This is a genomic window from Brevibacterium sp. VCM10 (assembly GCF_000583215.1).
GTDB classification, from domain to species: domain Bacteria; phylum Actinomycetota; class Actinomycetes; order Actinomycetales; family Brevibacteriaceae; genus Brevibacterium; species Brevibacterium linens.
On record NZ_JAJB01000048.1, the window covers coordinates 1 to 56,988 of the forward strand.

The 56,988-nt window shown below is 65.8% G+C and carries 52 protein-coding genes (1 of these 52 only partly in view); 18 read left to right on the plus strand and 34 right to left on the minus strand.

Annotated elements, in window-relative coordinates; translation table 11 throughout:
* Positions 1–190: 190 nt before the first annotated feature.
* Positions 191–1,207, plus strand: coding sequence for an epimerase (locus AD89_RS0114025; RefSeq protein WP_035320928.1), 1,017 nt, complete (start codon positions 191–193; stop codon positions 1,205–1,207).
* A 50-nt stretch (positions 1,208–1,257) separates the two neighbouring features.
* Here the strand turns inward: AD89_RS0114025 and trhO are convergent, their stop codons facing one another.
* The gene (gene trhO / locus AD89_RS0114030) at positions 1,258–2,169 is read right to left on the minus strand and encodes an oxygen-dependent tRNA uridine(34) hydroxylase TrhO (RefSeq protein WP_025779922.1); all 912 of its coding nucleotides are present in this window, start codon (positions 2,167–2,169) and stop codon (positions 1,258–1,260) included.
* A gap of 162 nt (positions 2,170–2,331) precedes the next feature.
* Here trhO and purL point away from each other — a divergent pair, with 162 nt between their 5' ends.
* A complete protein-coding gene (gene purL / locus AD89_RS0114035) occupies positions 2,332–4,716 on the plus strand; it encodes a phosphoribosylformylglycinamidine synthase subunit PurL (protein WP_025779924.1) in 2,385 nt (794 codons plus the stop codon).
* 143 nt (positions 4,717–4,859) lie between these two features.
* On the opposite strand, the gene AD89_RS0114040 is transcribed toward purL, so the two are convergent.
* Complete coding sequence (locus tag AD89_RS0114040; protein ID WP_025779926.1) at positions 4,860–5,456, minus strand: hypothetical protein; 597 nt, start codon at positions 5,454–5,456, stop codon at positions 4,860–4,862.
* A gap of 494 nt (positions 5,457–5,950) precedes the next feature.
* On the opposite strand from AD89_RS0114040, the gene AD89_RS0114045 reads away from it, so the two are divergent.
* Positions 5,951–7,180, plus strand: coding sequence for a cobalamin-independent methionine synthase II family protein (locus tag AD89_RS0114045; RefSeq protein WP_025779928.1), 1,230 nt, complete (start codon positions 5,951–5,953; stop codon positions 7,178–7,180).
* 78 nt (positions 7,181–7,258) lie between these two features.
* On the opposite strand, the gene AD89_RS0114050 is transcribed toward AD89_RS0114045, so the two are convergent.
* The 11 genes from AD89_RS0114050 to AD89_RS0114105 form a co-directional block, all read right to left on the minus strand.
* Positions 7,259–8,659, minus strand: a complete 1,401-nt coding sequence (locus AD89_RS0114050) for a TIGR01777 family oxidoreductase (protein ID WP_025779930.1) — start codon at positions 8,657–8,659, stop codon at positions 7,259–7,261.
* A gap of 219 nt (positions 8,660–8,878) precedes the next feature.
* Positions 8,879–10,489 (minus strand): choline-sulfatase, encoded by a 1,611-nt coding sequence (gene betC, locus AD89_RS0114055; protein WP_025779931.1) that lies wholly within the window; start codon positions 10,487–10,489, stop codon positions 8,879–8,881.
* Positions 10,486–12,693, minus strand: a complete 2,208-nt coding sequence (locus tag AD89_RS18725) for a BCCT family transporter (protein WP_025779933.1) — start codon at positions 12,691–12,693, stop codon at positions 10,486–10,488. Before AD89_RS18725 ends, betC begins: the two co-directional genes overlap by 4 nt.
* 183 nt (positions 12,694–12,876) lie before the next feature.
* On the minus strand, positions 12,877–13,008 hold the full coding sequence (locus AD89_RS20500) for a hypothetical protein (protein ID WP_269320690.1): 132 nt from the start codon (positions 13,006–13,008) through the stop codon (positions 12,877–12,879).
* A gap of 193 nt (positions 13,009–13,201) precedes the next feature.
* Positions 13,202–13,516 carry a DMT family transporter gene (locus AD89_RS0114075; RefSeq protein ID WP_025779934.1) on the minus strand — a complete coding sequence of 105 codons (315 nt, stop codon included), beginning with the start codon at positions 13,514–13,516 and terminating at the stop codon, positions 13,202–13,204.
* A complete protein-coding gene (locus AD89_RS0114080) occupies positions 13,513–13,872 on the minus strand; it encodes an SMR family transporter (RefSeq protein WP_025779936.1) in 360 nt (119 codons plus the stop codon). The genes AD89_RS0114075 and AD89_RS0114080 overlap by 4 nt, the downstream gene beginning before the upstream one ends.
* Positions 13,869–14,504: a TetR/AcrR family transcriptional regulator gene (locus AD89_RS0114085; RefSeq protein WP_025779938.1), complete on the minus strand. Its 636-nt coding sequence runs from the start codon at positions 14,502–14,504 to the stop codon at positions 13,869–13,871. Before AD89_RS0114085 ends, AD89_RS0114080 begins: the two co-directional genes overlap by 4 nt.
* Before the next feature lie 168 nt (positions 14,505–14,672).
* Entirely contained in the window at positions 14,673–15,464 is a 792-nt protein-coding gene (locus tag AD89_RS0114090; protein WP_025779940.1) for an ABC transporter ATP-binding protein, read from the minus strand.
* 5 nt (positions 15,465–15,469) lie between these two features.
* Positions 15,470–16,453, minus strand: coding sequence for an ABC transporter permease (locus tag AD89_RS0114095; RefSeq protein WP_025779942.1), 984 nt, complete (start codon positions 16,451–16,453; stop codon positions 15,470–15,472).
* Positions 16,454–16,598: 145 nt separating this feature from the next.
* Positions 16,599–17,576, minus strand: a complete 978-nt coding sequence (locus AD89_RS0114100) for an ABC transporter substrate-binding protein (protein ID WP_025779944.1) — start codon at positions 17,574–17,576, stop codon at positions 16,599–16,601.
* Between the two features lie 265 nt (positions 17,577–17,841).
* On the minus strand, positions 17,842–20,238 hold the full coding sequence (locus AD89_RS0114105) for a S9 family peptidase (RefSeq protein WP_025779946.1): 2,397 nt from the start codon (positions 20,236–20,238) through the stop codon (positions 17,842–17,844).
* Positions 20,239–20,327: 89 nt separating this feature from the next.
* On the opposite strand from AD89_RS0114105, the gene AD89_RS20000 reads away from it, so the two are divergent.
* Genes AD89_RS20000 through AD89_RS0114120 form a run of 4 tightly spaced genes read left to right on the plus strand, consistent with a single transcriptional unit; the run spans position 20,328 to position 23,758 of the window.
* Complete coding sequence (locus tag AD89_RS20000; protein WP_155807467.1) at positions 20,328–20,474, plus strand: hypothetical protein; 147 nt, start codon at positions 20,328–20,330, stop codon at positions 20,472–20,474.
* A gap of 35 nt (positions 20,475–20,509) precedes the next feature.
* Positions 20,510–21,547, plus strand: a complete 1,038-nt coding sequence (locus AD89_RS0114110; RefSeq protein ID WP_025779948.1) for a Bug family tripartite tricarboxylate transporter substrate binding protein — start codon at positions 20,510–20,512, stop codon at positions 21,545–21,547.
* A complete protein-coding gene (locus AD89_RS0114115; RefSeq protein ID WP_025779950.1) occupies positions 21,544–22,209 on the plus strand; it encodes a tripartite tricarboxylate transporter TctB family protein in 666 nt (221 codons plus the stop codon). The genes AD89_RS0114110 and AD89_RS0114115 overlap by 4 nt, the downstream gene beginning before the upstream one ends.
* A gap of 1 nt (position 22,210) precedes the next feature.
* Positions 22,211–23,758 (plus strand): tripartite tricarboxylate transporter permease, encoded by a 1,548-nt coding sequence (locus AD89_RS0114120; protein ID WP_025779951.1) that lies wholly within the window; start codon positions 22,211–22,213, stop codon positions 23,756–23,758.
* A 250-nt stretch (positions 23,759–24,008) separates the two neighbouring features.
* Here the strand turns inward: AD89_RS0114120 and AD89_RS0114125 are convergent, their stop codons facing one another.
* The gene (locus AD89_RS0114125) at positions 24,009–25,553 is read right to left on the minus strand and encodes an MFS transporter (RefSeq protein ID WP_025779954.1); all 1,545 of its coding nucleotides are present in this window, start codon (positions 25,551–25,553) and stop codon (positions 24,009–24,011) included.
* Positions 25,554–25,801: 248 nt separating this feature from the next.
* Between AD89_RS0114125 and AD89_RS0114130 the strand changes: the two genes are divergently transcribed.
* Positions 25,802–26,323 carry a TetR/AcrR family transcriptional regulator gene (locus AD89_RS0114130; RefSeq protein WP_025779955.1) on the plus strand — a complete coding sequence of 174 codons (522 nt, stop codon included), beginning with the start codon at positions 25,802–25,804 and terminating at the stop codon, positions 26,321–26,323.
* Positions 26,324–26,437: 114 nt separating this feature from the next.
* A complete protein-coding gene (locus AD89_RS0114135) occupies positions 26,438–27,478 on the plus strand; it encodes an endonuclease domain-containing protein (protein WP_231488694.1) in 1,041 nt (346 codons plus the stop codon).
* A gap of 169 nt (positions 27,479–27,647) precedes the next feature.
* On the opposite strand, the gene AD89_RS0114140 is transcribed toward AD89_RS0114135, so the two are convergent.
* Complete coding sequence (locus tag AD89_RS0114140; protein WP_025779957.1) at positions 27,648–29,468, minus strand: flavin-containing monooxygenase; 1,821 nt, start codon at positions 29,466–29,468, stop codon at positions 27,648–27,650.
* A gap of 156 nt (positions 29,469–29,624) precedes the next feature.
* Between AD89_RS0114140 and AD89_RS0114145 the strand changes: the two genes are divergently transcribed.
* Entirely contained in the window at positions 29,625–30,785 is a 1,161-nt protein-coding gene (locus tag AD89_RS0114145) for a GAF domain-containing protein (RefSeq protein WP_035320930.1), read from the plus strand.
* Between the two features lie 31 nt (positions 30,786–30,816).
* On the opposite strand, the gene AD89_RS0114150 is transcribed toward AD89_RS0114145, so the two are convergent.
* The 3 genes from AD89_RS0114150 to AD89_RS0114160 all read right to left on the minus strand — a co-directional run bounded on the left by AD89_RS0114150 (position 30,817) and on the right by AD89_RS0114160 (position 33,056).
* Complete coding sequence (locus AD89_RS0114150) at positions 30,817–31,224, minus strand: VOC family protein (RefSeq protein WP_035320932.1); 408 nt, start codon at positions 31,222–31,224, stop codon at positions 30,817–30,819.
* Between the two features lie 80 nt (positions 31,225–31,304).
* Entirely contained in the window at positions 31,305–32,156 is an 852-nt protein-coding gene (locus tag AD89_RS0114155; protein WP_025779962.1) for a helix-turn-helix domain-containing protein, read from the minus strand.
* Positions 32,157–32,216: 60 nt separating this feature from the next.
* Positions 32,217–33,056 (minus strand): urea carboxylase-associated family protein, encoded by an 840-nt coding sequence (locus AD89_RS0114160; RefSeq protein ID WP_025779964.1) that lies wholly within the window; start codon positions 33,054–33,056, stop codon positions 32,217–32,219.
* Positions 33,057–33,221: 165 nt separating this feature from the next.
* On the opposite strand from AD89_RS0114160, the gene AD89_RS0114165 reads away from it, so the two are divergent.
* Entirely contained in the window at positions 33,222–33,500 is a 279-nt protein-coding gene (locus tag AD89_RS0114165; RefSeq protein WP_155807468.1) for a hypothetical protein, read from the plus strand.
* Between the two features lie 109 nt (positions 33,501–33,609).
* Here the strand turns inward: AD89_RS0114165 and AD89_RS0114170 are convergent, their stop codons facing one another.
* From AD89_RS0114170 to AD89_RS18735, 6 genes are all read right to left on the minus strand, one after another.
* The gene (locus AD89_RS0114170; protein WP_025779968.1) at positions 33,610–34,896 is read right to left on the minus strand and encodes an adenylosuccinate synthase; all 1,287 of its coding nucleotides are present in this window, start codon (positions 34,894–34,896) and stop codon (positions 33,610–33,612) included.
* Between the two features lie 160 nt (positions 34,897–35,056).
* The gene (locus tag AD89_RS0114175) at positions 35,057–37,597 is read right to left on the minus strand and encodes an ABC transporter permease (RefSeq protein ID WP_025779970.1); all 2,541 of its coding nucleotides are present in this window, start codon (positions 37,595–37,597) and stop codon (positions 35,057–35,059) included.
* Positions 37,594–38,532, minus strand: coding sequence for an ABC transporter ATP-binding protein (locus AD89_RS0114180; RefSeq protein ID WP_025779972.1), 939 nt, complete (start codon positions 38,530–38,532; stop codon positions 37,594–37,596). The genes AD89_RS0114175 and AD89_RS0114180 overlap by 4 nt, the downstream gene beginning before the upstream one ends.
* Positions 38,533–38,685: 153 nt before the next feature.
* On the minus strand, positions 38,686–39,546 hold the full coding sequence (locus AD89_RS0114185) for a response regulator transcription factor (protein ID WP_025779974.1): 861 nt from the start codon (positions 39,544–39,546) through the stop codon (positions 38,686–38,688).
* On the minus strand, positions 39,543–41,219 hold the full coding sequence (locus tag AD89_RS18730) for a sensor histidine kinase (protein ID WP_197021771.1): 1,677 nt from the start codon (positions 41,217–41,219) through the stop codon (positions 39,543–39,545). Before AD89_RS18730 ends, AD89_RS0114185 begins: the two co-directional genes overlap by 4 nt.
* Positions 41,220–41,405: 186 nt before the next feature.
* Positions 41,406–41,936 (minus strand): DinB family protein, encoded by a 531-nt coding sequence (locus AD89_RS18735; RefSeq protein ID WP_081770498.1) that lies wholly within the window; start codon positions 41,934–41,936, stop codon positions 41,406–41,408.
* Between the two features lie 204 nt (positions 41,937–42,140).
* On the opposite strand from AD89_RS18735, the gene AD89_RS0114200 reads away from it, so the two are divergent.
* Positions 42,141–43,421, plus strand: a complete 1,281-nt coding sequence (locus AD89_RS0114200; protein ID WP_231488696.1) for an aminotransferase-like domain-containing protein — start codon at positions 42,141–42,143, stop codon at positions 43,419–43,421.
* 123 nt (positions 43,422–43,544) lie between these two features.
* Here AD89_RS0114200 and AD89_RS0114205 read toward each other — a convergent pair whose 3' ends face one another.
* Positions 43,545–44,231 carry a TetR/AcrR family transcriptional regulator gene (locus tag AD89_RS0114205; RefSeq protein ID WP_025779980.1) on the minus strand — a complete coding sequence of 229 codons (687 nt, stop codon included), beginning with the start codon at positions 44,229–44,231 and terminating at the stop codon, positions 43,545–43,547.
* A 63-nt stretch (positions 44,232–44,294) separates the two neighbouring features.
* Between AD89_RS0114205 and AD89_RS0114210 the strand changes: the two genes are divergently transcribed.
* The 5 genes from AD89_RS0114210 (at position 44,295) to crcB (ending at position 47,190) form a co-directional block, all read left to right on the plus strand.
* The gene (locus tag AD89_RS0114210; RefSeq protein WP_025779981.1) at positions 44,295–45,050 is read left to right on the plus strand and encodes an SDR family oxidoreductase; all 756 of its coding nucleotides are present in this window, start codon (positions 44,295–44,297) and stop codon (positions 45,048–45,050) included.
* A 69-nt stretch (positions 45,051–45,119) separates the two neighbouring features.
* Entirely contained in the window at positions 45,120–45,449 is a 330-nt protein-coding gene (locus AD89_RS0114215; protein WP_025779983.1) for a nuclear transport factor 2 family protein, read from the plus strand.
* 234 nt (positions 45,450–45,683) lie between these two features.
* Positions 45,684–46,277 carry a universal stress protein gene (locus AD89_RS18740; RefSeq protein WP_155807469.1) on the plus strand — a complete coding sequence of 198 codons (594 nt, stop codon included), beginning with the start codon at positions 45,684–45,686 and terminating at the stop codon, positions 46,275–46,277.
* Positions 46,274–46,816 carry a fluoride efflux transporter FluC gene (locus AD89_RS18745; protein WP_025779986.1) on the plus strand — a complete coding sequence of 181 codons (543 nt, stop codon included), beginning with the start codon at positions 46,274–46,276 and terminating at the stop codon, positions 46,814–46,816. The genes AD89_RS18740 and AD89_RS18745 overlap by 4 nt, the downstream gene beginning before the upstream one ends.
* Positions 46,813–47,190: a fluoride efflux transporter CrcB gene (crcB, locus tag AD89_RS0114230; protein WP_025779988.1), complete on the plus strand. Its 378-nt coding sequence runs from the start codon at positions 46,813–46,815 to the stop codon at positions 47,188–47,190. Before AD89_RS18745 ends, crcB begins: the two co-directional genes overlap by 4 nt.
* Before the next feature lie 190 nt (positions 47,191–47,380).
* Here crcB and AD89_RS0114235 read toward each other — a convergent pair whose 3' ends face one another.
* Positions 47,381–48,457, minus strand: coding sequence for an NADH:flavin oxidoreductase/NADH oxidase (locus AD89_RS0114235; RefSeq protein ID WP_025779990.1), 1,077 nt, complete (start codon positions 48,455–48,457; stop codon positions 47,381–47,383).
* 200 nt (positions 48,458–48,657) lie between these two features.
* On the opposite strand from AD89_RS0114235, the gene AD89_RS0114240 reads away from it, so the two are divergent.
* Positions 48,658–49,002, plus strand: coding sequence for an ArsR/SmtB family transcription factor (locus AD89_RS0114240; RefSeq protein WP_025779992.1), 345 nt, complete (start codon positions 48,658–48,660; stop codon positions 49,000–49,002).
* A 57-nt stretch (positions 49,003–49,059) separates the two neighbouring features.
* On the opposite strand, the gene AD89_RS0114245 is transcribed toward AD89_RS0114240, so the two are convergent.
* The 8 genes from AD89_RS0114245 to AD89_RS0114285 all read right to left on the minus strand — a co-directional run.
* The gene (locus AD89_RS0114245) at positions 49,060–49,305 is read right to left on the minus strand and encodes a hypothetical protein (RefSeq protein ID WP_025779994.1); all 246 of its coding nucleotides are present in this window, start codon (positions 49,303–49,305) and stop codon (positions 49,060–49,062) included.
* Positions 49,306–49,573: 268 nt separating this feature from the next.
* Entirely contained in the window at positions 49,574–50,473 is a 900-nt protein-coding gene (locus AD89_RS0114250) for an SMP-30/gluconolactonase/LRE family protein (protein WP_025779995.1), read from the minus strand.
* A 789-nt stretch (positions 50,474–51,262) separates the two neighbouring features.
* Complete coding sequence (locus tag AD89_RS0114260; protein WP_035320933.1) at positions 51,263–52,762, minus strand: MFS transporter; 1,500 nt, start codon at positions 52,760–52,762, stop codon at positions 51,263–51,265.
* Between the two features lie 111 nt (positions 52,763–52,873).
* Positions 52,874–53,335: a DUF3151 domain-containing protein gene (locus AD89_RS0114265; protein ID WP_025779998.1), complete on the minus strand. Its 462-nt coding sequence runs from the start codon at positions 53,333–53,335 to the stop codon at positions 52,874–52,876.
* Positions 53,336–53,357: 22 nt separating this feature from the next.
* Entirely contained in the window at positions 53,358–54,275 is a 918-nt protein-coding gene (locus AD89_RS0114270) for a hypothetical protein (RefSeq protein ID WP_025780000.1), read from the minus strand.
* Positions 54,272–55,351, minus strand: a complete 1,080-nt coding sequence (locus AD89_RS0114275; protein ID WP_025780002.1) for a glycosyltransferase family 2 protein — start codon at positions 55,349–55,351, stop codon at positions 54,272–54,274. Before AD89_RS0114275 ends, AD89_RS0114270 begins: the two co-directional genes overlap by 4 nt.
* A gap of 115 nt (positions 55,352–55,466) precedes the next feature.
* Positions 55,467–56,621, minus strand: a complete 1,155-nt coding sequence (locus tag AD89_RS0114280) for an acyl-CoA dehydrogenase family protein (protein ID WP_025780004.1) — start codon at positions 56,619–56,621, stop codon at positions 55,467–55,469.
* Between the two features lie 160 nt (positions 56,622–56,781).
* A protein-coding gene (locus AD89_RS0114285; RefSeq protein ID WP_025780006.1) for a CoA transferase crosses the window boundary here: on the minus strand, positions 56,782–56,988 show its end. The gene runs 666 nt beyond the window's last position; the window shows 207 of its 873 coding nt (coding positions 667–873); its start codon lies off the right edge, out of view — the gene reads right to left on this strand; its stop codon occupies positions 56,782–56,784.

A 56,988-nucleotide genomic window follows, 5' to 3' on the forward strand; every position in this document is an offset into this window, starting at 1 on the left:
TTGTCCTGGTCAGACCCGGTAGAAACGGTGTTCCGTGAACCTCGTTTCCGGCGGGGCAACGAGATATAACTCTAGACCACCCCAGAGGCGACGTGCAAATCCAAAACCGACTTTCTCCACGTGACACCCACCACACGGCCTCCACGCCGCATAAACGGCCACGCGAAAGCGGGGTGTTAGCGTCCTGAGTATGATCATCGAACCCGCAGACACAGCGTTGCCGAACACCCAGGCTCCGATCGCCGTTGTCGCCGGTGCATCGGGATTCATCGGCGGCGATCTGCTGAATGCACTCACCACGTGGGGGTATGCAACGCGGACGATCGGCCGCTCCCCCGCCTCGGCCGACGCCACCTGGGATCGTCCCGACCGAATCGCCGAGCTCGTCGACGGCGCCGACCTGCTCATCAACCTCGCCGGTCGCAGCGTCGGGTGCCGGTATACGGATGCCAACCGCCAGGTCATCTGGGACTCTCGTGTTGATACGACCCGCACTCTCAATACGGCCGTGGCGGCCGCCTCGGCGCCCCCGCGTCTGTGGATCAACTCGAGCACGGCGACCATCTACCGTCACGCGATGGATCGTCCGCAGACCGAGGACGACGGAGACATCGGCGAAGGGTTCTCGGTCGACATTGCCACAGCCTGGGAGAAGGAATTCTTCGCCGGGGACCTGCGCGCGACCCGACGAGTCGCGTTGCGGATGGCGATCGTGCTCGGTGACGGAGCGGCTTTGAACATGTTGGCCACCGCGGCCAGATTCGGTGCGAGCGGTGCCCAGTATGAAGGTCGCTGGTTCCCGCACCGGCGCTATCGCGGGATCGGCCCGGACGCTTCCGGGCCGACCACCTGGCGGGGGCATCCGCCGACTCGCGGCCGGCAGCGGTTCAGCTGGGTCCACATCGACGATGTGCTCCGGGCGATCCGGTTCATCGACGAACATGACGAGCTCAGTGGCCCGATCAACGTCTCGAACCCCCAGGTCGCGGACAATCGCTCACTGATGAAAGCGCTGCGCAGGGCAGTGCGTATGCCCCTGGGGATTCCTGCACCCAGGTGGCTGCTCGAGATCGGGATGACCGTCCTGCGTCAGGAGTCGGAACTCGTGCTCAAGAGTCGGTGGGTGCTGCCGGCACGACTCGAAGCGGCCGGGTTCGACTTCAGGTGGACCGACATCGATGCGGCGACGAAGCACCTGCTGCGCTGAGGAATCGGTACGTCATTCCCCCACTGCCGGGGAACGTCGAGGTCACACGCTCAGCCTACGGCCGCCTCGGCGGGGATCCCCTGCTCGACGCAGTCGGCGCAGTAGGCCTGCAGGCCCTTGTCCGTGCAATCGGTACACCGCAGGTACTGCTTGCGGCACTCGAGATTCGCACAGTTGACGAACTCCGGGGTCTTCTTGTCGCAGGACACACAGCGCCCGATGGATTCGACGTTGTCCCCGAACTCGACGTGCATGCGTTTGTCGAAGACGTAGAGCGAGCCGTCCCAGTAGCCGGAGCTGCCGAAGGTCTCGCCGTAGCGGACGATGCCGCCGTCGAGCTGATAGACCTCTTCGAACCCGCGGTTCTTCATGAGCACGGACAGGACCTCGCAGCGGATTCCGCCGGTGCAGTAGGTGACGACGGGTTTGTCCTTGAGGTCGTCGTATTTGCCGGATTCGATCTCGGCGATGAAGTCACGCGTGGTGTCCGTGTCGGGCACGATCGCGTCCCGGAACTTCCCGATCTGCGCCTCCATCGCGTTGCGACCGTCGAAGAAGACGACCTCCTCGCCGCGTTCGTCGAGGAGTTTGTGCAGGGCTCCTGGTTTGAGATGCTGGCCGCCGCCTTGGACTCCGTCATCTGTCACGGTGATCTCGTCCGGGGTGCCGAAGGTGACGAGTTCGTCGCGGACCTTCACGCTCAGGCGTGGGAAGTCATCACCCTGGCCGTTCGACCATTTGATGTCCGCTCCCTTGAATGGCGCGTAGGACTTCGTCGCCCGCACGTACTGCTTCACGTCGAAGACGTCCCCTCCGACCGTGGCGTTGATTCCGTCCTTCGATACGATGATCCGCCCTTTGAGCCCGAGGCTCTCGGCCAGGGTGTGCTGCCACAGCTTGACCGCTTCGGGGTCGGGCAGCGGGGTGAAGACATAGAACAGGACGATCTTGGGAGTTGCCATGGTTTCCATTCTAAGTGGGGTGCGACCGTGCGATTCCCAGCGGGGAACGGCCCATTCCCTCCCCGAGGCGGCCCCTCCGTGGACGCGCTTCGCCCTTGCAGTGGGGACACGGCTAAGATTGGCCGTGAGTGCCGTGTCGTATGAAAGGGCCCCGAAGAGGACATGACGTCTAACCTCAGCTCTGCGGATTCCACGCAGGTCGATTCCCCGCAGAACGCATCGAAGAAGGTCAAGGAGACGGTCGAGTTCGCAGCGGCGAACCCCGACGTCGAGCAGCCTTTCGCCGATCTCGGTCTCACGGCCGACGAATACGAGAAGATCAAGGCGATCCTCGGACGTCGCCCCACCTCGGCGGAATTGGCCATGTATTCGGTGATGTGGTCCGAGCACTGCTCGTACAAGTCCTCGAAGGTCCACCTGTCCAAGTTCGGTGACAAGGTCACCGAGGACATGAAGAAGCACCTGCTCGTGGGCATCGGCGAGAACGCCGGCGTCGTCGACATCGGAAACGGCTGGGCGGTGACCTTCAAGGTCGAATCGCACAACCACCCCAGCTACGTCGAACCCCACCAGGGTGCGGCCACCGGAGTCGGCGGCATCGTCCGCGACATCATCTCCATGGGTGCGCGCCCGGTCGCCGTGATGGATCAGCTGCGGTTCGGCGCCATCGACCACCCGGACACCGCCCGTGTCGTCCACGGCGTGGTCGCCGGCATCAGCAACTACGGCAACTCCCTGGGCCTGCCGAACATCGGCGGCGAGACCGTCTTCGATTCCGTCTATCAGGGAAATCCGCTGGTCAACGCCCTGGCAGTGGGTGTGATGCGGCATGAGGACATCCGTTTGGCCAACGCGTCGGGCCTGGGCAACAAGGTCGTGCTCTTCGGTGCGCGCACCGGCGGCGACGGCATCGGCGGTGCTTCGATCCTCGCTTCCGAATCCTTCGACGATTCGAAGCCGTCGAAGCGTCCAGCCGTGCAGGTCGGCGACCCCTTCGCCGAGAAGGTGCTCATCGAATGCTGCCTCGAGCTCTTCCACGCCGGTGTCGTCGAAGGCATTCAGGACCTCGGCGCGGCAGGCATCTCCTGTGCGACCTCGGAACTGGCGTCCAACGGCGACGGCGGTATGCACATCGCCCTCGATGACGTGCTGCTGCGCGATGAGACGCTGACCCCTGAAGAGATCCTCATGTCGGAGTCGCAGGAGCGGATGATGGCCGTCGTCCGTCCCGACCGTCTCGAGGAGTTCTTGCAGATCGTCGGCAAGTGGGAGGTCGAGACCTCCGTGCTCGGCGAGGTCACCGACTCCGATCGTCTCGTCATCGACTGGCACGGCGACGTCATCGTCGATGTGCCCCCGCGCTCGGTCGCTCACGACGGCCCCGTCTACAACCGTCCGTTCACCGAACCGTCATGGACCGCCGAGGTGGCGGCGAACACCGTTGAGGCCGCCGGCCTGGCGAAGCCCGAGTCCGATGATGAGCTGCGGTCGACGATGCTGCAGCTCGCGGGGTCGCCGAACCTCGCCTCGAAGTCGTGGATCACCTCGCAGTACGACAAGTACGTTCAGGGCAACACCGCGCTGGCGTATCCGGATGATGCCGGAGTCGTCCGCGTCGACGAGGAGTCCGGTCTCGGTGTGGCCATCGCCACCGACGCGAACGGCCGCTACAGCTTCCTCGACCCGGCGCGCGGCGCCCAGCTGGCTCTGGCCGAGGCCTACCGCAATGTCTCGACCTCCGGTGCCATTCCGCGTGCGGTCACCGATTGCCTGAACTTCGGATCGCCCGAAGACCCGGAGATCATGTGGCAGTTCGCGCAGGCCGTCGAAGGCCTCGCCGACGCCTGCCAGGACATGGGAATTCCGGTCACCGGCGGCAACGTGTCCCTGTACAACCAGACCGGCGGAGTGGCCATCCACCCGACCCCGGTCGTCGGTGTGCTCGGTGTCTTCGATGACGTCACCCGCGCCACCCCGAGCGGCTGGCAGGAGCCGGGCCAGACCATCTATCTTCTCGGCACCACCGAGGCGGAGCTCGACGGTTCGGCGTGGGCCGACGTCACGGCCGACCACCTCGGCGGGGTCCCTCCGCGGTACAAGCCGGCAGCGGAGAAGGAACTCGGCGAGATCCTCATCAACTGCTCGCGCGACGGCATGATCGATGCCGCACACGATCTGTCCGAGGGCGGACTGTCCCAGGCGCTCGTCGAATCGTCGCTGCGATACGGAACCGGTGCTCGGATCTGGCTCGACGAGGTCTGCGAGCGCGACGGCATCGACGTGTTCACCGCACTGTTCTCCGAATCGACGGCGCGCGCGATCGTGGCCGTGCCGCGGTCGGAAGAGGTCCGCTTCAAGGACATGTGCACGGCCCGCCGGTTCCCGTTCGTGCGCATCGGCATGACCGATGCCGGCGACGGAGCTCCCGCGCTCGAGGTCGTCGACCACTTCCAGGTCGGCCTCGACGAACTCGGCCGGGCCCACGAAGGCACGCTGGCTGATCGCTTCGGCGGCAGCGTCGCGGCGGTGACCGAAACCGCCGTCTGACACTGGCGACGGCGCGTCCCAGCGCTCGGCGCCTGATCCGCGGCACGCCGTGCCGCAGCACCGATTCGACCCCTGAGCGTCGAGACCACCCGCTGCATGCGGAAGCCTCGACGCTCTGGGGTCGATTCGCTGAGGGCCCCGTGTCAGGGCTGATAGGGCATGTGCCCTGACTGACTCGGGGCCTGCCATCCCGGGGCCGAATAGACAGGTGCTGCCCGGCCGGGCACCTGCACTGTCCCTCCGCGCACCCGACCGAGCAGATGGCAGAGTCCGAGTACCGCGAAGACGAGGCCGAACATCACTGCCTGGATGATCGCCACGGCAATGACGCCCGAAGCCAGCCCCGTGGCCAGGGAGAGGCCGACGACCGCGGTCAGCACATTCAACAGCACGGCGATCACGACGGCGATGACGAGGATCCACCACCGCCGATTGCGGGCGATGTTCCACCCGCAGAGCACGGCCGCCAGGTAACAGGCACTCAGCACTCCCTGAATGACAGACACCAGCATCGAGTCGACAGACCCGGGTTCACCCATATTGATGACCGCCGACAGCACCGGGTTGACGACCAGCAGCGCGACACAGCCGATCAGGAAGATGGCGGCGCCGAGGATTCTGCGCGCCCAACTCGTGTTCTTCACCAGCAGGATGGCAGCGACCCCGAGGATCAGCCGCAGGGATTGCGCCAGGATCGACCCGATGCTGTAGAGAGCATAGACCTGTGGTCCTCCCGACATGCTCAGCGGCGCCAGCAGGAGAGATGGCAGCCCGCCGAGGATGAGCGCCGTCCAGAACAGACTGCGGGCAAGCCAGCCCGGATGGTGGGGCGCCGGTCGGCCGTCCCAACCCGGTGGTGCAGGCGGTCCTGATGGGGCCGGTGGTGCAGGCGGCCCCGGTGGGGCCGGTGGGAAGGCGGAATTCCCCGGCGCAGACGGTCCCGACGGGTTCTGCCCACCTGCGAGCTGATACCCGTCTGCCTCGGTCCACCCGGATTGGCTCCAGGACTGATTCGCCCCCTGCCGATGACCCCCGCTGTGACTGCTCTGCCCATAGCTCATGTGTCCACTCTACGGTTTCGCCCGTCTGCCCACGTGACCGAAGATGACAACTCACTCACATGCACCATGGCGAATGTGATTGTCTGAAGAAGATCAGTCCGGTCGTCGGCATTGTGTTCGAACGGCCCGAGAAGCTCAGACGAGACACCACGTTCACGGAAGAGGAGTCAGTCATGGCGACGATTCGCACATCCCACGCGGGATCCTTACCCCGCACCCCCGAACTCATCGAGGCCAACAAGGCCAAGCAGGCTCAGAACACCGCCCGCCTGGCCGGTGAGTCCGTGTCGCAGGAACAGGAGCAGGAATTCGACGAGCTCCTCGCCGCCAGCGTCACCGACCTCGTCAAGCGACAGAATAACCTGGGCATCTCACTGCCCAACGACGGCGAATACGGTCACGCCATGGCCGCCGACTTCGACTACGGCGCATGGTGGCACTACTCGTTCGCCCGCACCGGTGGGCTCGAACTCCACGACATCGACCTCTGGGAGATCCCGGCAAACCGTTCAACGCCGGGCAATATCGTGCTCACGAGCATGCCCGACCGTCGCGACCGCAACCTCTTCCCGAACGTCTACACTGATCCGAAGGCCGGCACCGACACCGGAACCCAGCCCCAGTTCCCCAAGGCCACCGGTCCGATCAGCTACATCGGCCAGGACCAGGTCAACCGTGATATCGCGAACCTCAAGGCAGGACTGGCTGCCGCAGGTTATGACGAGCGCGCCGGCTACATCAATGCGCTCTCCCCCGGTTCGGCCTCCCGCATCGCCAACGAGTACTACTCGTCCGATGAGGAGTTCATCTGGGCATGGGCCGATGTGCTGCGGGAGGAATACCTCGCCATCACCGAGGCGGGACTGACCGTCCAGATCGACGATCCCTCCCTGGCGGAGAACTTCGACCAGATCAACCCGGAACCGTCGTTCGCCGACTACCGCTCGTTCATCCAGGTCCGCATCGACGCCCTCAACCATGCGCTGCGCGGAATCGACCCGGCGCAGGTGCGTGTGCACACCTGTTGGGGATCCTGGCACGGACCGCACGTCACCGACCTGCCGTTCGTCGAGATCGTCGACCAGGTGCTCTCGATCAATGCCGCCGGCATCACCTTCGAAGCCGCGAACGTCCGCCACGAACACGAGTGGCGGATCTGGGAAGAGAAGAAGCTGCCCGAGGGCAAGTACATCATCCCCGGAATCGTCTCCCACTCGACGAACGTCGTCGAACATCCCGAGCTCGTCGCCGAACGCATCGGCCGGTTCGCCAAGCTCGTCGGACCGGACAACGTCGTCGCCTCCACCGACTGCGGCCTCGGCGGACGAGTCCACCCGGACATCGCCGTCGCGAAGCTGCAGTCCCTGACCGAAGGCGCGGAGATCGCTTCGAAGCGCTTCTGATCCGCGGCCGCAGAAGCAACAGCAGTAACACCGGTCCCCTCCGCTCGGCTCCAACGCCGGACGGAGGGGGCTTCTGCATCACGCCCCGATGCCGAGCTCCTCGTCGAAGCAGTCGGCAAGCGTCGGGTGAGCGAACTGGTAGCCGGTCTCCTCCAGCTTCTCCGGCACCACCCGCTGATCGGCCAGCGCGAGCTCCTTCGCCCCGTCACGGCCGAGCATGATCTCGGTGATGAAACCGGGCGTCGGGATCCACGCGGGCCTGCGCAGGTGGGAGGCGAGAGCCTCGGCGAATTCCGCCTGCGAAACGAGATCCGGGGCAACAGCATTCACGGGTCCCCGCACATAGTCGTAGAGGACGGCGTGCACATACGTGCGTGCCACGTCGTCGAGGGAGATCCAGGCCAGGGCCTGCTCCCCGCTGCCTAGTCGACCGCCGGCTCCGGCGAGGAACAGCGGCGCCTGCAGTTTGAGCAGACCGCCCAAGGAGCTCAGGACGACTCCGGTCCGGATCGACACGCGCCTGATTCCGGCGTCCTCGACTCCGGCCGCCGTCTCCTCCCACTTCTGGCACACCTCGGCGAGGAATCCCTCACCGGCCGGCCCCGTCTCGTCGACAGGTTCGTCGGCTTTCGCCCCGTAATATCCGACCGCAGAGGCGCAGACGAAGACCGAGGGCCGCTTCTCCTCAGGCAGACCGCGCATCGTTTCGACGAGCAGCCTCGTCGAGTCGATGCGGGACGACCAGATCTCGTCCTTCGCATGCTTGGTGAAGCGAGTGGCGATGGATCGCCCACCGAGGTGGACCACCGCATCCGCCCACGCGAGGTCGCGTGGATTGAGGATCCCCAAGTCCGGATTCCAGTGCACCTCGTATTCGAACTTCGGGGTCTCGCGGACAAGCAGTCGGACGAAATGTCCGGCGGTGGAGAACAGGGCGGCGACTTGGCGTCCGATCATTCCGCTTCCGCCGGCGATGAGGATGTGTTTGCCCTTCTTCCGCGTCAGCAGGGGCGCATTCGTGGATTCGAGGAAGTCGATGTCCATGAGCATCCGCTTGCGGCGGGCGTCGAAAGTGGCTTCGAGGTAGTGGGTGAGGCCCCGGTCGATGACGTCGAAGCCCTGGGGCGCCATGGAGAATTCGATGTGGTCGTTGATCTTCGTCCCACCGGCGACCGAGGTGAACTCGTGCGTGTGCTTCCACTGGCTCAGCGGGCCCTTCTTCAGCTCATCGACGAAGGAGAACCGAGACGGCCCCTCCGAATGCACCGAGCTGAACGGCCGCCGCACGAGCCCGTAGGTGCCGGGCACGCTCGTCCTCACCTGCGCCACCGAGCCCGGGGCGATCGGAGGATAGCTCTCTTCGACGATCTCCTGGGCCCAGTGAGGCGAGAGGCGGGTCAGCGCTCCTGGCCGAGCGTGCCAGTCGAATGTGGTCTCCGCACCGAGCGGAACTTCAGATGTCGACTCAAAGATGGTCATGGCATCCCTCCTACCTCGAATGATGCCACCGGTTTCTGAGAATATGACCTGCAACTCACCTAAGACCAGGTGAATTGTTCTCGCCGAGGCGGCTCACCCGCCCAGCAGGTCCGCCGAAGCCGCCCGGCGGGGTCCGAAAGCCGCTTAAGCGGGTTCGAAGTGTAGGCGCAGTGATCTGGATCGGGGCGCTCACACTTCGAACCCGCGGGTGCAGCGTGGTCAGTCAGCGGCAGGGATCTTGCCGAAGCGGAACGCCGACCAGAAGTCACCGCGCACGTAGCCGTGCTCCGGCTCCGGGTCGAAGTCCCAGTGGCGGACGCGACCGACCTTGAGCGCATCGGCGACAAGCTGCCGGCTGCGCTGCGAACCGAGCACATGCTCCTCGAGATGCCCGAGATCGTAGCGGGACTCGAGCTCGGCGCGCATCGACTCACGCGCCTGGGCATAGGCCGGATCCTCGGCCCGATTGACCAGCTCGTCGGGGTCGGCGGCCAGGTCGAAGAGCAGCTCCGGGTCGCCCGGGCACACGGTGAGCTTGAGATCCCCACGCACCAGGGTGACCTGCGGCCGGTAGGTGCCTTCGGCGAAGTACTCGATGATGACGTCGCGGTCCTCGGACTCGAACTCGCCGGCGGCCTCCCGCCGGGCGGACTCGAGCAGCGAGGTTCCGCTCAGACCGTCATCGATCGCCGAGGCGGCCCCGGAGTTCGCATCGCCGGCACCCGCCCGTGCTTCTCCCGTGGACTCGGAAGAGCCGGAGGCCTGGCCCGTATCCTGGGCGATGTCGAGCAGGGTCGGCGCGAGGTCGACGAGGCTGACCGGGTTCGCGTACCGGCCCGGGGCGATCACCTCGGCGGGTCCGTTGATGATGAGCGGGACCCGGGAGGACTGTTCGTACGGGGACATCTTGAACCACAGCCCCTTCTCCCCCAACATGTCGCCGTGGTCGCTCGTGACGATGATGACGGTGTTGTCCGCCAGGTCGAGTTCGGCCAGCCGGCGTCGGATGGCTCCGACGTGGTCGTCGATGTAGTTGACCGCCGCGTAGTAGGCCCGACGTGCCCGCCGCACATCCTCGATGCCCGGTTCGCGTTCGTCGAAGCCGCACATCGTGCGCAGGCGGTGACTGTGCGGGTCCACGGCCGGATCGGGAACCTCGGGGTGGGCCGGGTCCGGGATGGCCACCTCGGCGAATCGGTCCCAGTTGGCCTTCGGCGGCTCGTACGGGTCGTGGGGGTGGATGAACGAGGTGACCATCAGAAACGGCTGATCGGTCCCGGCGGCCTGGTTCGCGCGTTTGCGATCGTTGAGGTGACGCAGGGTCTTGAAGATCACCTCGTCGTCGAAGTCCTGCTGGACGTTCGCGGTCGCCGCACCGGCGGTGAACACGGGGTCGGCCTCGTGATACCACTGCAGCTTCTGCTCCAGGGGACGATTCCAGTCGGGCACCATATCGAGGTCGGCCGGGTACACGTCCGTGGTCAGCCGCTCTTCGAAACCGTGGTGCTGATCAGGGCCGATGAAGTGCATCCGCCCGATCAGCGCCGTGTGATAGCCGAGCTTGCGCAGGCGGTGCGCGAAGGTCGGCACCGAGGCTGCGAAGTCATCGCCGTTGTCGAGGCAGTCGATCTCTGAGGGCATCCGCCCGGTCATCATCGACGCCCGCGACGGCGAGCACAGCGGAGTATTGCAGTACGCACGGTCGAAGACGGCTCCATCGGCGGCCAGGGCGTCCATGTTCGGCGTCAGTGCGGCCGCATCTCCGTAGGCGCCGAGGGCCTGGGCGGCCATCTGATCGGCTTGGATGACGACGATGTTCGGGGTGGTCATGAGTGGTCCTCTCTGCGGTCGGAGCCGAGGTCGGCTGCGGAATCGGTCACCGAATCCGGGTCGGATTCCGTCGCCGAGGCGGCCCCGGAGTCCGGATCGGTCGTGGAGGCGGCGTTCCCGTCCGTCGCGTCCGTCGTCGAGGCGGCGTCCGCCTCGGCGGGGCCGGTACCGTCATCCGGAGTCCATCCGTCGGCCCACTCCCCCGTCTCGTAGTCGAATCCGACGGGTTCGCCGTTCTCGTCCGTGCGCTGGTACCAGCCGGTGTAGTCCTCGTGTTCGGAGTCGATGCCGCAGTTAGCGCCGTCTCCCGGTTCGGTGGGCACGACCTGCAGGGCGAAGTCGTCGCCGTAGGATTCGGCACCGGCGACCACCGCATTGTCCACGGCGTTCTGCGCGTACTTCCGGCGCAGAGCCATCGGGTCGGTGCGCAGCTCCCTCACCCAGGCGATGATGATGAAGAGCATGATGACCGCGAACGGCACAGCCGTGACGATGACGAGCTGCTGGAGGCCCTCGAGTGCGTTCGCGTTGCCGAGAAGGAGCATCACCACGGAGATGCCCGACATCACCAGGCCCCAGAACACGACCACCCACTTCTTCGGCTCCTGGTCGCCGCGGCTGGCGAGCATGCCCATGACCACGGAGGCGGAGTCCGCCGAGGTGATGAAGAAGATCGCGAGCACGACGATCGCCACGAACGGCAGCCATTCGACGTAGGGAAGGTTGTCGACGAGCGCGAAGAAGACCTCGGGTGCGGCCATACTGTCGGAGAACCCGGCGGCGCCGTCCCGGTACATCGAGATCGAGGTTCCGCCCATGATCCCGTAGGCGACGAAGAGCAGCGTCGAGGGGATGAAGATCGTGCCGAGGAGGAACTGGCGGATGCTGCGCCCGCGCGAGATGCGGGCGATGAAGGTGCCGACGAAAGGCGACCAGGAGATCCACCAGGCCCAGTAGTAGACGGTCCACACCGATTGGAACTCCTGGGTCTCGGAGCCCCAGGACAGGGACTTGCCCATGAGGTCGAACATCGACCCGAGGTACTCCATGAGCGCCGAGGGCAGCAGGTTGAGCAGGAACAGGGTCGGCCCGAGGAAGAGGACGATGCCGACGATGCCGATCGTGAGCACGATGTTGATGCTCGACAGGTAGCGGATGCCCTTCGACACACCCGAGACCGCGGAGATGATGAAGCCGATGGTGAGGACGAGGATGATGATGACGAGCATATTGTTCGTCATCGGTCCCGCACCGGAGACGATGCTCACTCCGGTGCCGATCTGCATCGCTGCGATGCCGAGCGCGGCGGCCGTGCCGAACAGTGTGGCGACGATGGCGAAGATGTCGACGAGTTTGCCGGCGAAGCCCTCCGACTGTCGTTTGCCGAAGAGGCTGACGAAGATCGAGGACAGCAGCAGGGACCTGCCGCGGCGGTAGGCGGCGTAGGCGATCGCACCGCCCACCAGGGCGTACATCGCCCAAGCGTGGAATCCCCAGTGGTAGTAGGTCTGCGCCATCGCGCCGTGCAGCGCTTCGATCGACTCCGGGTCATTCGTCAGCGGGGGTGGAGTGATGAAGTAGGTCAGCGGCTCGGAGGGGCCGAAGAAGAGGACTCCGATGCCGATGCCCGCGGCGAAGAGCATCGCCACCCAGGCGAACGTGGAGAATTCGGCCTTCTCCCCGTCCTTTCCGAGCGGGATCTTTCCGTACGGGGAGAACGCGAGGATGAGCATGGCGACGAGGATGACGAGGGCGACGAGGTTGAACAGCCAGCCCACATTCATCGTCGACCAGTCGAATGCGGCCTGCGCCACCGAGGCGACGCTGCCGGAATCGGCGATGCCCCAGATGACGAAGGCGACCGTGAGGGTTCCGGCGATCGCGAAGATCACTTTGTCGAGGGAGTACCGGCGCCGCTGTTCGTCGATGGCGATGCCGGGCACGAGGATCGGGTGGGTGTCGTGCGGGTAGTGGCCGTGTGTGTCTTCGAGATCGGCCTTCACGGGTCCGCGCGGGCGGCGGTAGTCGAATTGGCCGAGGTTGCGCCCGGTCTCACGACCGACGCGTTTGGCGTCGGCACCCATCCGGCGGGCATCGGCCATGATCCGTTCGCGTGATGCGCGGCGGGCCGCCTCGGTGGGGGCATCGGACCGCTTTTCCGGACCCGGATCCTGTTCGTCGGTGCGTTTTGAGTCATCTGTCATGTGTCGGTTCACACTCTTTCGATTGTTGCGGAAACTGCCGAGATCGATCGGTCCCGCGCACGAAGACGAACGCATCAGGGCCCGATGGCATGAACGCACATCGGGTCAGAGTCGGGAATCAGGTGATGCGACCGGCCGGCGGTCGTCGATCTGGCAGATGGTCTGCGGATCGGCGATCAGTGACTAGGGCTCTCCGCCCCACCAGCCGACGGCCACGGGTTCCCAGGAATCATTGGCGAAGCCGCAGCTCGGGCGCTCTCGATTCGGGGTCGACCATCCCCAGCGGTGGTGGTCGTCGAATCCGAGAGGGGTCATGTCTTCGGACGATAACAGCTTGCGTGAGGCTTCACAATAAATTCTCAGCAACGAATGGGCGCCGCCATCGCCGAGGAGGCACCGGGCTGAGCCGCTCGGACCTACCCTGCGCGGGAACGGTCGATCGGGTAATCCGTGTCGGTTCGGGAGTCCCTGTCGGTTCGGCAGTCCCGGTCGATTCGGCAGACCCGGGTCAGCCGATTTCGACGAGGATGACTCCGACGGTGATGAAGCCGATGCCCAGCAGCGCCTTGCGCGTGAGCGGATCCTTCCAGATGACCCGGGAGAGCAGGCAGACCAGCGCGACTCCGCAGGCCGCCCACAGACCATAGGCGACGCCGAGAGGCATGCCCTCGGCAAGTGTGCGACCGAGGAAGAAGAAGGCCGCGGTGTAGCTGATGGCCACGGGAATGAACCAGATCCTGCGCTGCAGTCCGGCGCTCGCACGCAGGCACAGGGTGCCGGCGACCTCGCTGAGGATCGACAGTGCCAACCACATCCAGCTCATTCGGTCACCTCCGTCTCCACGGTCGCGGATTCTTCGGGAGTGCCGGATTCGACGAGGATGACGCCGATGATGATGAGGGCGATGCCGATGATGGCGCCGACGCTCAGGAGCTCACCGAAGAACACGACACCGAGCACGGCGACGAGGGCGACCCCGCTGGCCGACCAGGTCGCGTACACGGCGCCCAGCGGCATGCCCAGCCGCTGGGTGAGGCCGAGGATGAAGAAGGCCGCGGCGTAGAGGACGACGACCCCGGGAATCCACACGGGGTCGGCGACCGCGGCTCGGAGCATCAGAGTGGCGGCCACCTCGGCGAGGATGGCGGTGACGAGCAGCAGCAGACGTGTCGAATTCATCCTGTCACCTCCGTTTCGGCGTCGTCGGACGCTTGCGCTTCGGCATCGTCGGACGTTCCCACAGCGACTCCTGCGGCGGCGTCGATGGCTGCCTCAGCGCCATCGATGAGCGCGAGCGCGTGTGTGCGCACGGCCGCGAGATCACTGGAGGGGAACACTCCGGTGGCTTCGGACATCCATGCGCCGTCGGCACAGAATCGGGCTGCGGTGAGCAGAGACACGGCACGATCATCGAGCCCGGCGGTGTCGAACCACGGGCCGAGATGCTCGCTCCACGCCCGCGACAGCTTCGGGTGGTAGAGCGCATCGGAGAAGATCCAGTAGTCGGCGCGCGAGACCTCGGCGGTGGTGGCCACGGTGACGTAGGCCCGGTGCCGGTCGAAGCTCGTCAGCTCCTGACTCGAATGTCCGGTGTGCTCGCGCAGCCGCTGCGCCCAGTCCTTCGCGGCATGGTCGACGAGCCCGAGCATGAGCGCTTCCTTGGACGGGAAGTGATACATCAGGCCCGGCTTCGTCAGTCCCGCCTGCCCAGCGACCGATTCGAGCGAGATCGTCACACCCTGCACCGAATCGTGCGATTCGGCCAGAGCCTTCGCCGCCTCGAGAATCCGCGTCCGTCCGTCATTCGCCATACCGCAACTTTACCAACCGGTTGGTAAAGTCCGCCAGCGCGGAAGAGAGGGTGGTCCGCACCACACGGTGCGAACCACCCTCTTATGCGCCTCGGCCGGGTGTCATGCGCGCGGCTGCTCTCCAGCGAGCCCGGCACCCTTGCGCTTCAGCGGCTGTCGAGTCTCGGCTCAGTTGAGCAGTGCCCGGTCTCCGAGCGTCGCTCCCTTGAGTTTCGAGAATTCGCCGAGCAGAGTCTCGACGGTCAGGTCCTTCTTCTCCTCGGCCGAAGCCTGGTAGATGATCCGCCCCTCGTGCATCATGATCAGCCGGTTGCCCAGCGCGATCGCCTGCTCCATATTGTGGGTGACCATGAGGGTGGTCAGCCCGTCGGCCTCGACGATCTTCTTCGTCAGGGTCGACACGAGGGCTGCACGCTGCGGGTCGAGAGCGGCGGTGTGCTCGTCGAGCAGCAGGATCCGCGGCTGGGTGAATCCGGCCATGAGCAGGCTCAGTGCCTGCCGCTGTCCGCCGGAGAGCAGTCCGACCTTCGTCTTCAGCCGGTTCTCGAGGCCGAGCTCGAGAGTCGCCAGCTCCTCTTTGAAGTGCTCGCGCCGTTCCGAGGTGGTCCCCCGCCCCAGCCCGCGCGGCTTCCCGCGTTTGAGCGCAAGGGAGAGGTTCTGTTCGATCGTGAGGTCCGGAGCGGTTCCGGCCATCGGATCCTGGAAGACTCGGCCCAGGTATCCCGCTCGCTTGTATTCGGGCATCCGCGACACCTCGGCACCGTCGATGGTGATCGACCCGGAGTCGATGGGCAGGCGGCCGGAGATGGTGTTGAGCAGGGTCGATTTTCCGGCACCGTTGGAACCGATGACGGTGACGAAGTCGGATTCGTCGAGTTCGAGCGAAAGCCCCTGCAGTGCCTTGCGTTCGTTGACGGTGCCGGGGAAGAAGGTCTTGGAGATGTTGTCGATCGTGAGCATGGGTCTCAGATCTCCTTCCCTGCTCGGGCGCCGGTCGCGCCGGCGGGGGTGTCGGCGACCTCGCCGGGGTCTTTCATCTCGGTCGTTCCCGCCGGCACCGAGGCGGTCGCGCGGTTGCCGCGCCCGCGCAGCGAGGGGATCCGTTTGAGGAACCCCCATCTGGGCAGCAGCAGTGCGATGACGACGAGCAGCGCGGTCGTCAGCTTCATATCGTTCGTATCCAGGCCCGCGCGCAGGGCGAGGAAGATGATGAGCCGGTAGAAGACCGACCCGAGGAGTGCGCCGAGGCTGGCCATGACGATGTTGCGGCCGCCGAACACGGCCTGGCCGAGGATGACCGAGGCGAGCCCGACGAGGATGAGGCCGATGCCCATGCTGATATCGGAGAACCCCTGGTACTGGGCGACGAGCGCTCCGCAGAGCGCGACGAATCCGTTCGACAGCGCCAGGGTGAGCATCGTCGAGTTGTCGGTGTTGACGCCGAGGCTACGGATCATCTCCTTGTTGTTGCCGGTGGCCTGGATGGCCAGTCCGAGGTCGGTGGTGAGGAACCAGTCGATGGCGAACTTGAGGATGAGGGCGAAGGCCAGCAGGATCGCAATCGACACCCAGGTGCCCAAGAGCATGTTCTCGCGCAGCGGGGTGAACACGGTGTCTTCTCGCAGGAGCGGCAGGTTCGCCTTCCCCATGATCCGCAGGTTGATCGACCACAGGCCGATCATCGTGAGGATTCCGGCGAGCAGTCCGTCGATGCCGCCCTTCGTGTGGAGCAGGCCGGTGATGTAGCCGGCGATGAGTCCGGCGCCGATCGCCGCGAGCGTGGCCAGGAAAGGGTTGACCCCGGCGATGATGAGGGAGGCTGCGGTGGCGCCGCCCGTGGTGAAGCTTCCGTCGACGGTGAGGTCGGGGAAGTTGAGGACCTTGAAGGTCAGATAGACCCCGAGCGCCATCGCGCCGTAGATGAGCCCGAGCTCCAATGCTCCGAACATGGGTTTCCGTTCATTTCTGGTGTGTGGTTCGTGGTGGCCCCGAGGTCGTCGGCGTCGGTGCCGACGACCTCGGGGCCGGTGACGGCGGTGCAGTCGAGGAGTTCAGGACTCTCTGCACCGGGTCACGGGGTGTTGCGTGCGTCGATCACTCGATGACGTTGTCGGCTTCGTCGATGAGCTTCTGCGGAATCTCGGCACCCTGGGCCTCGGCGGCCTTCGGGTTGACGACGAGCTCGAGGTTCGAGCTGGTCTCGACAGGCATTTCGGCGGGCTTCTTTCCGTCCTGGAGGATCTTCAGAGCCATTTCGCCGGTCTGTTCGCCGAGCTTCGTGTAGTCGATGCCGCGGGTGATCGCCGCGCCGGATTCGACCTGACCGGCCTCCGACCCGACGAGCAGAGCCTTGTTCTTCTCTGCCGCCTGGACCATGGTCGACACGGCCGAGACGACGTTGTTGTCGGTGGGCACGTAGTAGGCGTCGACCTTGCCGAGCGAGTCCACGGCCTGAGCGAGCTCGCCCGAATTCGCGATCGTCGCTTCCTTGATCTCCACATCGAGGCCTTCTGCCGCCTTCTTCGCGAGATCGACCTGCACCTGCGAGTTGACCTCACCGGAGCTGTAGACGATGCCGACGGTCTTCGCATCGGGTTTGACGTCCTTGACCAGCTTCAGCTGCTCTTCGACCGGGTTGAGGTCGGAGGTGCCGGTGACGTTGCCGCCGGGGCTGTCATTGGAATCGACGAGTCCGGCTTCTTCGGCGTCGGTGACGGCGGTGAAGAGCACGGGCTTGTCGGTGATCGCCTGGGCTGCGGCCTGGGCGGCCGGGGTGGCCACTGCGAGGACGAGGTCGAGGTCGTCGCTGGCGAACTGCTGAGCGATCGAGGTCGCATTGGCCTGTTCGCCCTGGGCGTTCTGCACGTCCCATTCGACGTCGACGCCGGCATCCTCGAACGACTTCTTGAAGCCTTCGGTGGCGGCGTCGAGCGCCGGGTGCTGCACGAGCTGCGAGACGCCGATGGAGAACGAATCGCCTTCGCCGCCACCGCTCTCACCGCCGCCGCAGGCCGAAACCGCAAGAATCGAACCGACTGCCACCATCGCTGTGGCCATTTTGCTGAGACGCATTCTTCTCCCTTTCGGAATTTCGGTCCGCCGGTGCGGATCCGTCACGAATTCTGCATTCGACACCGCCGCTCCTCGCACGCAAGGACCCTGACGGCAATGCAGATGAATGATGCGCCGCCGTCACTCAGACCGTTCTGAGTTCATGACGCGCATCACGTCGAATGTGATGATATCCACTCTATGGCCCGGCACTGACACCGGGTGCCGAATCCGGGTTTTGGAGACAATCGTCCCAGTATCGTTATCTGCGGCGACAGTCGTCCCCTCAGGCCTCTGTTTCGACATCCGATCGTCCCAGCACGTCGAGGATCCAGGCGTATTCGAAGGCGATCTCCCTCCAGGCGTCATACCGTCCGGAGGCTCCTCCGTGACCGGCGACCATTTCGGTCTTGAGCAGAGCGTTCGCACCGACTTCGCGGAGTCGGGCGACCCATTTCGCGGGTTCGACGTAGAGGACTCGGGTGTCGTTGAGCGAGGTCACGGCCAAGATCTGCGGGTAGGCCGCCTCGGTGACGTTTTCGTAGGGAGAGTACGAGCGCATGTACTCGTAGACCTGCGGATCATGCAGCGGGTCGCCCCATTCCTCCCATTCGATGACGGTCAGGGGCAGCTCGGGCATGAGGATCGAGGTGAGCGCGTCGACGAAAGGCACGTCGGCGCTGATTCCGGCGAAGAGCTCGGGCGCCATGTTCGCGATCGCGCCCATGAGCAGGCCCCCGGCCGATCCGCCGCTGGCCACGAGCCGATCCGGACTCGTCCATCCGGTGTCGATGAGGTGGCGGGCGACGTCGATGAAGTCGGTGAACGTGTTCTTCTTCGCCGTGGTCTTGCCCTGGTCGTACCAGTGTCGGCCCATTTCGCCGCCGCCGCGCACGTGCGCGATGGCGAAGACGACGCCGCGGTCGAGCAGCGACAGCCGCGAGACCGAGAAGTACGGATCCATGCTCGCCTCGTACGAGCCGTACCCGTAGAGGAGCAGCGGTTTCGCCGAGGCGGCGCTGCCGTTCGCCTCGTCCGCGCCGACTGCGTCCGCTGCGCCCTCCGGCGAGGCGGGATCGCCGTGTCCGCCGTGTCCGTCGTGTTCGTCGTGTTCGTCGGACTGGTGCAGGTCCTTGCGGAAGACCACCGAGATCGGGATGTCGGTGCCATCGCCGGTCTTCGCCCATAGGAGGGTTTCGGTGTAGGCGTCGAGGTCGACGGATCCGAGAACGGGCTGACGCTTGAGGACCGTGTCAGTGCCGTCTGCGACGCTGTGCGAATAGAGCACCGCGGGCGTCGACATGGAGGTGAAATGCAGTCGGACGCTCGTCTGCGCGAATTCGGGATTGCCGCCCAGTGACAGGGTTCCGGCCTCCCGGTCGAAGGGCAGCTCCTGCAGCGGCCCGAAGGGAGAGGAGGCATCGCCGAGGCGGATGATGCCGACGCGGGCGAAGCCGCCGCGACGGTAGCTGAGCACGATGAAGTCGGCGAAGGCGTCGACATCTTCGATGCGCAGGTCATCGACCCGCAGTTCGCCGTTGTGCGTTTCGCCGCTGCGCAGTTCGCCGTTGTGCAGCTCTCCGCTGCCGCCTGCGGCTTCGGTGACGATTACGTCGCGACCGGGCGCGGTCGGGTCGGCGGCGGGGACGTCGACGAGCTCGAAATCGGCGCGATTGCGGTTGTGGGTGATGAGGAATCGGTCCTCACCGCCGATGACGGCGTGCTCGACGGTGTATTCGACGCCGTCGACGCGGGGCCAGATCTCCTGGGGTTCTGCTTCGAGGTCGTCGACGCTGACGCCCCAGTACCCGGTGGTCGTCTTCGACCCGGTGACGACGAACATCATCCGGCCCGATCGTGAGAATCCCGATCCGACGAAGAAGCGCTCATCGGGTTCTTCGAAGATGCACACGTCGTCGCTGCTGTCGGTGCCGACCACGTGGCGCCACACCTTCTCCGGCCGCCAGGCGTCGTCGACAGTGGTGTAGAAGACGAAGCGACCGCTCGGGTCGAGGGAGGCTCCGGCGAAGGTGCCCTCGATCGTGTCGGCGAGGTCGTCTCCTGCGGCCAGGTCGCGGAGTCGGAGGGTGTAGCGTTCGTCGCCGGTGGTGTCGACACCGTAGAGGAGTCTGCTGCCGTCGTCCGAGAGTGAGAAGGAGCCGAGGGAGAAGAACTCCTGACCGGCGGCGGCGATGTTCGAGTCGAAGACGACTTCTTCACCGGGCAGAGGTTCTTCTCCGACCTCGGGCGGCGTCCAGTCATCGGGCCTGGAGATGGGAATCCGGACGCTGATGCCGTAGTCGAGCCCGGCCTTCGTGCGGGAGAAGTACCAATAGTTCCCGCGCCGGTTGGGCACGGACATATCGGTCTCTTTGATGCGCGTCTTGATCTCGGTGAAGATCGAATCTCGGAGCCCTTCGAGGTGAGCAGTCTGTGCGCTCGTCCAGGCGTTCTCTCCTTCGAGGTGGGCGATGACTTCGGGCGACTCCTTCTGGCGCATCCACTCGTAGTCGTCGATGAAGGTATGGCCGTGATGGGTGCGCTCGAAGGGAACTTTCTTCGCCACCGGTGCGGAAGCGGGGGTGGTCGCTGTAGAGGTCCCGGTCTCGGACTTGGTCCCAGCCGCGGCCCCGGACGGGGTCTGTGCTGAAGGAACGGTGGCAGGAGAATCGGCATCAGTCATGGTCCCACCCTAGTCACTCCGCCCGCCCACCTCGTCTGCGGTCAGTCGGCCGAGGCGTTTCCCCGATTGTCGCTGTTATGCCTCGGGGAATGACCACGAACGGACGGGCCGCGACGGCCAGGCACCGGCGCGCAGCGATGACCCGCCGTGAGCAGAATGCACTCAACGCGCTCAATGAGCAGAAAGCGCAGAGCGAGCACAAGCTCGCAGTCGACACTCAGCAAGCTCTAAGGTGAGTCTCGCATCACACTCGCCTTCAAAGGAGAAGACCGTGCCACAGGCGCCACCTCCCGAGGATTCGACGGTCGAATCCTCCCATCCCTCACGACGCACCTTCGGACGCATCGCCTACGGGGCGATCGCCTTGGCGGCGATCGGAACGGCGACGACATACTCGGTCAGGGCCGCCTCGGCGAAGGGCGACCTGTCGTCGAATCTCACCCTCATCGCTCCGGCCGGCGCCGGCGGCGGCTGGGACGGCTTTGCCCGCGAGACCCAGCAGGCCATGCGCGTCGACCGACTGGCCAACAACGCCCAGGTCGTCAACATCCCCGGAGCCGGCGGCACGATCGGCCTCGGCAAGTTCTCGACGATGCATGGTCGGGCGGACACGATCCTGGCCACGGGCACCGCCATGGTCGGCGGGATCGCACTGAACGAGTCGCCGGTCGGATTCGACAACACCACCCTGATGGCCCGCGTGGCCGAGGACTACGACGTCCTCATCGCCGCCGCCGATTCCCCGCACAATACGCTCGACGACGTCATCGGCGCATGGAAGAAGGATCCGCAAGGATTCGTGTGGACGGGGGGTTCGGCGGGTTCGGTCGACCATCTCACGATCGCGCAGCTCGCGCTCCTCGGCGGGATCGCCGCGTCCGACATCACCTATATTCCGAAGTCCGGCGGCGGCGAAGCGATCCAGACGCTGCTCTCGGGGACGACCGATTTCGCCTCCTGCGGCTTCAACGAGGTCTCCGACCAGATCGAAGCCGGACGCGTCAAGGCCATCGGCGTTGCCGCCCCGAAGCGGATCGAGGGCTTCGACGAGGTGCCGACGATGTCCGAACAGGGCTATGAGGTCACGCTGACGAACTGGCGCGGCTGGCTCGGAGCGCCGGACATCACCGGCGAGGAATCCGGCCAGCTGCTCGACATCCTTCAGAAGACCCGCGACAGCGCGGCCTGGAAGGACGCCCTCGAACGGAACAAATGGACCGACGTGTGGCTGACCGGCGACGAATTCGCCGAGTTCATCAAGGAGGACTCGTCACGGGTGGAGAAGCTGCTGAAGGAGTTGGGACTGTGAGCACACAGACGACGAAACGCACGGGCCACCTCGGCGCGGGAACCTGGTGGCAGGGACGGTCAGGACTCATCGTTCCCCTCATCATGGGAGCATTCTCGACCTATCTGCTCGTCGGCATCCTCACGATGGACGTGCCTGCGGATGCCGACAGACCGGGACCGCAGTTCTTCCCGACGATCATCATGCTCGTCGGCTACGCGCTGACGATCCTGCTGGTCATTGCCTATATCCGCAATCCCGAACCCGTCGATGTCGACGATGCGGTCCCGGCCCAGGTCGAAGAGGACAAGGCATTCTCGACTCCGGTCACCTCGGCGGTCGCGGCCTCTCGACTCTCCCCTCATGAGGAGGACGAACCCGAAGACGACCGCGCCGCCCTGGCCGCGGCCCGCAAGGCCGATTCGACGCACCGCACTCACAGTGACTTCGTGTCCCTGGCTTGGGGCGCCGGCGGTTTCGCGGCGTTCGCCCTCATCCTCGAATTCGCCGGGTGGATCATCGCCGCAGCGCTGCTGTTCTGGTGTGTGGCCCGGTCGATGGGATCGAAGAAGCCGCTGTTCGACCTCACTCTGGCACTGACGTTCTCGTCCCTGGTCTACATCGCCTTCGCGGTGATGCTGGGACTCAACCTTCCTTCGGGAATTCTGGGAGGTGGCTTCTGATATGGACGCTCTCATGTCCCTCTTCGAAGGCTTCGCACACGCTCTGACCCCGATGAACCTGCTGTGGGTGTTCGTCGGCTGCTTCCTCGGCACCGCCGTCGGCGTGCTGCCGGGCCTCGGGTCGTCGATGGCCGTGGCTCTGCTGCTGCCGATGACCTTCGCACTCGACCCCACAGGCGCGTTCATCATGTTCGCCGGCGTCTACTTCGGTGGGCTCTTCGGCGACTCAACGATGGCCATCCTCATGAACACCCCGGGGCAGGCCTCTGCGATCGCCTCGACGTTCGAAGGCCACAAGATGGCGAAATCCGGGCGGGCCCCGCAGGCTCTGGCCACCGCGGCGATCGGCGCATTCATCGGCGGGTTCATCTCCTGCTTCCTCGTCGTCTTCGTCGCTCCCGCGTTGGCGGATCTGTCGACGAGCTTCGGCCCGGCCGAGTTCTTCGCCCTTGCCCTGTTCGCCTTCGTCGCCACCTCCTCGGTGGTCGCCGATTCGGTGCTCAAGGGGCTCACGGCTCTGGTGCTGGGCATCGGCTTCACCGTCATCGGCATCGACTCGGTTTCGGGCACGGAGCGGTTCACTCTCGGCGTCCCCGAACTCTTCGACGGTGTTTCGCTGGTCACGGTGACGGTCGGTGTGCTGGCGCTGGGCGAAGTGTTCTTCATCGCCTCCCGGATCCGCCGCCAGGCCACGGACAACACAGTCAGCTCCTCGGGCCGCCCGTTCCTCTCCCGCAAGGAGGTCGGCGAAGCTCTGCCGGCGTGGCTGCGCGGCACGGCGATCGGTCTGCCCTTCGGCGTCATCCCCGTCGGCGGTGCCGATGTTCCGACGTTCATGGCCTACGGCCTGGAGCGCAAGCTCGATTCCCGGCGGAAGGATCCGCAGTTCGGACAGGGCGCGATCCGTGGTCTTGCCGCCCCCGAGGCGGCCGGATCGGCGACGACGGGCATCGCGATGGGTGCGCTGCTGGCTCTGGGTCTGCCGATCTCGGCGACGGCGGCGATCATGCTCGCGGCGTTCCGTCAGTACGGCATCCAGCCCGGTCCACTGCTCTTCGACCGCTCCCCCGAGCTCGTCTGGGGTCTGCTGGCGAGCTTCTTCGTCGCGATGATCGTCCTGCTCATCATCAACCTGCCGTTCGCTCCGCTGTGGGCGAAGCTGCTGAAGATCCCGGACCCGTACCTCTACGGCGGCATCGCGGTCTTCTGCGGCCTGGGCATCTATGCAACGTCCGCCTCGACGTTCGAGCTGCTCATCCTGCTGGGCATCGGCGTGCTGAGCTTCGTGCTCAAGCGCTACGGTGTCCCGCTGGCTCCACTGATGATCGGCATGGTGCTCGGGCCCCTGGCCGAGTCGAACCTGCGTGATGCCCTGCTGGCGGCCGGCGGAGACGCGTCGACTTTGGTGTCCTCGCCGATCACGATCGTCATCTACCTCGTGCTCATCGCCGCTCTGGTCTACACCGGCATCGGCCGAGTGCTCGCCCGCAAACGGCAGAAGCAGGCGACGCAGGATTCGCCCACTCCGGCGAACTCGTCGCAGGGCTGACCCCGCGGCCGCGGCGGAGGCCGCTGCGGTTGCTGGGTACGGTTCCGGCCACGGCAATCACCAGCGACTGGGGAGATGGTCCCGGCTTAGTGCCGAGGATCGTCTCCCCAGTCCTTTGTCGCAAATGGCGCCGAAGATAGGTCAGCACCGGATACTTTCTCCCCCGAGAAGTATCCGGTGCTGACCTATTTTCGTGGGGAGTCCACTGCCCAGGGCGCTCTGCCCCGCACCCACTGCCGGTGAAGCGGGATCAGCGGTCGGAATCAGATCGGGAAGCTGCTCTCGGCAGGAGCCGCCCGGCGCCCTTGAGGCCGAAACTCGTGAGCACAGCGGCGATGAGGACGAGGACGACAGCCGCACCGGCGGCCCACTGCACGCCGAAGTCGAAGGCCGACACAGCCGCCTCGGAGATCCTCTCATCGGCCGCAGCACCCAGTCCGGACGCGTATTCGAGGGCGGAGCCGAGCGTATCGAACTCGGCTTTGTCCGCTGTGTCCCCGATCGCGGACTGCAGTGCGGATCCGTACATGAAGGTCGAGAGTCCGCCGAGCACGGTCGTGCCCATGACGGAACCGAATTCGTAGGCGGTCTCCGATATCGCCGAGGCGGCTCCGGCCTTGTGAGCGGGGACCGCGGCGAGGATGAGGTCGTTCGTGATGACCTCGGCGGTGCCGAGTCCGATGCCGAGGATGAGGAAGGCCAGCAGCATTCCCATCACGGAGTGTTCGGAGGTGAAGGCGATGATGCCCATGCCGACGGCGTTGAGCACGAGCGCACAAGGCACGACGACGCGCAGTTCGAAGCGGGCCATGAGCGGCACCGCGAGGTAGCCGGCCGCGACCGAGGTGATCAGCCCAGGGATGAGCACAAGCGCGGCGTCGATCGGAGAGAGCCCGAGCACGAGCTGGAGCAGCTGGGTGCCGAAGTAGAGGAACCCGGCCAGCCCCATGACGCTCAGCAGGTTCGACACCACCGCCGAGGTGAACACGGAGTTCGCGAACAGACGGACGTCGAGCATCGGGGTCGGTGTGGCGAGCTGGCGGAGGACGAAGCTGGCGCCGGCGACGATCGCCACGGACAGGGTGAACCAGAAGAGGAGGTCGGCACCAGAGGCCATGCTGTGTTTGATGGCGAAGACGAGCGGGGCCAGGGCAAGCATCGACAGGATGATGGAGAGCGGGTCGAGGCGGCCGGGGTTCGGATCGCGCGATTCGGGCAGCAGGATGGCAGCTGCGGGGATGAAGAGCGCGATGAGCGGCAGGTTGATGAAGAAGACCGAGCTCCAGTGGAAGTGCTCGAGCAGAAAGCCGCCGACGATCGGCCCCAGAGCGGCACCGCCGGAGAACATCGCGGCCCAGGTGGCGATCGCGATGCGGCGGTCCTTATCGTGGTCGAAGATGTTGCGGATGAGTGACAGCGTCGAGGGCATGAGGGTGGCGCCGAAGATGCCCAGCAGTGCGCGGGCGACGATGAGCATCTCGGCCGAGGTGGAGAACGCCGCGAGAAGTGAGGCCGCACCGAATCCGGCGGACCCGATGATGAGCAGTTTGCGACGCCCGACTCGATCGCCGAGGCTGCCCATGGCCACCAGCAGACCGGCGAGCATGAGCGCGTAGATGTCGACGATCCACAGCAGCTGCGTGCCGGTCGGATGCAGGCCGGTGCTGATGGCCGGGATCGCGAAGCCGAGGACCGTGTTGTCGATCGAGATCAGCAGCACGGGGACCATGAGCACCGCGAGCCCGGCCCATTCGCGCCGGCCGGCACGCAGCTGTGGAGTCAGTGTCGTCGTCATGCCCACCACTGTACCGTCTGGACGGTTCAGTTGGGTAGCCGGCTGCGATCTCCAGATCATCCTGCCGCGGAATACAGATCGCAGTAGCGCGTCCTCAGGAGATGCACGGAGTGCTCGACAGCCTCGGCGATGCCGTGCCCCCATCGGCACAGCCGCTTGGCACCGTCGGTTCGTCCCCTCACCGCCTCGGCCCGGTTCCGGGCGCACCGTCCGTCTCATGGACCCCGCCATCGACTAGGCTCAGGGTCATGGCACGCAATCCGACCGCAACCAAGGAGAAGCTGCTCGACGCATTCGATGAGCTTCTCGACGAACACGGCACAGCCGGTGCGACTCTGGACGCAGTAGCCGCGAAGGCAGGAGTCTCCAAGGGCGGTCTGCTCTACCATTTCGGGTCGAAGGCGGCACTCATCGACGGCAGCCTGGAACGACTCGACCAGCTGGTCGGCGAAGACATCGAAGCGATGAAAGCCGCCGGCGAACGCCTCCACTACTACTACCTCGAGACCTCGGCCGAGGTCGGCACTCCCCTGGACCGCAGCCTCATCGCCGCCGGCTGTCTGGCACTCGAGAACGAGGAGGCCAAGGCGGCTCTGCGCAGGACCAGGGAAGCGTGGTTCAACCTACTCAACGACCACCTCGGCGATGCTGACCTGGCGATGACGATCCAGCTCATCGGCGACGGCATGTATTTCAATCAGAACTTCGGACTCTCACAGGATGAAGCCCTCGACCACGTGAAGCGGGTGCTCACGCGCCTCGGGCTCTGAGGCACCCCCATGGAGTTCCGGACGTCTCGTGCGGAATATTGCCTCAGCTTTCCGCACAGATCGTCCGGAAGTCGGCCCACCACCGCGGCGTCACTCGCACACAGCTGACTGTGGATGGCGATTCTCTATCCACAGGCTGGTTTCGCGCCATTTCTTTTCAGTGACCGGAAGGCGAAGCTGGCTCCTATGTACGCTGACTCTCGCTGGGTGATGCACGATTTTCCGGAGGTATTCCGAACCCGGGACTACATCGAACGCGGCATCACACGGCACAGTCTCTATCATTCGAAGCGCTTTCAGCAGGTACTGCCCGGCGTACGGATGGACCTCGAACGGTTCGACCGTCGCCCGGTACCGGCGTGGGCCGATACTGACTGGCTGTTTGATGCGCAGAGGCTCAGAGCCGCGCTCCTCCACTACCCGGACATTGCTGCCAGCCACGCACTTGCCGCGCGGCTCTACGGCTGGCCGCTTCCCTCCAACTGGCTGACGTCGCAACTCCATGTCTCAGTCACAGAGCCCAATTGTCGGATCAGGCTCCCTGGGATCACTCTGCGCCGAATGACGACCATGACGGTCAGGCAATGGTTCAGCTTGCCCATTCTCGCTCCGGAAGAGGTCATCATCGGAATCGCAGGTGACCTGATGCAACGCGACCTCGTGAAAATCTGCGACGCGGCCGTCGGCAACTGGCACGGACCACCACAGATCGGGCTCGACGAACTGCGTGACTGCATTCGCACACGTCCATTCCTCCGCGGACGACAGCACCTCGTGGAGGCGGCCAGCCTCGCCCGCCCGACTGTCGATTCGCCACCCGAGACAGACCTGCGGCTGTGGGCCGTCGAAGTCGGTCTGCCCGAACCTGTCGTGCATCCTCATGTTCGCAGCCGCCTCCTTGGGCGCATAGTCGAGCCTGACCTCGGCTATCCCGACGCGCGGCTCGCTCTGGAGTATGAAGGCGGCCACCACTTCGAATCGAAGCGGCAGAGAGAAAGCGACCTCAGACGCGACGAAGCGCTCCGTGCAGAAGGCTGGACAGTTCTCCATGTGACCAACAACGCCGACTACATCCTGCTGGAGGCACAGATTCGTGACCATCTGGGTCTCGAGCTACGCGTTCGGTCGGGTCGCGGCAGGGGTGGCGGCTGTTGACCATGCGCCGACTGACTGGAATGTCGCTCGTCTCAGGCGGGATTCAGCCACAAGACGGGAAGTTCCGGACGATCTGTGCGGAAAACTGAGGCCCAAATCAGCACAGATCGTCCGGAACTTCCTTTAACACGCCTCCGCACGCAGCGAAGATGACCGGTTCGGGCGAGAGTCAGCTCAGGTGGTGCACCTCCTGCAGCCCGTACACCGGAGTCTCGATGCCCTCGTGCCGGGCCTTGAGCTGCAGTGCCAGGTAGAGCGAGTAGTGGCGGGACTGGTGGAGGTTGCCGCCCATGAACCACAGGTTCTCCTGCTGGGTGGGCTTCCACATATTGCGCTGCTCGCCCTCCCACGGGCCCGGGTCCTTCGTCGTCTCCGACCCCAGCCCCCAGCATTTGCCGACCTTGTCCGCGGTCTCCTGGTCGACGAGGTCGGCGACCCAACCGTTCATCGAACCGTAGCCGGTGGCATAGACGACGAGGTCGGCCGGCAGCTCGGTGCCATCCGCCAACACAACCGAGTCAGAAGTCAGGTGGTCGACCTGCCCTTTGGCCAGCTTCACCTTGCCGTCGGCGACGAGTTCGGCGGATCCGACATCGATGTAGTAGCCCGAGCCGCGGCGCAGGTACTTGAGGAACAGACCGGACTCGTCGTCGCCGAAGTCGAGGTCGAATCCGGCATCCTCCATGCGCTGGTAGAAGTCCTTGTCTTCTTCCTTGATCTGGTCGTAGAGCGGGATCTGGAACTCGTGCATGATCCGGTACGGCAGTGACGCGAAGATGAGATCCGCCTTCTCCGTCGTCACGCCGTTCTCCAGAGCGCGTTCGGAGTACAGGTCCCCCATCGCGATCTCCACGAGAGAGTCGCTCTTGACGATGTGCGTGCTCGAGCGCTGCACCATGGTGACGTCGGCGCCGTTCTCGTACAGGGCTCCGCAGATGTCGAAGGCCGAGTTGTTGCTGCCGATGACGACGACCTTCTTACCGGCATAGGCGTCGGGGCCTGGGTGCTGCGAGGAGTGCTGCTGCTCGCCTTCGAAGATGTCCGAGCCCGGGAACGTGGGGATGTTCGGCTTGCCCGACATGCCCGTGGCCATCACCAGATGGGTCGGGCGCAGAGTGACCTTCTCTCCGTTCCGGTCGACCTCGACCGTCCACCGGCCTTCCGCTTCGTCGTATTTCGCTGAGGCGGCTGTCGTCGACGACCAGTACGGAATCTCCATCACCTTCGTGTAGAACTCCAACCAGTCCGCGATCTTGTCCTTCGGTGCGAACACCGGCCAATTGTCGGGGAACTTCAGGTACGGCAGGTGGTCGTACCAGACCGGGTCGTGCAGACACAGCGACTTGTACCGCGACCGCCACTGGTCACCCGGCCGCTCCCACCGATCGATGACCAGGGAGGGCACCCCGAGTTGGCGGAGGCGAGCGCCGAGGGCGATCCCGCCCTGCCCGCCACCGACGACGAGGATGTACGGATCGGCGGTCGTACCCCAGGCGGCGTCCTCCTCGGCGAGTTTCTCCGACCAGCTCTTCCGCTCGGGATCGACGCCGTGTTCGGCGCCCTTGACCCGGCGGGTGCCGCGCGGCTCCTCGTGTCCGGCGATCTCCTGCAGCGAGGTAAGCATGGTCCAGGCCTTGATGCCGTCTTCGTCGATGAGGCGGACGAGCCCTTTTCCGCGCCCCACCGAGGTGGCGAAGGTGAACCATGCTTCCGTCACTCCGTCGGCGGTTGCCGCGGGTTCGGCCAGTTCGAATTCTTCCGGTGAGACCCGGTCGAGATTGTGGGTGAGCAGGTCGGTGACCCCATCGGGGTTCTCCACCGTTTTGAGGTTCCAGGTGAAGGACACAAGGTCCCTCCAGTAGCTGTCGGTGGCGAACAGTCCCGCAGCGGCCGGGATATCCCGGCGGCTCAGTGCCGATTCGAAGTCCTGCAGCCACCTCATGGCGATATCGTCGGCAGTCAGCTGGGGACGGTCGAGCGTCGTTGTCATGTCACTCCTCCTCGTTGAGTTCAGTGACTCCAAACTAGGCCGGGTGTTCACGGCTCGGAAGAGTTGCATCGGATTGCATGGCCCACGCAGTGCCGGGATTCTCATCAAAGCTTCGACCCCATGGTCAGAGGCGCGTTCCCGACTTATACTCAAGGCATGCTTCAGCCGGATCTGGCGCATCTCGCCAGAGATCTGACACGCATTCACGATGCTGTGATCACCGGGGCATCGCCCCCGGTGCAACCGCGCGCGCTGGTCAGGCGCTCGTGGGATCGGATGCTGCGTCTGGGGCTGGACCCGGATGGCGCGAATGCGCGGATCGTCGCCGATGAGGCCGAGCTGGAGACCCGGCGGCGCACGTCGCGGCTGCGGCTCGTCGTCGAGGAGATGCGGTCGGTGCTGCTGCGGGCTCCCGATGCCGCCCCGTTCATCCTCGTCGTCACCGATGCCGACGGCGTCATTCTGTGGCGAGACGGTGCGGCATCGGCCAGACGGCAAGCCGATGAGCTCGGGTTCGTCGAAGGAGCGCATTGGTCCGAAGTCAAGGTCGGCACGAATGCCATCGGCACGGCGCTGGCCGAGGAGGCTCCCGTCCAGCTCTTCTCCGCCGAACACTTCGAAGCCTCGCAGCATCCCTGGTACTGCAGTGCCGTGCCCGTCCACGACCCGCACGACGGGACCCTGTTGGGAGTCGTCGACATCAGCGGCCCGGCGATGACTCTCCACCCGGCCGTGCAGTCCTTGGTGACGACGGCGGTGCGGTTGGCCGAGGCGCGGCTGATGATCGCGCAGCAGGAAGCCCTGAACACCCTGCGCGATCGGATGTCGGCGATGCTCGCCGGCACGGCCGGTCCGGCACTCGTCGTCGACGATGCCGGATGGGTGGCCTACCAGCAGGGAGTGCGCAGCCGCGACCGCATCGAGGCCCCCGCCGCCGACCGTTCGATCCTCATTCCCGGTGCCGGTCTGTGCCTGCCGGAGAAGATCACCGGCGGCTGGCTGCTGCGGCCCACCGGCGACCGCCGGGCCTCGGTGACTCTGCACCTGCACCAGGAACCACCCGTGCTCGACATCCATTCCGGCACCGACCCCCTCGTCGTTCCGCTCACGCCGCGGCGGGCGCAGATTCTGGCGGCGGTCACCTCGGCGGGGGTTGAAGGGATCAGTGCCGCCGATCTCAGCCAGCGACTCTACGGGGACGGCGACCATGTGGTCACCGTCCGCGCTGAGGTCTCTCGTCTGCGCCGATCCGTCGGTGCGCTGCTCGCCACCCGCCCCTACCGCTGGGCCGAGGGCGTCGACGCACGGGTGGAGTGACTCTCGGACCGACGCGGACCAGTCCGAGCCGTCACCTGCCGGCCCCACGGTAGCTCCCGACCGACCACAGCACACCCTCGGGGTCCTGGATGGCGAAGTCGAGCGAACCGTAGTCCTGCTCGGTCAGTCCCATGACCTCGGTGGCGCCCGCGGCGAGCGCACGCTGGTGAAGCTCACGGACGTTGCCGGAGGCCAGATACACCGACCCCGAGGCGACTCCCGTCTTGGTCATGACCCCACCGTCGTCGCGAACGGACCCGAGCATCACTCCCCCGCCCTCAGGCCAGGCGAGTTCGGCATGATCGACACGGTCCGGGTCGTCGGCGTTCGTGTACTCGGCGATGACGTCGAAGCCGAGCGCTTCCTGCAGAAAGGCGATCGCGGCTTTGGCGTCGCGGTAGCGGAAGGTGGGCCAGACATTGGCATGGTTCTCGGACATGGTCACTCCTGAGGTCGTCGCAGTTGGAATTCCATCATCGACGCGCACCCACCTATACGTCTTGGACAAATGGGAACAGGTCATCCCCTCGCCGAGGCGGCCCCCACCGAATCTGTTCCCTCAGTCCGGGTCCGGGCCACGTCATCGTCGGCCAGCCATCGGCTGGGGCTGAGACCGACGAAATCCTGGAAGTCCCGGTTGAGGTGCGCTTGGTCGGCGTAGCCGCATCTCACAGCGATCTCCGCCAGACTGCCCCGGCCTTCCGGGATGAGCCTCCGTGCCCGATCGAAGCGGACGATGCGGGCGGCGTCCTTGAGTCCGATCCCGTATTCGGATCGGAACTGGCTGCCCAGATGGCGCCTGCTCCATCCCACGTGATCGGCGACGCGGGAGACGGGCAGGCCGCCATGGCTGTCGGCGATCCGATGCCAGGCGGCGGCCACCTCGGTGCGGGGACGATTCGCGTCATCGATCGTGCGCATGAGCACGTCGTCGATGGCGGCGAAGCGGGCGGACCATTCGGTCTCGAGGTTGACCCGCTCGTGCAGTTCCGCGGCCAGCGGCCGGGAGATCCGAGCGAGGTCGACGCTGTGGTGGGCGAATTCTGCGGCGGGGATTCCGAAGAACGCCCGTGGGGCCAACGGGCTGAAATTGATCTGGATTCCCGACATCGCACCGGGGTGGGCGATGAGTGTCGAGCGCAGGTGGAGGCCGGCGAGCAGCACGTCGAAGTGCTCGCGGCTGCCGGTCAGCGCATCGACCTGGCACAGTGGTTCGTCGATCGAGACGATGAAGGTCAGCGTTCCCGAGGGCAGTCCGAGATGCGTCCCCGCGGGGACGCCGGAGATGTCGTAGCCGACGTAGTCGCCCACGAACGGCCGCAGTCTCGGGTGGGGCCGGCCGATCAGCTCGTCAGTGCGCGACGCGGACATGGCGCCAGTGTAGACCCTCGAGTGCGGGCAGTCACCGGTCCTTCCAGTCCGGGCGCGAGTTCACGCCCATGGTTGGGGTCGGAGTCCGTGGGCTCCGCGATAGCTCGGGGAGGTCGGCTGCTCCCACTCGCCGAGGAGGTCCTCGGGGAGGCGATAGACCGTGACCTTGAGAGGGTGGCAGTTCTCCACCGGATCGGACGAGCCGTCACCGAACATCGGTGCGGACAGATCTCCGCCGGGGCAGGTGGACAGGGCCGCGAGCAGATGTTGTTCGGCGAAGAACTCGAAGTGGTCGCCCGGGCGTGCCGGGCAGGTCTTCATGAAGTATTCGTCGTTGTCATTCAGCCCCGTGCATTGGAAGACATTGAGCACATCATGGACGTCGAATTCGGTGAGACCGTACGGCAGGATCGCGCGGACGAGGTTCGAATGGCAGTGGTAGTCGAAGTCGTCACCGCTCAGCATCTGCGACACATACGGGTCGCATCGGGTGCCCAAGGTGTCGTGCACGCGGCCGCCTTCCGGGTCGGCGCCGTAGTCGGACAGTGTGTCGCCGACGATGGTGGCCATCGGCCGCAGAAACGGCAGCGTCGACCACAGGCGGTCGAATGTGGACACGTGTGCGGCCTGGAGTTGTCGGGTCCGTGCCGCCCAGAATCGTTCCCTGGGGTCGTGGCGATTCCACAGATTGAGGTCGCCGACCTGCGGGCCGTCGACAGTGGAGAGGCGGCAGATATGGCCGGCGGGGATGTCCCATGCCTGACCGGAGCGGATGGGGATGGTGAACTCGTCGATGATCTCCCGGGACTGGGTGTCCTCACCGATCTGTGAGTAGAAGTCTCTGTCGACCTCGAGCGCGGGGCCCTGATAGGCGGCTTCCTGCAGACGGCTCTGAGCCATTGGACGCATCCTCCTCCATAGTCGTGTCGCCTGCAACGATGCCAGCTTCGCACCGGCTGTCCAAGCGGGTTTCGTCGGGTCTATGCTGAAATCACAGAGCCGACGCAGGTGAATCAGCGTCGTTGTATGCACCGAACCGCGTGCACCGAGCAGTGGGAGGTCGGAATGGCTGACGAGAAGATCGACGTGGAGATGCAGGACACGGGAGAGTTCCTGGCCAGCATCCGCTCAGCGGCGGGAACCGACGAGATCGTTCTGATGTTCGACGATGCCGAAGAGGTCTCCGACGGAGTCTTGGGCAATGACGAAGCCTCTGTCCGGGCGACCGTGGAATTCCTCCTCAGCCATCAGCCTCCCGGGGACCTGCCGGACCGGATCGACCTCGTCGACATCGCCGCCGCCTACGACGGCGCCATCGAGTCCATCCGGAAGCTGCGGGGTTAGCAACCCACAGCACTGTGCTGGCGGGCCCATGCCGAAGGGCGGAACCGACTCACTGTCGGCTCCGCCCTTCACCATGTGATTCGATGCGGGATGCCCCCGGGGGCCCTGCTCAGTCCAGCAGGTCGTGACGCACGATCGACTGTTCGCGATCGGGACCGACGCCGATGACCGACATCCGGCAGCCCGAGAGCTCTTCGAGGGCGAGCACGTACTTCTGCGCATTGACCGGCAGGTCGTCGAAGGTGCGAGCCTTCGTGATGTCCTCGGTCCAGCCGTCGAAGTACTCGAAGATCGGCTTCGCGTGGTGGAACTCGGTCTGCGACACCGGCATCTCATCCTGGCGCTGCCCGTCGACGTCGTAGGCGACACAGACAGGGATCCGCTCGATGCCGGTGAGCACGTCGAGCTTGGTCAGCACATAGTCGGTGAAGCCGTTGGTGCGGGCGGCGTAGCGGGCGATGACCGCGTCATACCAGCCGCAGCGGCGCGGACGACCGGTGTTGACACCGAACTCTCCGCCGGCCTTCTGCAGGTATTCGCCCATCTCATCGAACAGCTCGGTCGGGAACGGTCCGGCACCCACCCGGGTGGTGTATGCCTTGACGATGCCGACGACGCGGTTGATCCGGGTCGGGCCGATGCCGGTGCCCACGCAGGATCCGCCGGCTGTCGGGTTCGACGAGGTGACGAACGGGTAGGTGCCGTGGTCGACGTCGAGCATGGTCGCCTGTCCGCCCTCCATGACGACGACCTCACCGCGGTCGAGTGCCTCATTGAGCATGAGTTCGGTCTCGGCGACGTAGGGACGCAGACGTTCGATGAAGGGTTCGAAGTATTCGACGATCTCTTCGACCGACACCGCCCGGCGGTTGTAGACCTTGACGAGCAGTTCGTTCTTCTGCCGCAGCGATCCTTCGATCTTCTGCCGCAGGATCGACTCGTCGAAGACGTCCTGGACGCGGATGCCCAAGCGCCCGATCTTGTCCATATAGGCCGGTCCGATGCCGCGGCCGGTGGTGCCGATGGCCCGCTTGCCGAGGAACCGTTCGGTCACCTTGTCCAGCGTCTGGTGGTACGGAGCCACGAGGTGGGCGTTCGCGGAGATCCGCAGCTTCGATGTGTCCGCGCCGCGCGACTCGAGGGCGTCGATCTCCTCGAAGAGCGCCTCGAGGTTGACGACGACGCCGTTGCCGATGACCGGAGTGACGTTCGGTGAGAGGATGCCCGCCGGCAGAAGCTTGAGTTCGTACTTCTCTCCCCCGACGACAACCGTGTGGCCGGCGTTGTTCCCACCATTGGGCTTGACCACGTAGTCGACGCTGGTGCCGAGGATATCGGTGGTCTTACCTTTACCTTCGTCGCCCCACTGAGCGCCGACGACAACGATTGCTGGCATGAGAGTGCTTCACCTCGAAGTGAAAGGGGATGTCATTACTCCCCAAGTCTACTGGGTCACACCGACACAGCCGCCATCGGGAGCATTCCCTCACCGAGGCGGCCGCGGGCAGGAGACCCGAAGCTCCCACTCGCGGCCGCACCGAGACCCGACCCCGGTCTCACTCCATGCTCATCCCCTTGGCCGGGGCGATCCGCGACATCGACCTCGCCGGTATCGCCGAGGCGAGAACGGCGGCGAGCACTGCGGCGATGCCGATCAGCCCGATCTGCGTCCACGGCACGGACAGCACCGGATTCGCTGAGGCAGGCATCATCGATGCTGTTCCGACCCAGCCGAAGAACGTGCCGACCCCGGCTCCGACGATCAGTGCGATGACCGTCATGAGCAGCGATTCGATCGTGATCATCCGCGACATCGCAGCTCGGGTGAATCCCAGCGCCCGCAGCAGGGCACCCTCTCGGCGTCGTTCGATGACCGAGAGCGTGAGTGTGTTGCTCACTCCGATCACGGCGATGACCACCGCGGCCGCCAGAAGTCCGAGCACCATGCTCAGAGCGACCTGGAACAGCGAGGCGAAATCCGCCCGGTACTGTGCCGCAGTCGCATCGGCTGAGGCACCGACCGCGTCGAGTTCGGAGGTCAGGGCCTCGATCTGCGAAGTCGAAGCGTGATCGGCGATCTTCGCCCACGTCTGTTCGGCCACATCGTCGCCGGCGGCCTCCTCGAGGGTCTTGGCATCAGTCCCGCTGACCAAGGCCGTCCCCGCGGGGACGTCGAAGGAGGTCTCGATCGTCAGATCGAGATTCTCATCGCCGAGGCGGACGGTCGCGCTCTGGCCGTCGACATCAGAATCCTCCTCGTCGAGTCCCACCGTTATCGGGTCGAGGAGGATCGTGCCCTCATCGACGTCGTAGCCGTCGCTGCGCAGGACCGGGGAGTCGGCGGCTGCCTCGGCGCTGGTGATCGCCACATCACCGGACTCGCCGGTCCCGTCGACGCTCACCGAGGCGGTGGGCGCCGGAACGTTCTCGCGTTCCTCGACGATCGGCGAATCATCGAGCACGGAGGCGATCTTCGCGTCGTCGGCACCGTCCTGCCCTGCCGTGGAGACCACGAGGTCGACCGGGGTGTCCTCGGCAGTGGCGAGTTCGAGGGTTCGCTGCAGGCTCGAGGAACCGACGACCACGGCCGTGACGAGGGTGATTCCGATGAGCAGGGCACCCGTCGTCGAGGCGGTGCGTCCTCCCGCTGTGCTCGCCGACCGTCCGGCCAGCTTCACTGCCGGCGAGCGCCGGGTGAGGAGGCCGACTGCGGCGGCGAACAGCGCCACCAATGGCGGCACGAAGACCTTCGCACCGACGAGGAGGGCGACGAAGAGCGCGAAGCAGCCGACGATGCCGAACAGCACGGACTGGCTCGTGGTCCCGAGCAGGCACAGACCGATTCCGCCGATGCCGAGCAGAAGCGACAGGCTCAGTCGCACCCACCGGATGCGCGGGACAGCCGCAGGCACATCGACCGGTCGGAGTGCCTCGATCGGGGACACCCGAGAGGCCCGGATCGCGGGGATCAACCCTGCCGCGAGAGTGACGAGGGTGCCGACGACGGGCCCGACGACGAACGCCGAGACGGACGGTGACATCTGAGCGAATTCCGGCATCCAGAACGCACGAACCACGGTTGAGAGTCCCCATCCGATGAGGAGACCGAGGCCGACGCCCAACACGGAGCCGACGATCCCGAGGCTGAGGCTCTCCACCACCGCGGCTCCGCGCACCTGACTGCGTGAGGCTCCGATCGCGCGGAAGAGTGCGAGCACGCGGGTGCGGGAGGCGACGAGGACGTTGAACGTGTTCGAGATGACTAGTGCCGCGACCCCCGCGGCCAGCAGTCCGAAGGCGATGCCGACAGTCGAGAGCATGTCGGTGGTGTTCGACAGCGACTCGATCTGCTCCTCGACGACCTGGTCGACGGTCCGAACTGAGACGCCCTTTCCGGCACCGGCATCGGCGAGCGCGGATCCGACCGCCTCGGCGAGGGCCGTGCGATCGCTCCCATCGTCGGCGACGACCCGGATGGAGTCGGGCACGAGCTCACCCGGAGCGGTGGCCAGCCCGTCGTCGGTGAGGTAGAGATTCATCCCCGCGGACGAGGAGCCGGGCATGATTCCCGAGACGGTGTAGCTCGGGCCGTCGGCGGCGGAATGCCCTGGCCCGTCGAACTCGCCGAGGGTGATGGTGTCACCGACGCCGACCCCGAGGGTCTTCGCGTCGGCTTCGCGGAGCATGAGTTCGTCGTTCGAGTCCGGGACGGAGCCGTCGACGGTGTCGACCTGTCCCTGTGGGAGATTCGTGGCCGACCCCGTCACCGAGGTGGACCCGGCCTCGACGGCAACGAAGGCGGACTCGGTGAGCTGGGCGGACTCGACCCCTTCGACGTCGGCCACCGTCTGACGCATGGACTCGGTGAGCGGGGAGGCCTCATCGGCTGCAGCTGCCGGGTCCTCGGACGCGGCCGCGGTGACGGCAACGTCGGCACCGGCCCATTCGGCTTGGACCTGATTGCGCAGGGTGTCGCCGAAGGCCTGGGAGAACAGGAGCGCCGCGACGATGAAGGCCACGGACACGGCGATCGCGATCATCGCCGCGCTCAGACGCCCGGAGGCGCTGCGGAGGTTGGACCAGGCGATGCGGATCATCGGGCACCTCCGTCTGTCGGCGCGGCTCCGGCTGGAGACCCGGGGCCGGTTGCGGTCCCGGCCGACTGGCCAGCAGGTGCGGCTCCCGAAGACGCCGAGGCCGCCGTGACATTCATCAGCGCGGCGGCCACGGAATCCGGATCCGGTTGGGAGAGCTCACCTGCCAGCCGTCCGTCGGCGAGCAGAACGACGCGGTCGGCGCGGGCGGCGGCCCGGGGATCGTGGGTGACCATGACGACGGTCTGGCCGAGTTCATCGACCGAGGCGCGCAGGATGTTCAGGACCTCTTCACCGGAGCTCGAGTCGAGGTTGCCGGTGGGCTCGTCGGCGACGAGCACATCGGGCTGGGCGACGAGCGCGCGAGCGACGGCGACTCTCTGCTGCTGTCCGCCGGAGAGCTCGTGCGGCCGGTGGCCCAGGCGCTCGCGCAGACCGAGCAGGTCGACCATGCGATCGAAGATGCGGCGGTCGGTCTTCTGCCCCGATAGCTGGGAGGGCAGCAGGATGTTCTCCTCGGCACTCATCGCGGGTACGAGGTTGAAGGACTGGAAGACGAAGCCGATGCGGTCACGGCGCAGCGCCGTGAGCTTGCGGTCGCCCAGCCGTGAGATCGCCGTGCGTCCGATGAAGACCTCGCCCGAATCCGGGGTGTCGAGTCCGGCGAGCATGTTGAGCAGCGTCGATTTGCCCGAGCCGGAGGGTCCCATGATTGCGGTGAAGCGTTCGGCTTCGATGTCGAGGCTGAGGTCGTCGAGCGGTCGGACCTGCGCGTCCCCTTTGCCGTAGGTTTTGCGCAGTCCGATGGCTTGGATGGCCAGCCTCGGCGCGGGGTTCGAACCCTGGCCCCGGGTCGACCCTTGCGCGGAGGTCGGGGACGAGGTCGGGGATGAGGCCGGGGAAGGATGGGCATCGGTGTATGTCGCTGATGTGTTCATGCCTCCAGCTTCGTCGCCGGGCCCACCCTCCCACATCGGACCTGAGGATGGTCTTCGCCGCAGAGCGCCGAGGCGGCCGTGTCCCACCCGTCATACCTGAGGATGATTTCGGGCTTCCGAGATCGTCGTCGGGCCCCGAGGATGGCCCTTGGCTCAGTGACCGGGGCCGACGAGGCCGGCTTCGTAGGCGAACACGACGGCCTGCACACGGTCACGGGCCTCGAGCTTCATGAGGATCCGACCGACGTGGGTCTTCACGGTCGGCTGCGCGAGGAAGAGCCGCTCGCCGATCTCGGTGTTGCTCAGACCGGTGGCGATGAGGACGAGAACCTCGGTCTCGCGCTGGGTCAGAGACTCCAGGCGGCGCAGATCGGCCGCATCGAGACGGCTCGCACCGGCCGCGGATGGTGCAGGCTCAACGCCTTCGGGCTGGGTGGGCGCAACGCCCCCGGCCGAGGTCGCCCCAGCTGACGAGGCCGCTGATTGCGGATCCGAATGGGAACGAGACTCCGCGCCGAGGTGGGGCAGGAGTCGTGTCTCGAGCAGTCGTCTGGTGGTGGTGGGGGCGATGACGGCACCACCGTCGAGGACGGTGCGGATCGACTCGAGGAGCACCTCGGGCAGGGTGTCTTTGAGAAGGAAGCCTGACGCACCAGCGCGCAGCGCGCGCAGGGCGTAATCGTCATCGTCGAAGGTGGTCAGCACGATGATCTTCGGGGGACGGATCGTCCCCTCGTCGGCGAGAGCGAGGATCCGCTGGGTCGCTTCGATGCCGTCGATACGCGGCATCCGAACGTCCATGAGCACGACATCGGGTTCGTCCTGCCTGACGATGTCGAGACCTGCCGCACCGTCGCCGGCCTGTCCGACGACCGTGAGGTCCGGTTGGGAGTCGATGACCATGGCGAAGCCCGCCCTCACGAGGGCCTGATCATCGACGAGCACGATGCGAAGCGGCCCGCTCTCCCGAGCATCAGTCCGACCGCGCACGGTCGCCTCGCCATCGGCGCTCATCGGCTGCTCTCCTCGACTTCGGCGGACTGGCTCTCTCCGCTCTCGGCAGCCTCGGCAGTCTCGGCGGACTGGCTCTCTCCGGCCCCGGCAGCCTGTCCCGCTACGGCGATCTGCCCGGTTCCGGCAGACCCATTCTCTCCCTGATCGGACGAACCATGAGTGCCGGTGCCCGGGGTGAGTCCGGAATCGGGTCCGGACTCGGGCCCGGGTTCGGGTTCGGGAGTGGGCGCGGGAGCGGACAGCGGCAGTCGGGCCTCGACGAGGAATCCCGTCATCGTTCCGAAGGCGCTTCCCATGACCGCACCGGAGGACAACCCGGGCTTCGCATCGGTGTGCCCTTCGGACCGGTCCTTCACTCCGGTCGAACGGATCGGTCGAGCTGTGAGCGTGCCGCCGTAGAGCGCGGCGCGTTCCTGCATGCCGACGATGCCGTAGCCACGGCCGTGGGCAGCCGTCCCTGTCGGGTCGTCGGCTCCGTCGCCGTCCGTCTCTCCGCTCACGCGGGCGCTCGTCTGTCCGGTTCCGTTGTCGCTGATCCGGGCGACGAGCTCCGCGTCCTCGGCCAGCAGCTCGACATGTGCCCGAGCACCGTCTCCGGCATGTTTGAGCACATTCGTCAGCGCTTCCTGAACGATGCGGTAGACGGCGAGCGACGCTCCTTCGGCCAAGCGGCCGCGGTCGACGTCATCCAGTTCGGTCACCGAGACCGGGAGCCCCGCCGACCGCACATCGTCGATGAGGGAGCCGATGTCGGCGACGCCGGGCAGCGGCGACGAAGAGCGCTCGTCGTCCTCCTCGGCGCGGAGGAAGCCGAGCAGCGACCGCGTCTGTGCCAAGGCTTCCCGTCCGGTCTGTGCGATGGTCTCGAGGGCGCCGACCGCGACAGCCGGATCGGTCTTCGCCGCATAGCGACCTCCGTCGGCTTGGGCGATGACGACGGACAGGGAATGGGCGATGACATCATGCATTTCGCGGGCGATGCGCATGCGTTCGGCATCGGCGGCCAGCCGGGTCTCGGATTCGCGTTCGCGTTCCAGCAGGCGGTTGCGCTCCCGAATACCCTCGATCTCGCGGCGGCGACGGAATCCGACTCCGCCCAACAGCCAGGCGATGAGCACGATCGACGCACACAGTGCCACGACGACGACCAGCAGCACATATTCGCCGAAGGCCAAGGGGCGCGGGTTCACCCCGATCGTCGCCTGCAGGGACACGAGGTAGAGCCACCCGCCCAGGAAGAGTGCGCCGAGCAGGCCCAGGACGAGCACGATGCGACCGTGATTGCGTGTCCCCCACGCCGTCGTCGAATACACGGTGAGCGGAACGGCGACGATGCCGAAGGTCGGTCCCATCATCGTGAGCACGGTCAGCAGGCAGCCGACGGCGATGAGCGAGGAGCTCAGCAGCGGGGCTGTGCGCCGCAGTCCCAGCGGCAGCGTCTGGAGCAGAACGATGCCGATCTGCACTGCAACGGGCACCAGGGCGATCTCGCTCCGCTCGGCCTGGGAGGAGGTGAAGACGACGGTCAGATAGGTGATCGGCAGACCCCAGAGCAGCGAGTCGACGATCCACGGATGAGCGGTGAGGGTGCGACGGATGCGGTCGACTCGGTCGGGGGTGGGCTGCTGCGGCTCCGGGCGGTGGCCCTCGGTCCGGATCGATCGATTGCTCATGTCGGCCATGGTAGTTCTGCGCCGCCGGGGCTCACATCATACTCAGGGCTGATCCGAGCCGACGACGCCGGCCGCGGCGCTCGCCCACGGGACCGTACTCACTCGGGCGCATCATATCGCCGAGGTGGTGCCCCGTCGGGCACCGCCCCGAACCACCGAGGCAGCCTTCCCCCTAACGCGCAGAGCTCAGCCGCGTCTCTCCCGCTCGGCGAGGATCTGCTCGCGGAGGATATCCGCGTGCCCGCAGTGTTGCGCGAGTTCCCGCAGGACGTGGAGGAGGACCCATCGCAGCGGCATCGGTCCCGCCCGATGGCCGGTGAGCACGGTGTCGAGATCCATTCCCTCGATCGCCGAATGCGACCGCTCCACGGCGGCCCGATAGTCAGCCGAAACGCTGGCGATCGTGTCCGAGGAATCGAGGAGAAAAGAGTCCTTGGAGTCGTGCGGCAGCCCGTAGTCGACCCGGCTCCGACCGGTGACCGCCTCACCGAACCAGACGGTTTCGACGAACACCGCATGTTTGAGCAGAGACAGCAGGCGGGTTCTGCTCGGTACCAGGGACCGCCTCGCCTCGTCTTCGCTCAGGTCGTCGAGACTCCCGAGCAGGTGCTGTCGGTGTTCGTCGATGAACGCTGTGAACTGCACGCCGAGGTCGGACTCGCGCACATCGGTGGGTCTGATAGCCCTACTGCCGCCGTCGGCGTCTGCACCTGTCATGTCCCCACTGTAGAGCCGCCTCGGCGTGGGAGGACCGATCCGATCGACGACTCGCCCGAAATCGCAGGCGATCAGCATCCTTGTCCGCCACGTCCCCCACCCCTATGCTGAAGTGACCCACGTACACCGTCGTTCGGGCAGGAGCCTTGGCATTGTCGCCGGAGCCGTCGGCTTCAGGGCATCACCGCTCAGAGGAGGTCGCTCATGTCCACCACGTCAATGCATCCGGCCACGAGTGCTTCGCAGAACCAGCCCGAGAACCAGTCGCAGTCCCCCGCGCTGCCCTACGCCCGCCGCCGCGATCAGCTCGTCGGCTCCGTCATCGATGCCTCCACCACGGTGCTCGCCCAATATCACCATGACATCGTCAAGTTCGGCATGGGTGCGCCGGCACCGGACATGCTCCCGGCCGCGGACTTCGCCCGCATCGCCTCGGACGTCTTCTCTCCGGAGAACTTCACCTACGGGGAGACGAAGGGCGAGCCCATCCTCATCGAAGCCCTCCACGACTACCTCGCCGCCACCGGACAGATCCCGCTCGAACAGCAGGGGGACCTCGACCGTCTCCTCATCACCTCCGGCGGCATGCAGGGGCTCGATCTCGGGTTCAAACTCTTCGTCACCCCCGGCGACCTCGTCGCCTGTGAGTCGCCGACCTATACGAACGGCTCGGCGACGGCCATGAGCTATGAGGCGGAGATCCTCGAGATCCCCGTCGACGAAGAAGGCATGCAGATCGACGCCCTCGAGGAGCACACCCAGCGCACCGGGCGCGCCCCGAAGGTCATCTACACCGTCCCGACCTTCCAGAACCCGGCCGGAGTGACGATGTCGCTGCCGCGTCGCGAACGCCTGCTCGAGTTCGCTCACCGCCACCGTTCGGTCATCATCGAGGACAATCCGTACGGGATGCTCCGCTTCGAGGGCCAGTCCCTGCCGGCGCTGAGCGACCTCAGCCCGAATGATCCCCTCATCTTCGGGGTGCGCACCTTCTCGAAATTCGTCGCCCCGGGCCTGCGGGTCGGGTGGATCGACGTCGACCCGGAGGTCCGCGAACTCGCCGTCAACGCCAAACAGACAATGGATTCCTGCGCCCCCGTTCCCAACCAGCACCTCATCGCCCGCTGGCTGGCCGAAGGCGGTGCTGACTCCCACGTCGAGGTCCTGCGCAAGGCCTACCGCGACCGGAAGATCGCGATGTCAGAGGGCTTGGCCCGCCTCTTCCCCGGCGAGATCCGAGCCACGAATCCCGACGGCGGATTCTTCCTGTGGGTGACCTTCGAGGACGAATCCATCAACACCGAAGACCTCATGACCACCGCACTCGAGGAAGGTGTGGCCTACATCCCCGGCCCCGCGTTCTCCCCGGCCGGGAACTTCTCGAACGCGCTGCGGCTGTGCTTCGCCTCGGCGGCTCCAGACCGCATCGACGATGGCCTGCAGCGCCTCCGCCTTGCCGTCGACCGCTACCGCGCAGAGCGCTGATTCCGACGACACCTTCGCCGAGGCGGCTCCGACCTCGCTCGACCACGACGTCCGAGCGCTCCCGCACCGACGGCCCCGCCTCGGCCGAACAGGCGGGCGCGGCCGCCCGTTCGGCGACCGTTTTCAGACCTCGCCGAGGCGGCCGATCCACTGGATGAGGAGCTGAGTCTCCGTTTCGCCCAGGATGTCCGGATTCGCCGCAGCACGTTCGATGACAGCGTGACCCAGACGACCGTCGCCCGGTTCCGTCTGTCCGGTTCCGGTGATGGCGGCGAGGACGCCTTCACGCACTCCTGCTGAAAGTTCGGGATCGTTCCTGCCTTGAATGATCAGTCGCAATGTGACTCCGATATTCGTGGCGAGCACATGAGCGGCCGCCCGCTCGTGGCCGACGACGAGCCGTCCTTCCTGTTCCGCTTTGAGCGTCAGACCGCGCAGAATCTCACTCGGCTTCGACTGCGCCTCGGGCGAATAGCCGGGCCTGACCTTGCCGTACATGAGGGTGTAGAAACCCGGATTCTCCAGGCCGAAGGCGACGTGAGCATCCCAGCCCAGACGCAGATCCTGAATCGGGTCGCCACTGGATTCGGTCGAGGATTTGGCCGACAGATACATGTCGAAGCCACGCTCGACGACGGCCTCGATCAGCCCCTGCTTATTGCCGAAGAAATGGTACAGAGTGGGCATCTTGACCCCCGCCGCGTCGCAGACCGCCCGCAGAGAGAAGTCCTCTCCGGGCGCCGCGGCAATGAGGTCGGCGGCCGCTTCGAGCAGACGGGTCCGTGTATCCGTTTCCTCAACTTCTGTCATATCGCTATATTATAGTGTACCGTCGATATAGTCCGATGTAACAACGATACGGAGGTTGAAACCATGACCGAACAGACTCTGCAAGGCAAGACCATCCTCATCGCAGGAGGCGGGAAGAACCTCGGCGGACTCATTGCTCGACAGACCGCCGCGGCCGGAGCCGATATCGCCGTCCACTACAACTCGGAATCAACGCGCCCGGAGGCCGAAGAGACACTCGCGGCCGTCGAGGCCAGCGGATCGAAGGGCGTTCTGCTCACCGGAGATCTCACCGAGCCCGCCACCGTCGAGAGGCTCTTCGACGATGCCGTCTCTGCGCTGGGGCCCATCGATATCGCGGTGAACACGACTGGCAAGGTTCTGCGCAAGCCCATTGCGGAGACCACCGAGGACGAGTACGACGCGATGTTCGACATCAACGCGAAGGCCGCCTACTTCTTCATCAAGGAAGCAGGCAGACACCTTGCCGACAATGGGAAGATCGTCACCATCGTCACTGCCCTGCTCGCCGCGTTCACCGACGGCTATTCGACCTATGCCGGCGGCAAGAGTCCGGTCGAGCACTTCACCCGAGCCGCAGCGAAGGAATATGCCGACCGCGGCATCTCCGTCACCGCCATCGCACCCGGGCCCATGGACACTCCGTTCTTCTACGGTCAGGAGACTCCGGAACGAGTGGAGTTCCACAAATCGCAGGGCATGGGCAACCGTCTGACCCGGATCGAGGACATCGCACCGATCGTGCGATTCCTCGCCACGGAAGGCAGCTGGATCACCGGCCAGACGATCTTCGCCAACGGCGGCTACACCACTCGCTGAGGCGGACAGGACACTTCCGTCCCCTGAGCACCCATCCGACAACCACCTCTCAAAACCACAGGAGCACACATGTCAGATGTGCAGATTCCCGAACCGGTCGCCGGATTCATCGACACCGTCAACGCTCACGATGACCAGGGTTTCCTCGACGCATTCACCTCTGACGGAGTCGTGGATGACTGGGGCCGCGAGTTCCAGGGCCGAGAGGCCATCAAAGCGTGGAGCGACAAGGAGTTCATCGGCGCAACCGGCATCCTCACGCCTGAGGAGGTCACCGTCGACGGAAACGACGTCATCGTCGTCGGCGATTGGCGCTCCACGCACGCCAACGGCCGGTCATCGTTCGGCTTCGTCATCGACGGCGACAAACTGAGCCGGATGACGATCCGCGAAGGCTGAGGCTCGGCGAGCGCTGATACCCCAGCGGGGGCCGTCGGATGCCGGCCATCTTCGGATGCCGGCCATCCGACGGCCCTTTCGCTATGGTCCTGTGGCACAATATTGGTGTCGCGACTGCGCGGCACGGCGGTGGGGCTCGCCGTACCCAACCTCGGAAGCGGAACCTCGGTGTTCGTCTTCGACAACAGTCCCTACCTCGACCGGCTTCAGCATGCCCGAAAGGTAGGAGAGACCATGACCGCCAGCCCCGATCCGATATACGACGGGCCGCCGCGCGCCCGCATCATCCTCGGCGTCGTCCCCGATCAGCCCGCCGAGGTGATCGCCGCCGCCGCGGACTACGCCGCCCACTTCGACGCCGAGCTCGTCTGCGCCCACGTCGACGACTCCCGCTACACCGTTGAGACTCGTCCCGACGGCTCCGTGCTCTCGATGCCTATCGATCCCGACACCACCGACGAGGCGACCACCGAATTCGACCCCGAACTCCAGGACCGTATCGCTGCCGCGCTGGAAGGCACAAATGTCGCCTGGTCGACTCGCGCGCTGGCCGGGTCGCCGGCACAGGAACTCGACCGGCTCGCCGAGGCACTCGATGCCCGCATGATCGTCCTCGGCGTCCGTCGCGCAGGTGTCCGCGGATCGTTGCACGAGTTCTTCAACGGTTCGGTCGCGATCCAGCTGTCGAGGCACCAGCATCGCCCGCTCGTCGTCGTTCCGCTGGCAGCAGGCGCCGAGGGCATGGATGCCCCCGAAGCTGCTGCGACGTCGCCGACACCAGGCGCCTCCCCCGCTGCTGAATCTCAGACCGACGAGGCCGGGCAGTGACCCGGCCGGTCCACCTGCGCCTGTCCTATCTGGGGCTCGCATTCGTCGGCGGCACGCTCGGAACCGCGGCACGCGAGGCGGTCAGTCTGAGCCTGCCGTCCCTCGGCGATGTGCCGTGGGCGATCCTCACGCTCAACGTCCTCGGCGCGTTCGCACTCGGTCTTCTCTTGGATTCCCTGGCGCGCAGCGGTCCCGATGACGGATGGCGCCGCAGAACCCGGATCCTCGTGGGCACCGGTTTCATGGGCGGGTTCACCACGTACAGTGCGCTGGCCGCGGATACGGCGGGCCTCCTCGGCGCGGGTCCGGGCGGTGCGAGCAGCCCCGGTGTCGGTCTGGCCTACGGGGTGGGCACGGTGCTCATCGGCGGTCTCGCCACGTTCGCCGGCATCGCCACGGCGACGGCGCTGCGCCGAGGCGGCAGTGAGGTCGACGAGGGGGCCGCCGATCTGCCGATCGACCCCGATGCCTGGGACGAGGACGCCGCGGATGCCGGTCCCGATGTCTCCACGAACCCTCACCCGGGAAGTGCCCGATGACGCCGCTGGTCTTCATCGCTCTTGCCGCCGCCGGCGGGCTCGGCGCCTCGTCACGGATGCTGCTCGACGGACTCATCAAGTCCCGGATGAGCACGGCCCTGCCGTGGGGGACGATCATCATCAACGTCTCGGGGTCGCTCGTGCTCGGACTGCTGACCGGACTGGCCGGAGCGAACCTGCTGCCGGAAGCCTGGCACTTGGTGCTCGGCACGGGATTCCTCGGCGGCTATACGACGTTTTCGACGGCGAGCTTCGAGACTGTTCGGCTTCTCCAGGAACGCCGCTGGGTCGCCGGCCTGGTCAATGGTTTGGGCACCCTCGTCTTCGCCACGACGGCCGCGGCGATCGGGCTGTGGCTCGGCGGGCTGGCTTAGCAGCGACCGACCGTTCTGGACTTAGCCACATCTCCAGACGCTCCCCCTCGGCGAGGCGCTGACCGCGCAGACGCCAGACGCCGAACGGCCCAGTTGAAGTCGAAGAGCACACATTTGAACATGTGCTATTCAACTTCAACTGGGCCGTCAGCGTATGAGCACCGAGCCGCTCCAGCGAATTGAGCTCAGCTCACTGATAGGCGCGGTGGTACTGAGCCGGGCGGTAGTCGATGTCGAAGCGCAGGGCGCCGGCGGCGCGCAGCGCGAAGTTCGGGTCACGCAGGTGTTCGCGGCCCACAAGGATCGCATCGGCCTGACCGGTGGCCAGAATGTGCTCGCCCTGGAACGGTTCGTTGATCATTCCCACTGCCGCGGTCGGCAGGCCCGACCCTTGACGCACGCCGACGGCCAGGGTCGTCTGGTAGCCGGGACCGACGGGAATCGACGCCATCACATTGCCGCCGGAGGAGACGTCGATGAGGTCGACGCCGTGTTCCTTGAGCCATCCGGCGACGTGGACGGTGTCGTCGAGTGTGAGCCCACCGTCGGTCCAGTCCGTTGCGGACAGGCGCACGAACACGGGAACGTCCTCGCCCACCTCGGCGCGGGTGGCATCGACGATTTCGAGCAGCAGACGGGCCCGGTTCTCCAATGTTCCGCCGTAGGAGTCGGTGCGCGTATTGCTCAGCGGCGACAGGAACTCATGGAGGAGGTATCCGTGCGCGGCGTGGATCTCGACGAAGTCGAACCCGGCCTCGATCGCCCGGCGGGCCGAGGACCGGAAGGCCGCGACCACCTCGGCGATCTCCGTCTCAGTCAGGGCACGCGGTTCGGCGAGGCCCTCGAAGGCCAACGCGGACGGAGCCACGGTCTGCCAACCACCTTCGTCGACGGGCAGGCTGCCGTCGTGGTCGGTCCCCCACTCGGGATATGTCGAGGCCTTGCGGCCGGCATGGGCGAGCTGGATGCCCGCGGCGGCGCCCTGCGAGTGAAGGAAGTCGACGATGGGGGCGAAGGCGTCGCGCTGCGCGTCGTTCCACAGCCCCAGGTCCTTCGCCGAGATCCGCCCCTCGGGAGTGACGCCGGTGGCTTCGACAATGACGGCTCCCGCGCCTCCCCTGGCCATGGCGCCGTAGTGGACGGTGTGCCACGGTGCGGGAACGCCGTCGAGAGCCTCGACGGAGTACTGGCACATGGGCGGAACCCAGATGCGGTTGCGGAAGGTCAGTCCGCGCAGAGTGAGCGGTTCGAACAGCAGATGAGACATAAGACCTCGTGATCTCGTCGAGAATGATCGTCCAGAAGTATGAGATTCTTCGTACTTCGGGTTCGCACTCTACTACGATGAATTTCGTACTACCAAATGTTTCGTACAATGGGAGAGATACGGCGCTACCTGTGATCGGCGGCTGTTCAGACGACATCCACCGACGCTGACCGACACGATGGCGAGAAGGGAGGGTCCTTATGCGCACACTCGACCACCCCAGCAGGGGCGAGATGAGACTCGACGCGGTTCTGGCCGCGCTGGCCGACCCGGTCCGTCGGACCGTTGCCTGCAAGCTCAACGACGCATTCGGCGATCATGCGTGCGCGACCTTCGAGCTGCCGGTGTCGAAGTCCACGGCGACCTACCACTTCCGCACTCTGCGCGAAGCCGGCGTGATCCGACAGGAATATGAGGGCACGAAGATCATGAATTCCCTGCGCAAGGACGATCTCGACGCTCGCTTCCCCGGCCTCCTCGACGCCGTGTTCGCAGCCCAGTACATCGAACGCGCCGGGGCGACCGCCCCCGATCCTCAAGCCTGACCCGGCCGAGTCGCCACAGCGCCTGCACGAACAGGCACCTGTGCCCGCGAACGACAGTTAAGTATGCTCACGATCGAACTCAAAATCGGCGTAGCCGTCGCGCTTGACCTCGTCCCACCGCTCGAGGTAGGTGGGAACGCCACCCGAATAGTTGAGCATCTGCGCGGGCTTGCCGGGAACGTTGGCGCCCCAGAACCACGACTCTGCCTTGGGGAACAGGGAATTGACGAATAGGTCGTCGACATGGGCACGCCACTCCCGCTCGACCTCGGCGGTGGACTCGAAGCGCGAGATGCCTTTCAATCGGTCGTTCGTCTGCCCGGATGATTCGACGATAGATTCGCCGTCGACCCCCGCGGTGTCCTATATCGAGTCAGTCAGTCACCTTGTCGTCAAATGACGACAGATGCCGTAGATCTCCGTCCTCGCCGAGGCGGCTCAGCTCGTCCGTGCGGGAGCGAAGGCCCAGCCGCATCCGGGCACGACGAAAGGCGGTCGCACCGTCATCGATGTCGGCATCGATGACGGCACGACCGCCTCGGCGGGGTGTCCCAAGCGTCGGCTGTAGGACTCAGGGCCTGCCTGCGTGAGGGACGTCGACGGTTGTTGCGAGCATGCGTCCCTCGCGCGCTTTGCTGCGTGCGCCTTCATCCCAGTCGGGGGCCGCACACAGGAAGAGCGTCTTGCCGTCCTCGCCTCCGAGCGCAACGGCGAAGATTCCGTCCGGGGCGGTATTGACCTCCTCGAGAACCTTGCCGCCTTCGGCGATGCGAGTGGCCTTCTGGTTGACGGTGTTGGCGATCCACACCGCGCCCTCTGCATCGAGCGCGAGCCCGTCAGGGACGATCGTCGCGGCTTCGATCCGCTTGGCGACGTTCGGCTCATCGCCGATCTCACCGAAGTTCGCGAAATCCCGCTTGTTGCCCAGCGTTCCATCCGCCTCGATGTCGAAGGCGGTGATCTTGTTGCCGAAGAGTTCGTTGATAATCAGGGTCTTCCCGCCAGGGGTGATGACCATGCCGTTCGGGAACGAGAGTCCGCTGGCGACGACCTGGGAGGTGCCGTCGGTGTTGACGAGGATGACATTGGCGAACTCGTGGTCGGCCCCGCCCATGAGGTCGAACCCGAATTCTCCGACATAGGCCTGCCCGTTCTCCGCGACGACCATGTCGTTGGCGTGGCCGGAGCAGTGGGCGGAGATGTCGGCGTGCTCGACGAGCGACCCGTCGGTCTCGCGGCGGAGGATTTTGCGGTCCTTCATCGACACGATGAGCATCCGCCCATCCGGCAGCCAGCCCAGACCTGCGGGCTGCTGATCGACGACGGCGATTTCCTCGATGCTCCCGTCGTCATTGACCGCGTTGACCGTGAACGTATAGAAGTCCACGAACCACAGTCGACCATCATGCCACCGCGGGCACTCGAGGTAGGTGAATCCCTTGGCGACTTCCGAGATCTCGTTTCCACTCATTGCGACACCTGCTTTCTGCTGTCCGTCTTTGCACTCACCGTGTGACACGGCCTCCCAGCCGCCGTTGTTGCATTCTAGGACACTTCGCTGCTGAAGCGGCAACTGTAGAACTGAAGGTCCCAGCCAAGGCCGTCAGTCATCGAACACATCGAGGTGTTGACATTGAGCACAGCCGCTCGCCACAGAACCGCAGCCGCAGCAGAGCCTGTCGCTGACTTCGACGCGCAGGCGCTTCCTGATTCGGCGGCTATCCGGGCCGAGATCGATCGGTCATGGCGCCGTTGTCAGGTCATCGGAGTCAGCAGTTCCGCCAGAGAGCTGCCCTTCACCGACGAAGGCATTCCGGACAATCGGGTGCTGTTGGCAGCCCGTCCGGTCCTCGACCGATTGTCGGCTCAGCTGCAGGACGCCTCGGTGACCATCATTTTGGCCGACCGAGACGCCCGCATCATCGGCCGTTGGGCAGGCGAGCGTGAGTTGCTTCCCCGGCCTCCTCGACGCCGTGTTCGCCGCCCAGGACATCGAACGCGCCGAGGCGACCGCCCCTGAATCTCGCGACTGACCCGCCCGAGTCGCCTCCGCTCAGACGCGGCCGAAGCGGGCGAGCGACGCTCTCCCCTACGCAAGCAAGCCTCTCTCCTCCCGCTGACGAAACTTAAGTGGGGCCAGATTGCCCGCTGCTTACGAGTAGACGAGCAATCTGGATCCACTTAAGTCGCAATCGGGAGGACCGCGTCGTTCTGATTGAGCACCTCGACGTGGAAATCGACGATGCCGTCAGACCGGGCGTCAGCTGCTGACCGGCTGCCTCTCCTGCCGGGCCTTGGCCCGACCGCGCGCGAGATCGACCAGTCCGATGATTCCGGCGAAGACGATGACGAGCGCGATGAATCCGAAGCCCGCGACGATGGCGGCGCCGTAGCCGGCGAGAGGCTGGACGACGAAGAACACGGCGGTGACGATCGCGATGCCGATGGCCGTACCCACCCGCTGCCCGGTCTGCATCACACCGCCGGAGCTGCCCGCGTACTCGACGGGCACCTCGGCCAGAGTGAGCGTCTGGTTCGGGCTGATCGCCATTCCCTGCCCGAGGCCGGTGATCCCGAGCGTCAGCAGCAGCCACCAGATGCTGATCCCCCAGGCCTCATGTGCCAGTACGAGCAGCGCCGAGGCGACGACCCCGGTCAGACCGATCGCCACCCCGAGGACGACCATCTTCCGGCCGAAGGTGAGCACGACCCGGCCGGCTGCCTGTGCTGCGATGGCCGACAGCAGCGCCGAGGGCAGACCGACAAGGCCCGCGTGGAGGGCGGGGAATCCGAGACCGTTCTGCAGGTAGAGCGCGACGATGACCCAGATGCCGGGCATTCCGACGAAATACATGGACGTCAGCGATGCCCCGTAGGCGAAGCTGCGTGTCCGGAACAGCTGCATATCGACCATCGGTGATCCGCCCCGGCGAGAGTATCGGTTCTCCCATCGCACCCACAGGCAGACGACGGCGACGCCGACGGGGACGAGGGCATAGATCCAAGCACCTGCGCTGCGCTCGAGGAAGGGCAGCATGACCAGCAGCGTGCCGACGCCGAGCAGAACGAGCCCGACCGGGTCGAAGTCGGCGCGGCGTCGGCCGTGCGAGTCGGAGTCGGCACCGGACTCGGAATCGGTGTCGGACCCAGTGCCGGCGCCGACCCAGGCGCTCCTCGGGAGCCAGAACCGACCGAGGATGATTGCGGTCAAGGCGATCGGCACGTTGATGAGGAACGCCGAACGCCATCCCCACTCGTCGCCGAGGACAGCGATGAGTCCACCGCCGAGGACGGGGCCGATGCCCACGGAGACCCCGACGATCGTGCCGAACATTCCGAAGGCGCGACCGCGCACCTTGCCGTGGAAGTACTGCTGGAGCATCCCCACGCCCTGGGGGCTGAGCAGGCCGGAGCCCAGGCCCATGACGACACGGGCGATGTTGAGCACGAGCGGGTCCGGGGACAGTCCCGAGATGAGGGAACCGAGGGCGAAGACACTGACGCCGATGACGAAGAGCCGACCACGGCCGAAGAGGTCGCCGGCTCGGCCGGCGGCGACGAGGAGCACGCCGAAGGCGAGCGTATAGCCGGACAGAACCCACTGGATCGCCGAGTTCGAGGCGCCGATCGAGCGCTGCATGTCGGGGAGGATGACATTGACGATCGAGACGCTCAGCAGCGACATGAACATCGGGACGAGCATCACCGCCAGGATCTTGCGCTGCTCTGCCGTCATGACCGTCTCGGAAACATTACCCATTCATATAGTTCTACGCCGCCCTGCCGACAAGCACAATCGGCCCCCGTGGTGCGTTTGCTCACGCGCCACGGAGGCCGATGTATCCGCCGACGGTGCGGCGGGCCTGCTCCCTTACTCCCCGCGGCCGATGGCGTCCACGGCTGTCGGGTCGGAGGAGTGCAGGAACTCCTCGATGCGCGCGGCCTCTTCGCCTTCGCCGATCGCTCCGGCGGCACGGCCGAGGGCGTAGAGCGCACGGAGGAATCCGCGGTTGACTTCGTGCGAGTACGGGATCGGGCCGGCACCGCGCCATCCGGCGGCACGCAGGGCATCGAGCCCGCGGTGGTAGCCGACGCGGGCGTAGGCATAGGCGTCGACGAGGCGGCCCTCCTGATGCGCTTCATCGGCGAGTTCCGCCCACGCCAAGGATGAGGCCGGCAGTGCGGCTGCCACGTCGATGGGCTCTTCACCTGCGTCGATGCGCTTGCGAGCGTCGACGTCCGGGTGGTCGTCCGGCAGGTAGGTCGGCTGCGGGCCGAGCTGGCTGGCATCCAGATTCCCGATATGCGATGGGTTGCCGATGGGCTGAGTCATTGCGTCTCCTTGGTTATCGAGGTCAGTTCTTCTTCACTTCGGACGGCAGGATTGTGTACGGGTTCTCACTCAGCGCGCCGGTGACTCCGGCATCTGCGAGCTTCTCGAGCTGCTTCTCGTCCTTGACGTCGGTGGCCCAGACGGCCAGGTCGACCCCGGTCCACTTCTCGGCGGCATCGGCCTCGACGGCCAGGGCCGTGTATCCGCTACCGGAAAGCGACTCGTTCCGTGTTGCCGTCACGTCCCCGGTGAACATGGCGCCGACTCCGGCATCGGCGGCGGCACGGGCCACCTCGGGGTCATCGGTGCGCACGAGCGTCGAATCCTCGAGCCCCGCCTCGGTGATGGTCTTCAATGCCGGTGCGGCCACCTCGGTGGAGTCGATGGCGGGCATGAACACGGTGTCCCCGCCGAACTCGTCGACGATCTGGTCCCAGGTGATGGGCTCGCCGGGGCTCGTGTCCTTCCGGGCCGGTTTGATGGTCTGGTCGAGGAATTCGTCGGAGTCGAGCTCGTCGAGGTTCTTCTTCAGACCCATGTCGTCGGCGGCGGTCTCCGGGTTCGCGGCCACGATCGTGCCGTCGCCCAGCGCGGTGAGCGTGGGTGCGGGCAGGTAGCCGAACTTCACGTTCTCGGTGAAGGCGAGCTTCGAGTTCGCCGGGTACACCGACGATCCGCCGTCGAGGGCGCCTACGGCCGGTGGGTTGAGCGAATCGACGGTCAGCTGGTCGTCGGAGCCGAAGAGGTTCATCGCGAACACGCCCGCGACGAGGACGACGACGATGATTCCGGCCCACAGGGGTGCGTTGAACTTCTTCGGCTCGGGACGATCGGGCACGGGAATCCGCTCGCGGGATTCGGGATCGACGCTCGGCAGCGGATCATTGGTGCCGCGACCGTAGCGGTCCCGGTGGGCCCGGTTCGGCTTCTTCTTGCTCATCGGCTGCTGTCCTTCGTCGTTCCGGCCCCGGTGACGAGTCCCCGGAGGAACCCGGCGCCCCAGCACAGGTGCATGGTCGGCAGGACGATGCCGAACCAGAATCGCTCACGTCGTCCGCAGTCCTTCGCCGCCGAGGCGGTGGCCAGGATTCCGGCGATGTAGCCGAAGCTCGGCACGTGGATGAGCGAGGTGAACCGGCGGAGGAACTTCGGCCACCGCTTCGTCGTGCCCGTCAGCTGGAGCACGGTCTCGATCACGGCCGCGCTCATGCCGAGCACGAGCAGCGGCGGGGCGAAGTAGCGCAGCGAGTTCTGGGGTCCGTAGCGGCGGATGAGTTCGGCCCGCCAGATTCCGGTGGCCCAGAACTGTTGGGCGATCTTCGCCCAGGTGCCGCGCGGCCAATAGGTGACTTCCATGTCGGGGTTGAACCAGATGCGGCCGCCGGCGGTGCGGATGCGCAGGTTGAGCTCCCAGTCCTGACCGCGTTTGACGCCTTCGTCGAACCCGCCGAGGTGGTCGAACACTTCCCGACGATAGACACCGAGGTAGGCCGATTCGGCTTCCTGCGCCTCGTCGCCGGAGTGGTACGCGGGACCGCCGAGGCCGACCGGGGACATATAGGCCCGCGCCACGGCTTTCTGGAAGGAGGTCCTGCCGCGGGCGAGCATGAGTCCGCCGCAGTTCGCGGTCTTCGTCGCACGCAGAGTCTCGATGGCCTGCTTGGTGTAGTCGGGCCTCAGTCCGGAGTGCGCGTCGACGCGGATGATCACCGGGTGCCGGGTCGCGGCGATGGCGAGGTTGAGTCCGATCGGGGTCGCGGCCTGCGGATTGTCGACCGTCTGGATCCGCGGATCACGCGCAGCCATCGATGCGATGATGGCATTCGTATCGTCGGTCGAGGGACCGAGAGCCAGCACGATCTCCTTGCCCCCGTCATACTCCTGCGCGAGGATCGTGGTGATCGCCTGCTCGATGTGCTCGGCCTCGTTGAGGACCGGCATGATGAAGGAGACACCGGGCTTCTGGTTAAGCGGCGGAAGACCCTCCGGGGTCAGGATCTCAAGTACTTTCGACACGCCCTCAATCTTCCCATACCCGCGCGCACCCGGTCTTGAGGGAGCGTACAGGTGGGGCCCGCACGCTCCGGACGCCCAGTTGGTGCCGGACGCCTCGTTGGCGCCAGGGCCCGGCTCACAGACCCCGAGCGATGAGCTCCTTCATGATCTCGTTCGTACCGCCGTAGATCTTCTGCACCCGGGCATCGGCGTAGAGGCGAGCAATCGGGTATTCGACCATGTACCCGTAGCCGCCGAAGACCTGCAGGCAGCGGTCGACGACCCGGTTCTGGGCATCCGTGGCCCAGTACTTCCCGGCCGACGCCTGCTCTGTCGTCAGCGTTCCCTTGATGTGCTCGCTGGTGAGGTGGTCGATGAAGGTGCGGACGGACAATGCCTCGGTGGCACACTCGGCGAGGACGAACTTCGTGTTCTGGAAACCGAGGATGGGCCTGCCGAAGGCCTCCCGCTCCTTCGCATAGGCGACGGTCTCCCGGACGGCGAATTCCGCGGTCGCGGCACCGCCGACGGCGATCGCCAACCGCTCCTGAGGCAGTTGCTGCATGAGTTGGATGAACCCGCGGCCCTCGACTCCGCCGAGGACGTTCTCGGCAGGGACGCGCATGTCCTCGAAGAACAGCTCCCGCGTGTCCTGTCCGTGCAGTCCGACCTTCTCCAGCACTCGTCCGCGCGAGAACCCCGGCAGATCGTTGACCTCGGCCACGATGAGCGAAACGCCCTTCGCACCGGGCTCGTCGCTCGTGCGGGCCACGATGATGACGAGGTCGGCGTGGGACCCGTTGGTGATGAAGGTCTTGGCGCCGTTGATGACGTATTCGTCGCCGTCACGCACCGCCCGGGTCGTGATGTTCTGCAGGTCCGAGCCGGTGCCCGGTTCGGTCATCGCGATCGACGAGACGAGCTCGCCGGTGGCCATGCGGGGCAGCCACCTGCGCTTCTGCTCTTCGGTGCCGAAGGCGTTGATGTAGTGGGCGTTGATCGTCGAGTGGACGCTGTTGCCCCATGCGGTGTCGCCGACGAACCCCTGTTCCTGCAGGAGCACCGCCTCGTGGGCGAAGGTGCCGCCACCGCCGCCGTACTCTTCGGGGATCGAGATGCACAGCAGACCGGCATCGCCGGCCCGGGTCCACGTTTCGCGATCGACCTGCTTCTGTTCGGCGAAGCGGGCCTCGTGCGGCACGATCTCCTTGGCGAAGAATCCGCGTGCCAGATCACGCAGGTCGTCGGTCTCCTGGGTTTCCCAGGCGCCGCGGTATCCGTCGAGAATCATTGTGATGTCTCCTGAATCTGCTCGTCGTGTTGGTTCCGAAGGGCCGTGCCGGCCCCAGAGAGGTCAGTGGTGGGAGGTGCTGATGAGGGGGATGCGGGGTGCTGGTGCGGGGATGCGCTCCGGGTGATCATGTGGGGGGGGGTATTCGTGTGTGCGATGTTCAGCCGAGAGCGACTCGCTCAATGGGCAGATCATGCTCGGCTGCGAAGTCGATCCAGTACGCCGTCGGCTCGGCGGCGAAGGCCTTCTCGAGTTCCTCGTGTTCGGACCCGACGAGGGAGGCCAGCGCCTTCGCGAAATGAGGCTCGAGGCAGGCGACGGCAATATGACCGTCAGCCGTCGAGTAGGTCCGATAGAAAGGCGTTCC

Excerpts from the sequence above, each read along its gene's own strand:
- AD89_RS0114165 (WP_155807468.1), top strand. The coding sequence starts at position 33,222 with ATGGCTGACGAGAAGATCGACGTGGAGATGCAGGACACGGGAGAGTTC.
- AD89_RS0114090 (WP_025779940.1), bottom strand. The coding sequence starts at position 15,464 with ATGCTCACGATCGACAACATCTCCAAGACCTTCTTCCCCGGCACCGTC.
- AD89_RS0114085 (WP_025779938.1), bottom strand. The coding sequence starts at position 14,504 with ATGGCGAATGACGGACGGACGCGGATTCTCGAGGCGGCGAAGGCTCTG.
- AD89_RS0114200 (WP_231488696.1), top strand. The coding sequence starts at position 42,141 with ATGTCCACCACGTCAATGCATCCGGCCACGAGTGCTTCGCAGAACCAG.
- AD89_RS0114175 (WP_025779970.1), bottom strand. The coding sequence starts at position 37,597 with ATGATCCGCATCGCCTGGTCCAACCTCCGCAGCGCCTCCGGGCGTCTG.
- AD89_RS0114100 (WP_025779944.1), bottom strand. The coding sequence starts at position 17,576 with ATGCGTCTCAGCAAAATGGCCACAGCGATGGTGGCAGTCGGTTCGATT.
- AD89_RS0114280 (WP_025780004.1), bottom strand. The coding sequence starts at position 56,621 with ATGATTCTCGACGGATACCGCGGCGCCTGGGAAACCCAGGAGACCGAC.
- AD89_RS0114105 (WP_025779946.1), bottom strand. The coding sequence starts at position 20,238 with ATGACTGATGCCGATTCTCCTGCCACCGTTCCTTCAGCACAGACCCCG.
- AD89_RS0114150 (WP_035320932.1), bottom strand. The coding sequence starts at position 31,224 with ATGTCCGAGAACCATGCCAATGTCTGGCCCACCTTCCGCTACCGCGAC.
- purL (WP_025779924.1), top strand. The coding sequence starts at position 2,332 with ATGACGTCTAACCTCAGCTCTGCGGATTCCACGCAGGTCGATTCCCCG.
- AD89_RS0114135 (WP_231488694.1), top strand. The coding sequence starts at position 26,438 with ATGGCGATTCTCTATCCACAGGCTGGTTTCGCGCCATTTCTTTTCAGT.
- AD89_RS0114045 (WP_025779928.1), top strand. The coding sequence starts at position 5,951 with ATGGCGACGATTCGCACATCCCACGCGGGATCCTTACCCCGCACCCCC.
- AD89_RS0114185 (WP_025779974.1), bottom strand. The coding sequence starts at position 39,546 with ATGAGCGCCGATGGCGAGGCGACCGTGCGCGGTCGGACTGATGCTCGG.
- AD89_RS0114240 (WP_025779992.1), top strand. The coding sequence starts at position 48,658 with ATGCGCACACTCGACCACCCCAGCAGGGGCGAGATGAGACTCGACGCG.
- AD89_RS0114155 (WP_025779962.1), bottom strand. The coding sequence starts at position 32,156 with ATGTCCGCGTCGCGCACTGACGAGCTGATCGGCCGGCCCCACCCGAGA.
- AD89_RS0114180 (WP_025779972.1), bottom strand. The coding sequence starts at position 38,532 with ATGAACACATCAGCGACATACACCGATGCCCATCCTTCCCCGGCCTCA.
- AD89_RS0114145 (WP_035320930.1), top strand. The coding sequence starts at position 29,625 with ATGCTTCAGCCGGATCTGGCGCATCTCGCCAGAGATCTGACACGCATT.
- AD89_RS0114260 (WP_035320933.1), bottom strand. The coding sequence starts at position 52,762 with ATGGGTAATGTTTCCGAGACGGTCATGACGGCAGAGCAGCGCAAGATC.
- betC (WP_025779931.1), bottom strand. The coding sequence starts at position 10,489 with ATGACCACCCCGAACATCGTCGTCATCCAAGCCGATCAGATGGCCGCC.
- AD89_RS0114130 (WP_025779955.1), top strand. The coding sequence starts at position 25,802 with ATGGCACGCAATCCGACCGCAACCAAGGAGAAGCTGCTCGACGCATTC.
- AD89_RS0114120 (WP_025779951.1), top strand. The coding sequence starts at position 22,211 with ATGGACGCTCTCATGTCCCTCTTCGAAGGCTTCGCACACGCTCTGACC.
- AD89_RS0114125 (WP_025779954.1), bottom strand. The coding sequence starts at position 25,553 with ATGACGACGACACTGACTCCACAGCTGCGTGCCGGCCGGCGCGAATGG.
- AD89_RS18730 (WP_197021771.1), bottom strand. The coding sequence starts at position 41,219 with ATGAGCAATCGATCGATCCGGACCGAGGGCCACCGCCCGGAGCCGCAG.
- AD89_RS20000 (WP_155807467.1), top strand. The coding sequence starts at position 20,328 with ATGACCACGAACGGACGGGCCGCGACGGCCAGGCACCGGCGCGCAGCG.
- AD89_RS18740 (WP_155807469.1), top strand. The coding sequence starts at position 45,684 with ATGACCGCCAGCCCCGATCCGATATACGACGGGCCGCCGCGCGCCCGC.
- AD89_RS0114215 (WP_025779983.1), top strand. The coding sequence starts at position 45,120 with ATGTCAGATGTGCAGATTCCCGAACCGGTCGCCGGATTCATCGACACC.
- AD89_RS0114270 (WP_025780000.1), bottom strand. The coding sequence starts at position 54,275 with ATGAGCAAGAAGAAGCCGAACCGGGCCCACCGGGACCGCTACGGTCGC.
- AD89_RS0114170 (WP_025779968.1), bottom strand. The coding sequence starts at position 34,896 with ATGCCAGCAATCGTTGTCGTCGGCGCTCAGTGGGGCGACGAAGGTAAA.
- AD89_RS0114205 (WP_025779980.1), bottom strand. The coding sequence starts at position 44,231 with ATGACAGAAGTTGAGGAAACGGATACACGGACCCGTCTGCTCGAAGCG.
- AD89_RS0114075 (WP_025779934.1), bottom strand. The coding sequence starts at position 13,516 with ATGAGCTGGATGTGGTTGGCACTGTCGATCCTCAGCGAGGTCGCCGGC.
- AD89_RS0114160 (WP_025779964.1), bottom strand. The coding sequence starts at position 33,056 with ATGGCTCAGAGCCGTCTGCAGGAAGCCGCCTATCAGGGCCCCGCGCTC.
- AD89_RS0114210 (WP_025779981.1), top strand. The coding sequence starts at position 44,295 with ATGACCGAACAGACTCTGCAAGGCAAGACCATCCTCATCGCAGGAGGC.
- AD89_RS0114095 (WP_025779942.1), bottom strand. The coding sequence starts at position 16,453 with ATGTTCGGAGCATTGGAGCTCGGGCTCATCTACGGCGCGATGGCGCTC.
- AD89_RS20500 (WP_269320690.1), bottom strand. The coding sequence starts at position 13,008 with ATGACCCCTCTCGGATTCGACGACCACCACCGCTGGGGATGGTCGACC.
- AD89_RS0114250 (WP_025779995.1), bottom strand. The coding sequence starts at position 50,473 with ATGAGTGGAAACGAGATCTCGGAAGTCGCCAAGGGATTCACCTACCTC.
- AD89_RS0114235 (WP_025779990.1), bottom strand. The coding sequence starts at position 48,457 with ATGTCTCATCTGCTGTTCGAACCGCTCACTCTGCGCGGACTGACCTTC.
- AD89_RS0114050 (WP_025779930.1), bottom strand. The coding sequence starts at position 8,659 with ATGACCATCTTTGAGTCGACATCTGAAGTTCCGCTCGGTGCGGAGACC.
- AD89_RS18735 (WP_081770498.1), bottom strand. The coding sequence starts at position 41,936 with ATGACAGGTGCAGACGCCGACGGCGGCAGTAGGGCTATCAGACCCACC.
- AD89_RS0114140 (WP_025779957.1), bottom strand. The coding sequence starts at position 29,468 with ATGACAACGACGCTCGACCGTCCCCAGCTGACTGCCGACGATATCGCC.
- AD89_RS0114265 (WP_025779998.1), bottom strand. The coding sequence starts at position 53,335 with ATGACTCAGCCCATCGGCAACCCATCGCATATCGGGAATCTGGATGCC.
- AD89_RS0114040 (WP_025779926.1), bottom strand. The coding sequence starts at position 5,456 with ATGTCGGGAGGACCACAGGTCTATGCTCTCTACAGCATCGGGTCGATC.
- crcB (WP_025779988.1), top strand. The coding sequence starts at position 46,813 with ATGACGCCGCTGGTCTTCATCGCTCTTGCCGCCGCCGGCGGGCTCGGC.
- AD89_RS18725 (WP_025779933.1), bottom strand. The coding sequence starts at position 12,693 with ATGACAGATGACTCAAAACGCACCGACGAACAGGATCCGGGTCCGGAA.
- AD89_RS0114025 (WP_035320928.1), top strand. The coding sequence starts at position 191 with ATGATCATCGAACCCGCAGACACAGCGTTGCCGAACACCCAGGCTCCG.
- trhO (WP_025779922.1), bottom strand. The coding sequence starts at position 2,169 with ATGGCAACTCCCAAGATCGTCCTGTTCTATGTCTTCACCCCGCTGCCC.
- AD89_RS0114080 (WP_025779936.1), bottom strand. The coding sequence starts at position 13,872 with ATGAATTCGACACGTCTGCTGCTGCTCGTCACCGCCATCCTCGCCGAG.